Annotated in this window: 53 protein-coding genes (2 of these 53 cut by a window edge); 20 read left to right on the forward strand and 33 right to left on the reverse strand. The window is 71.7% G+C overall.

The annotated features are described in order from the left end of the window. The 3 genes from ACH4OW_RS02595 to dusB form a co-directional block, all read right to left on the reverse strand. Positions 1–1015: the 5' portion of a winged helix-turn-helix domain-containing protein gene (locus tag ACH4OW_RS02595; RefSeq protein WP_360122199.1), read on the reverse strand. Its footprint begins 23 nt before the window's first position; 1015 of the gene's 1038 nt are visible here — the first part of the coding sequence; its start codon is at positions 1013–1015; its stop codon lies beyond the left edge, outside the window. Between the two features lie 394 nt (positions 1016–1409). Further along, positions 1410–4193: a pyruvate, phosphate dikinase gene (ppdK, locus tag ACH4OW_RS02600; RefSeq protein WP_398024344.1), complete on the reverse strand. Its 2784-nt coding sequence runs from the start codon at positions 4191–4193 to the stop codon at positions 1410–1412. 353 nt (positions 4194–4546) lie between these two features. Next, positions 4547–5674 (reverse strand): tRNA dihydrouridine synthase DusB, encoded by a 1128-nt coding sequence (gene dusB / locus ACH4OW_RS02605; protein WP_398024346.1) that lies wholly within the window; start codon positions 5672–5674, stop codon positions 4547–4549. 203 nt (positions 5675–5877) lie between these two features. On the opposite strand from dusB, the gene ACH4OW_RS02610 reads away from it, so the two are divergent. After that, entirely contained in the window at positions 5878–7356 is a 1479-nt protein-coding gene (locus ACH4OW_RS02610; protein ID WP_398024348.1) for an MFS transporter, read from the forward strand. Here the strand turns inward: ACH4OW_RS02610 and ACH4OW_RS02615 are convergent. Further along, positions 7329–8207 carry a helix-turn-helix transcriptional regulator gene (locus ACH4OW_RS02615; RefSeq protein ID WP_398024349.1) on the reverse strand — a complete coding sequence of 293 codons (879 nt, stop codon included), beginning with the start codon at positions 8205–8207 and terminating at the stop codon, positions 7329–7331. The genes ACH4OW_RS02610 and ACH4OW_RS02615 overlap by 28 nt on opposite strands. A 101-nt stretch (positions 8208–8308) precedes the next feature. Between ACH4OW_RS02615 and ACH4OW_RS02620 the strand changes: the two genes are divergently transcribed. From ACH4OW_RS02620 to ACH4OW_RS02635, 4 genes are all read left to right on the forward strand, one after another. Then, on the forward strand, positions 8309–9757 hold the full coding sequence (locus ACH4OW_RS02620) for an MFS transporter (protein WP_398024351.1): 1449 nt from the start codon (positions 8309–8311) through the stop codon (positions 9755–9757). A gap of 156 nt (positions 9758–9913) precedes the next feature. Continuing rightward, positions 9914–10921 (forward strand): aldo/keto reductase, encoded by a 1008-nt coding sequence (locus ACH4OW_RS02625; RefSeq protein WP_398024352.1) that lies wholly within the window; start codon positions 9914–9916, stop codon positions 10919–10921. Between the two features lie 112 nt (positions 10922–11033). Then, a complete protein-coding gene (locus ACH4OW_RS02630) occupies positions 11034–11618 on the forward strand; it encodes a TetR family transcriptional regulator (RefSeq protein WP_398024353.1) in 585 nt (194 codons plus the stop codon). A gap of 75 nt (positions 11619–11693) precedes the next feature. Continuing rightward, a complete protein-coding gene (locus ACH4OW_RS02635; RefSeq protein ID WP_398024355.1) occupies positions 11694–12374 on the forward strand; it encodes a Uma2 family endonuclease in 681 nt (226 codons plus the stop codon). Here the strand turns inward: ACH4OW_RS02635 and ACH4OW_RS02640 are convergent. Further along, entirely contained in the window at positions 12286–12918 is a 633-nt protein-coding gene (locus tag ACH4OW_RS02640) for a response regulator transcription factor (protein ID WP_360123249.1), read from the reverse strand. The genes ACH4OW_RS02635 and ACH4OW_RS02640 overlap by 89 nt on opposite strands. Positions 12919–12938: 20 nt before the next feature. Further along, complete coding sequence (locus tag ACH4OW_RS02645; protein ID WP_398024357.1) at positions 12939–14147, reverse strand: sensor histidine kinase; 1209 nt, start codon at positions 14145–14147, stop codon at positions 12939–12941. A gap of 175 nt (positions 14148–14322) precedes the next feature. Here ACH4OW_RS02645 and ACH4OW_RS02650 point away from each other — a divergent pair, with 175 nt between their 5' ends. After that, positions 14323–14730 (forward strand): hypothetical protein, encoded by a 408-nt coding sequence (locus ACH4OW_RS02650; RefSeq protein ID WP_360122229.1) that lies wholly within the window; start codon positions 14323–14325, stop codon positions 14728–14730. Positions 14731–14834: 104 nt separating this feature from the next. Here ACH4OW_RS02650 and ACH4OW_RS02655 read toward each other — a convergent pair whose 3' ends face one another. Beyond that, entirely contained in the window at positions 14835–16217 is a 1383-nt protein-coding gene (locus tag ACH4OW_RS02655) for a glycine--tRNA ligase (protein ID WP_360122232.1), read from the reverse strand. A gap of 201 nt (positions 16218–16418) precedes the next feature. On the opposite strand from ACH4OW_RS02655, the gene ACH4OW_RS02660 reads away from it, so the two are divergent. From ACH4OW_RS02660 to ACH4OW_RS02675, 4 genes are all read left to right on the forward strand, one after another. Next, the gene (locus tag ACH4OW_RS02660) at positions 16419–17390 is read left to right on the forward strand and encodes a metal ABC transporter substrate-binding protein (RefSeq protein ID WP_398024359.1); all 972 of its coding nucleotides are present in this window, start codon (positions 16419–16421) and stop codon (positions 17388–17390) included. Positions 17391–17469: 79 nt separating this feature from the next. Continuing rightward, complete coding sequence (locus tag ACH4OW_RS02665; protein WP_398024360.1) at positions 17470–18282, forward strand: metal ABC transporter ATP-binding protein; 813 nt, start codon at positions 17470–17472, stop codon at positions 18280–18282. Position 18283: 1 nt separating this feature from the next. Next, positions 18284–19192: an iron chelate uptake ABC transporter family permease subunit gene (locus ACH4OW_RS02670; protein WP_360122241.1), complete on the forward strand. Its 909-nt coding sequence runs from the start codon at positions 18284–18286 to the stop codon at positions 19190–19192. A gap of 97 nt (positions 19193–19289) precedes the next feature. Then, positions 19290–19718 carry a transcriptional repressor gene (locus ACH4OW_RS02675; RefSeq protein WP_360122244.1) on the forward strand — a complete coding sequence of 143 codons (429 nt, stop codon included), beginning with the start codon at positions 19290–19292 and terminating at the stop codon, positions 19716–19718. 72 nt (positions 19719–19790) lie between these two features. Here the strand turns inward: ACH4OW_RS02675 and ACH4OW_RS02680 are convergent, their stop codons facing one another. The 4 genes from ACH4OW_RS02680 to leuA all read right to left on the reverse strand — a co-directional run bounded on the left by ACH4OW_RS02680 (position 19791) and on the right by leuA (position 24243). Next, positions 19791–20606, reverse strand: coding sequence for an isoprenyl transferase (locus tag ACH4OW_RS02680; RefSeq protein ID WP_360122247.1), 816 nt, complete (start codon positions 20604–20606; stop codon positions 19791–19793). A 78-nt stretch (positions 20607–20684) separates the two neighbouring features. Further along, on the reverse strand, positions 20685–21431 hold the full coding sequence (gene recO, locus ACH4OW_RS02685; RefSeq protein ID WP_360122250.1) for a DNA repair protein RecO: 747 nt from the start codon (positions 21429–21431) through the stop codon (positions 20685–20687). 58 nt (positions 21432–21489) lie between these two features. Further along, positions 21490–22215, reverse strand: coding sequence for a TerB family tellurite resistance protein (locus tag ACH4OW_RS02690; RefSeq protein ID WP_360122253.1), 726 nt, complete (start codon positions 22213–22215; stop codon positions 21490–21492). A 249-nt stretch (positions 22216–22464) separates the two neighbouring features. Then, positions 22465–24243, reverse strand: coding sequence for a 2-isopropylmalate synthase (gene leuA / locus ACH4OW_RS02695; RefSeq protein ID WP_360122256.1), 1779 nt, complete (start codon positions 24241–24243; stop codon positions 22465–22467). Between the two features lie 302 nt (positions 24244–24545). Here leuA and ACH4OW_RS02700 point away from each other — a divergent pair, with 302 nt between their 5' ends. From ACH4OW_RS02700 to ACH4OW_RS02715, 4 genes are all read left to right on the forward strand, one after another. Next, positions 24546–25610 (forward strand): M4 family metallopeptidase, encoded by a 1065-nt coding sequence (locus ACH4OW_RS02700; protein ID WP_360122259.1) that lies wholly within the window; start codon positions 24546–24548, stop codon positions 25608–25610. Between the two features lie 74 nt (positions 25611–25684). Then, the gene (locus ACH4OW_RS02705; RefSeq protein WP_360122262.1) at positions 25685–25951 is read left to right on the forward strand and encodes a protealysin inhibitor emfourin; all 267 of its coding nucleotides are present in this window, start codon (positions 25685–25687) and stop codon (positions 25949–25951) included. A gap of 82 nt (positions 25952–26033) precedes the next feature. Continuing rightward, positions 26034–27419, forward strand: a complete 1386-nt coding sequence (locus tag ACH4OW_RS02710; protein WP_398024365.1) for a GH1 family beta-glucosidase — start codon at positions 26034–26036, stop codon at positions 27417–27419. Next, positions 27416–28675 carry an MFS transporter gene (locus ACH4OW_RS02715; RefSeq protein WP_398024367.1) on the forward strand — a complete coding sequence of 420 codons (1260 nt, stop codon included), beginning with the start codon at positions 27416–27418 and terminating at the stop codon, positions 28673–28675. Before ACH4OW_RS02710 ends, ACH4OW_RS02715 begins: the two co-directional genes overlap by 4 nt. Positions 28676–28691: 16 nt before the next feature. On the opposite strand, the gene era is transcribed toward ACH4OW_RS02715, so the two are convergent. The 5 genes from era to ACH4OW_RS02740 are packed head-to-tail and all read right to left on the reverse strand — an operon-like array spanning position 28692 to position 35108. Continuing rightward, complete coding sequence (gene era, locus ACH4OW_RS02720) at positions 28692–29639, reverse strand: GTPase Era (RefSeq protein ID WP_398024369.1); 948 nt, start codon at positions 29637–29639, stop codon at positions 28692–28694. Positions 29640–29693: 54 nt separating this feature from the next. Then, complete coding sequence (locus ACH4OW_RS02725; RefSeq protein ID WP_398024371.1) at positions 29694–30959, reverse strand: cation:proton antiporter; 1266 nt, start codon at positions 30957–30959, stop codon at positions 29694–29696. Continuing rightward, positions 30941–32383, reverse strand: a complete 1443-nt coding sequence (locus tag ACH4OW_RS02730; protein WP_398024373.1) for a cytochrome P450 — start codon at positions 32381–32383, stop codon at positions 30941–30943. The genes ACH4OW_RS02725 and ACH4OW_RS02730 overlap by 19 nt, the downstream gene beginning before the upstream one ends. Further along, entirely contained in the window at positions 32380–33471 is a 1092-nt protein-coding gene (locus ACH4OW_RS02735; protein WP_398024375.1) for an alpha-hydroxy acid oxidase, read from the reverse strand. Before ACH4OW_RS02735 ends, ACH4OW_RS02730 begins: the two co-directional genes overlap by 4 nt. Next, the gene (locus ACH4OW_RS02740; RefSeq protein ID WP_398024459.1) at positions 33468–35108 is read right to left on the reverse strand and encodes an NAD(P)-binding domain-containing protein; all 1641 of its coding nucleotides are present in this window, start codon (positions 35106–35108) and stop codon (positions 33468–33470) included. The genes ACH4OW_RS02735 and ACH4OW_RS02740 overlap by 4 nt, the downstream gene beginning before the upstream one ends. 223 nt (positions 35109–35331) lie before the next feature. Between ACH4OW_RS02740 and ACH4OW_RS02745 the strand changes: the two genes are divergently transcribed. After that, on the forward strand, positions 35332–36873 hold the full coding sequence (locus tag ACH4OW_RS02745; RefSeq protein ID WP_398024377.1) for a class I adenylate-forming enzyme family protein: 1542 nt from the start codon (positions 35332–35334) through the stop codon (positions 36871–36873). A 23-nt stretch (positions 36874–36896) separates the two neighbouring features. Here ACH4OW_RS02745 and ACH4OW_RS02750 read toward each other — a convergent pair whose 3' ends face one another. The 3 genes from ACH4OW_RS02750 to ACH4OW_RS02760 form a co-directional block, all read right to left on the reverse strand. Next, the gene (locus ACH4OW_RS02750; RefSeq protein ID WP_398024379.1) at positions 36897–37250 is read right to left on the reverse strand and encodes a cytidine deaminase; all 354 of its coding nucleotides are present in this window, start codon (positions 37248–37250) and stop codon (positions 36897–36899) included. 108 nt (positions 37251–37358) lie between these two features. Beyond that, entirely contained in the window at positions 37359–37559 is a 201-nt protein-coding gene (locus ACH4OW_RS02755; protein ID WP_398024380.1) for a DUF397 domain-containing protein, read from the reverse strand. Then, positions 37556–38383, reverse strand: a complete 828-nt coding sequence (locus ACH4OW_RS02760; RefSeq protein WP_398024381.1) for a helix-turn-helix domain-containing protein — start codon at positions 38381–38383, stop codon at positions 37556–37558. Before ACH4OW_RS02760 ends, ACH4OW_RS02755 begins: the two co-directional genes overlap by 4 nt. Positions 38384–38777: 394 nt before the next feature. Between ACH4OW_RS02760 and ACH4OW_RS02765 the strand changes: the two genes are divergently transcribed. Then, the gene (locus ACH4OW_RS02765) at positions 38778–39104 is read left to right on the forward strand and encodes a hypothetical protein (RefSeq protein WP_398024383.1); all 327 of its coding nucleotides are present in this window, start codon (positions 38778–38780) and stop codon (positions 39102–39104) included. A 4-nt stretch (positions 39105–39108) separates the two neighbouring features. Here the strand turns inward: ACH4OW_RS02765 and ACH4OW_RS02770 are convergent, their stop codons facing one another. Beyond that, positions 39109–39888: a helix-turn-helix domain-containing protein gene (locus tag ACH4OW_RS02770; protein WP_398024384.1), complete on the reverse strand. Its 780-nt coding sequence runs from the start codon at positions 39886–39888 to the stop codon at positions 39109–39111. 151 nt (positions 39889–40039) lie between these two features. On the opposite strand from ACH4OW_RS02770, the gene ACH4OW_RS02775 reads away from it, so the two are divergent. Continuing rightward, the gene (locus ACH4OW_RS02775; RefSeq protein WP_398024386.1) at positions 40040–41332 is read left to right on the forward strand and encodes an MFS transporter; all 1293 of its coding nucleotides are present in this window, start codon (positions 40040–40042) and stop codon (positions 41330–41332) included. Here ACH4OW_RS02775 and ACH4OW_RS02780 read toward each other — a convergent pair. The 4 genes from ACH4OW_RS02780 to ACH4OW_RS02795 form a co-directional block, all read right to left on the reverse strand. Further along, positions 41298–42614: a hemolysin family protein gene (locus tag ACH4OW_RS02780; protein WP_360122304.1), complete on the reverse strand. Its 1317-nt coding sequence runs from the start codon at positions 42612–42614 to the stop codon at positions 41298–41300. The genes ACH4OW_RS02775 and ACH4OW_RS02780 overlap by 35 nt on opposite strands. A 14-nt stretch (positions 42615–42628) precedes the next feature. Continuing rightward, on the reverse strand, positions 42629–43126 hold the full coding sequence (gene ybeY, locus ACH4OW_RS02785; RefSeq protein ID WP_360122307.1) for an rRNA maturation RNase YbeY: 498 nt from the start codon (positions 43124–43126) through the stop codon (positions 42629–42631). Between the two features lie 25 nt (positions 43127–43151). Beyond that, positions 43152–44153 carry a PhoH family protein gene (locus ACH4OW_RS02790; RefSeq protein ID WP_360122310.1) on the reverse strand — a complete coding sequence of 334 codons (1002 nt, stop codon included), beginning with the start codon at positions 44151–44153 and terminating at the stop codon, positions 43152–43154. A 173-nt stretch (positions 44154–44326) separates the two neighbouring features. After that, the gene (locus tag ACH4OW_RS02795) at positions 44327–45538 is read right to left on the reverse strand and encodes a PfkB family carbohydrate kinase (RefSeq protein WP_360122313.1); all 1212 of its coding nucleotides are present in this window, start codon (positions 45536–45538) and stop codon (positions 44327–44329) included. Positions 45539–45604: 66 nt separating this feature from the next. Between ACH4OW_RS02795 and ACH4OW_RS02800 the strand changes: the two genes are divergently transcribed. Next, entirely contained in the window at positions 45605–46939 is a 1335-nt protein-coding gene (locus ACH4OW_RS02800) for a 6-phospho-beta-glucosidase (protein WP_398024389.1), read from the forward strand. A 13-nt stretch (positions 46940–46952) separates the two neighbouring features. On the opposite strand, the gene ACH4OW_RS02805 is transcribed toward ACH4OW_RS02800, so the two are convergent. From ACH4OW_RS02805 to ACH4OW_RS02820, 4 genes are all read right to left on the reverse strand, one after another. Further along, positions 46953–47591 carry an MBL fold metallo-hydrolase gene (locus ACH4OW_RS02805; protein ID WP_360122319.1) on the reverse strand — a complete coding sequence of 213 codons (639 nt, stop codon included), beginning with the start codon at positions 47589–47591 and terminating at the stop codon, positions 46953–46955. Continuing rightward, positions 47591–48676, reverse strand: coding sequence for an S-(hydroxymethyl)mycothiol dehydrogenase (locus tag ACH4OW_RS02810; protein ID WP_360122322.1), 1086 nt, complete (start codon positions 48674–48676; stop codon positions 47591–47593). The genes ACH4OW_RS02805 and ACH4OW_RS02810 overlap by 1 nt, the downstream gene beginning before the upstream one ends. 95 nt (positions 48677–48771) lie before the next feature. Continuing rightward, a complete protein-coding gene (locus ACH4OW_RS02815; RefSeq protein WP_398024392.1) occupies positions 48772–50115 on the reverse strand; it encodes a glucarate dehydratase family protein in 1344 nt (447 codons plus the stop codon). A 34-nt stretch (positions 50116–50149) separates the two neighbouring features. Continuing rightward, positions 50150–50824 carry a flavin reductase family protein gene (locus tag ACH4OW_RS02820; protein WP_398024394.1) on the reverse strand — a complete coding sequence of 225 codons (675 nt, stop codon included), beginning with the start codon at positions 50822–50824 and terminating at the stop codon, positions 50150–50152. Positions 50825–50996: 172 nt separating this feature from the next. Here ACH4OW_RS02820 and ACH4OW_RS02825 point away from each other — a divergent pair, with 172 nt between their 5' ends. After that, the gene (locus ACH4OW_RS02825; protein WP_398024396.1) at positions 50997–51791 is read left to right on the forward strand and encodes an HAD family acid phosphatase; all 795 of its coding nucleotides are present in this window, start codon (positions 50997–50999) and stop codon (positions 51789–51791) included. Between the two features lie 22 nt (positions 51792–51813). Here the strand turns inward: ACH4OW_RS02825 and ACH4OW_RS02830 are convergent, their stop codons facing one another. The 3 genes from ACH4OW_RS02830 to ACH4OW_RS02840 form a co-directional block, all read right to left on the reverse strand. Beyond that, entirely contained in the window at positions 51814–52719 is a 906-nt protein-coding gene (locus ACH4OW_RS02830; protein WP_398024398.1) for a ribonuclease Z, read from the reverse strand. 22 nt (positions 52720–52741) lie between these two features. Continuing rightward, positions 52742–53098 (reverse strand): histidine triad nucleotide-binding protein, encoded by a 357-nt coding sequence (locus ACH4OW_RS02835; protein WP_360122337.1) that lies wholly within the window; start codon positions 53096–53098, stop codon positions 52742–52744. Between the two features lie 237 nt (positions 53099–53335). After that, entirely contained in the window at positions 53336–54145 is an 810-nt protein-coding gene (locus ACH4OW_RS02840; protein WP_398024400.1) for a hypothetical protein, read from the reverse strand. A 185-nt stretch (positions 54146–54330) separates the two neighbouring features. Here ACH4OW_RS02840 and ACH4OW_RS02845 point away from each other — a divergent pair, with 185 nt between their 5' ends. Beyond that, positions 54331–54759, forward strand: a complete 429-nt coding sequence (locus tag ACH4OW_RS02845; RefSeq protein ID WP_398024402.1) for an OsmC family protein — start codon at positions 54331–54333, stop codon at positions 54757–54759. 131 nt (positions 54760–54890) lie between these two features. Here the strand turns inward: ACH4OW_RS02845 and ACH4OW_RS02850 are convergent, their stop codons facing one another. Together ACH4OW_RS02850 and ACH4OW_RS02855 are read right to left on the reverse strand one after the other, a co-directional pair. After that, positions 54891–55634 carry a 16S rRNA (uracil(1498)-N(3))-methyltransferase gene (locus ACH4OW_RS02850; RefSeq protein WP_398024403.1) on the reverse strand — a complete coding sequence of 248 codons (744 nt, stop codon included), beginning with the start codon at positions 55632–55634 and terminating at the stop codon, positions 54891–54893. Further along, on the reverse strand, positions 55631–55786 hold the 3' portion of the coding sequence (locus ACH4OW_RS02855; protein ID WP_398024405.1) for a nitronate monooxygenase. The gene runs 1002 nt beyond the window's last position; the window shows 156 of its 1158 coding nt (coding positions 1003–1158); the start codon falls outside the window, past its right edge; the stop codon is at positions 55631–55633. Before ACH4OW_RS02855 ends, ACH4OW_RS02850 begins: the two co-directional genes overlap by 4 nt.

A 55786-nucleotide genomic window follows, 5' to 3' on the forward strand; every position in this document is an offset into this window, starting at 1 on the left:
CCAACCCGCGGATCTCCAGCCCCCGGGTATCCACCCCCCGGACGTCCACCTCGGGGCCGCCCCGCAGCAGCGCCGCCCCCAGCGGCGTCAACGTATGCAGCACGGCACTGCCGTGACGCAGCGTCAGCAGCAGGCCGGCATCACGCAGCACCGTCGCATGCTGGCTGGCCGAGGCCAGCGAGACGTCGACGCGCCGCGCCAGCTCGCTCGTCGTGCAGCCGCCGCCCACACCGTGCAGGATCGCCGAGCGGGTACGCCCGACGAGCTTGCCCAGGGAGTGGGCGGGCGGCACCGGGGGTGCAGGGCGGGACACCGGGTGGTCGACGGGGTAGACGAGCACGGGCGTGAGGTCCGGGTTGTAGAGAGTGACGGGGGCCCGGCGGCAGAAGTAGGACGGCAGCAGGAGCAGCCCCCGTCCGTCCAGGAAGAAGTCCCGGTCCACCGGGTAGTCCACTTCCAGGACGGGCGGCAGCCAGCGCATGGACGGCGGGAGCGAGGCGAGCAGCTGGTCGGCGCCGCCGTCCACCAGCGCGCGGCCACGGGCGGCGCGGTCCGCTTCTATGCGGGCCTGGAGGCGCGGCCAGTACGGCTCGACCGCGTTCTCGTAATAGCTCCGCAGCGCCCCGGTGAGCCGCCCGAGCGCGGCGGAATCGCCCTCGCTCAGCTCCCGTAACCACGAGGGCAACGGCCGGGTGGCCGGCAGCCTGGAAAGTTCGGCGTGCAGTCGCGCGGGCGGGGTTGCGCGGAGCGCTTCGAGCCCTTCGTCGATGCCGAGCAGCCCCTCCGGCGGCGTCAGGAAATCCGGAAAATAGCCTCGCGTCGGAACGAGCGGCGCCAACAGTCGTGTTTCACCGTTCAACCGGCATCGGGCTTCGGAGCGCCATTTACCGAAGGCCGGCCCCGGCCGCCGGTCGCGCAGTCGGTGAAAACTTAAAACGGTCTCCCACAGCACGTCAGGCCGCGCGGCTATGCGCACCCGGGCCAGATCCGGTCCACTGAAATGGACGCGTAGCACCGAACCCCCACCATGCTCCCTAGTCGACCCCCGGCCATCTGAGTATGCACGCAGACACAGCCTGTCACCACGTTCTTTTGGCCAGAGTTGAAAGGGGTCGCGCCAACACCGCGATCCCGGAAAGCTGTTACTCAATTCGACGGCAGTGCGAATGGAACGGATTGCTCGATCCCGTGGGGGGTGACGAGGCAAAAACCGACCGCTCAGCATTTGCCGTGGAAGGCCGTCAACCAGGCCGACATGGCTGACGGCAGCTCCCGAGGGGGGAGTCCGGAGAAAAGCGAGGGCGGCACCTCCGCACAGGTGCCGCCCTCGTCGGGTTCCGGAGCCGGCGTCAGGGTGAGGGTTGGTTGTTCCGACGCCAACTCCGGTTGGTGCGTGGGGCGTTGCCGCGTCAGCGGCTGTCGCTGCCCAGGGATTCCGCTGCCGCGCGGCCCGCTTCCAGGCGGGCCACCGGGATGCGGAACGGGGAGCAGGAGACGTAGTCCAGGCCCACCTCGTGGAAGAAGTGCACCGACTCAGGGTCGCCGCCGTGCTCGCCGCAGACGCCCAGCTTGAGGTCGGGGCGGGTGGCGCGGCCGGCTTCCGCGGCGCTGCGGACCAGCGAACCGACGCCGTCCTTGTCGATGGTCTCGAACGGGCTGACGCCGAAGATGCCCTTCTCCAGGTAGGCGGTGAAGAAGCTGGCCTCGACGTCGTCGCGGCTGAAGCCCCAGACCGTCTGCGTCAGGTCGTTGGTGCCGAAGGAGAAGAAGTCGGCGGACTCGGCGATCTGGCCGGCGGTCAGCGCGGCGCGGGGCAGCTCGATCATCGTGCCGAGGGTGAGCTTGAGGTCCACGCCGCGGGCCTGCTCGACCTCGGCGATGACCTGCTCGGCCTCCTCGCGGACGATCTCCAGCTCCTGGACGGTGCCGACCAGCGGGATCATGATCTCGGCGCGCGGGTCACCCTTGGCGGCGTTCTTGCGCTCGGCCGCTGCCTCCGCGATGGCCCGTACCTGCATGGCGAAAAGGCCGGGGATGACCAGGCCGAGGCGGACGCCGCGCAGGCCCAGCATCGGGTTCTGCTCGTGCAGCTTGTGCACGGCCTGGAGGAGGCGCAGGTCGTTCTCGTTGGCGTCCTTGCGGGACTCGGCGAGGGCGACGCGTACGGACAGTTCGGTGATGTCGGGCAGGAACTCGTGCAGCGGCGGATCCAGGAGGCGGACCGTCACCGGCAGGCCGTCCATGGCCTCGAACAGCTCGACGAAGTCGGCCTTCTGGAGGGGCAGCAGGCCGCCGAGGGCGGCTTCGCGGTCGGCGTCGGTGTCGGCGAGGATCAGGCGCTCGACCATCTCGCGGCGCTCGCCGAGGAACATGTGCTCGGTGCGGCACAGGCCGATGCCCTGGGCGCCGAAGCGGCGGGCGCGGGCGGCGTCCTCGGCGTTGTCGGCGTTGGCCCGTACGCGCAGCCGGCGCACCCGGTCCGCGTACGCCATGATCCGGTGCACGGCCTTGACCAGCTCGTCGGCGTCGTCGGCGCCGGCGTGCATGCGGCCCTCGAAGTACTCGACGACCGGGGACGGCACGACCGGCACCTCGCCGAGGTAGACCTTGCCGGAGGAGCCGTCGATGGAGATCAGGTCGCCCTCTTCGACGACGATGCCGCCGGGCGCGGTCATGCACCGGCGCTTGGTGTCGACCTCCAGCTCCTCGGCGCCGCAGACGCAGGTCTTGCCCATGCCGCGGGCGACGACGGCGGCATGCGAGGTCTTGCCGCCGCGCGAGGTCAGGATGCCCTCGGCGGCGATCATGCCGTTGAGGTCGTCGGGGTTGGTCTCACGGCGGATGAGGATGACCTTCTCGCCGGAGCGGGACCACTTGACCGCGGTGTACGAGTCGAAGACGGCCTTGCCGACGGCGGCGCCGGGCGAGGCGGCGATGGCCCGGCCGATCTGCTGCGTCTTCGCGTTCTCGTCGAAGCGCGGGAACATCAGCTGGGCGAGCTGCGCGCCGTTGACCCGCTGGAGCGCCTCGGCCTCGTCGATCAGGCCCTGGTCGACGAGCTGGGTGGCGATGCGGAAGGCGGCGCCGGCGGTGCGCTTGCCGACGCGGGTCTGGAGCATCCACAGCTTGCCGCGCTCGATGGTGAACTCGATGTCGCACAGGTCCTTGTAGTGCGTTTCGAGCGTTTCCATGATCTGCATCAGCTCGTCGTAGGACGGCTTGTCGATGCCTTCGAGGTCGGCGAGCGGCACGGTGTTGCGGATGCCCGCGACGACGTCCTCGCCCTGCGCGTTCTGGAGGTAGTCGCCGTAGACGCCCTGCTGGCCGCTGGCGGGGTCGCGGGTGAAGGCGACGCCGGTGCCGGAGTCGGGGCCGAGGTTGCCGAAGACCATGGAGCAGACGTTGACGGCGGTGCCGAGGTCGCCGGGGATGCGCTCCTGGCGGCGGTAGAGCTTGGCGCGGTCGGTGTTCCACGAGTCGAAGACCGCGCGGACGGCGAGGTCCATCTGCTCGCGGGGCTCCTGCGGGAAGTCCCGGCCGGTCTCCTTGGCGACGATGTCCTTGAACTGCCCGACCAGGTTCTTGAGGTCGGCCGCGTCCAGGTCGACGTCGACGCGTACGCCCTTGGCCTGCTTGGCCTCCTCAAGCGCCTCCTCGAAGAGGTCGCCGTCCACGCCAAGCACGGTCTTGCCGAACATCTGGATGAGGCGGCGGTAGGAGTCCCACGCGAAGCGCTCGTCGCCGGCCTGGGCGGCGAGGCCGGAAACCGACGCGTCGGACAGGCCGATGTTCAGCACGGTGTCCATCATGCCGGGCATCGAGAACTTCGCCCCGGAACGCACCGATACGAGCAAAGGGTCGTCGGCCTGGCCGAGCTTCTTGCCCATCGTCGCTTCGAGCGCTTCGAGGTGCTCGGACACCTCGGCACGCAGTGCCGCGGGCTCTTGGCCGCTGTCGAGGTAGACCTTGCACGCCTCGGTGGTGATGGTGAACCCCGGCGGAACGGGAAGCCCCAGGTTGGTCATCTCGGCGAGGTTGGCGCCCTTGCCGCCGAGCAGGTCCTTGAGGTCCTTGTTGCCCTCGGTGAAGTCGTAGACGAACTTCGAAGGCTCGGACGGGGTTACGTGGGGATCTTGTGTTTCCGGCACGGGACTGTCTCCTCGCCGACGGGCTGCCCTGACGGCGAGGAACATACCCAGATCGAAGGTGTCTGGGTACGTCCACTCGGTCGACATACGCCCGTAACCGGTCGTCCGCCAGCAGATCGAAAGTCACGGCGGCCGGAACGGCGCGTTCAAGTTTTGAAGGCAGCGTCGCTCAGGGCGAGGGAAAGCGCGGCGACCGGTCACTCACCGCGAACTTCGCTTGATCATGCGAACGCGGGAGTGGTGGCACCCAGTGCCACCGTTTGGAAGGTGCACTCCCCCGCGAACCGCTCATCTGAGCGCACCCCCTATCAAGGGTGGCGAGAATCACGCCCTTCCGCCCGCCCGGGTCCCGCCATGCGGACCCGGATCCGGACCCGGAACCGGACCCGGCGAGCGCCTCAGCCGCCCGAAGTGTCCAGTTCCGCGTCGGCCGTGACACCCGTACGGTCGTACGGGTCGTCCAGCCAGCCGTCGGGCAGAACCACCCGGTTCCGGCCAGATGTGCGGCCGCGCGGTCCGTCCGCGCCCGCGGGCCAGGGCTGGTCAAGGTCCAGCTCGCTCATCAGAGCGTCCAGTTCGTCCAGCGACGAGGCGATTGCCAGCTTCTTTCGCGACTCGGAGCCGATCGCGAAGCCCTTCGTGTACCAGGCGACGTGCTTGCGGAAGTCGATGACGCCCCGCGCCTCGTCCCCCAGCCACTCCCCCAGCAGCGTGGCGTGCCGCAGCATGACGGCCGCGACCTCCTTGAAGGTGGGCCGTGCGTACGTACCGGTCCCCTCGAACGCCGCCACCAGATCGCCGAACAGCCACGGCCGCCCCAGGCACCCGCGCCCCACGACGACGCCGTCACAGCCGGTCTCGCGCACCATCCGCAGCGCGTCCTCCGCCGACCAGATGTCCCCGTTGCCGAGCACCGGGATCTCCGGCACGGCCTCCTTGAGGCGCGCGATGGCCTCCCAGTCGGCGGTGCCGCCGTAGTGCTGGGCGGCGGTGCGGCCGTGCAGCGCGATGGCCGTGACGCCCTCCTCGACCGCGATCCGGCCCGCGTCGAGGTAGGTGATGTGGTCGTCGTCGATGCCCTTGCGCATCTTCATCGTCACCGGCAGCTCGCCTGCGTTGGAGACCGCCTCGCGCAGGATGGAGCGCAGCAGGTGCCGCTTGTACGGGAGGGCCGAGCCGCCGCCCTTGCGGGTCACCTTCGGCACCGGGCAGCCGAAGTTCAGGTCGATGTGGTCGGCCAGGTCCTCTTCGGCGATCATGCGGACGGCCTTGCCGACGGTGTCGGGGTCGACGCCGTAGAGCTGGATGGAGCGCGGCTTCTCCGTCTCGTCGAAGTGGATCAGCTGCATGGTCTTCTCGTTGCGCTCGACCAGCGCCCGCGTCGTGATCATCTCGCTGACGAAGAGGCCCTTGCCGCCGGAGAACTCCCGGCACAGGGTCCGGAAGGGGGCATTGGTGATCCCGGCCATCGGCGCGAGGACCACGGGCGGCTGCACCGCGTGCGGGCCGATCTGCAGCTGAGTCATGAGGAGCGGGTTCCTTCGGAAGGTCGGGCGGACGAGCGACCTCCCATTGTCGCGCACCCGCGCGGCGGCCACGCCAGAGCCGTAGGTCCCCCCTGGACGCGTACGCGGGCGGGCGCCTCGCCGGAGCCGCAGGTCCCCTGGTCGCGCACCCGGGCGGGCGCCTCGCCGGAGCCGTCCGCCGCCGTTCGTTGTAGCGTTCATCTATGCCTGAGCCGAGCCACCGGCGGCGACTGCTCGTCCTGACGATCTGCTGCATGAGCCTGCTGATCGTCAGCCTCGACAACACCGTCCTGAACGTCGCGCTGCCCTCCATGCAGAAGGACCTGAACACCACGGTCTCCGGCATGCAGTGGACGATCGACGCCTACACCCTGGTCCTCGCCGCGCTGCTGATGCTGGCCGGCTCCACCGCCGACCGGCTCGGCCGGCGCCGCGTCTTCCAGGCGGGCCTGGTGGTCTTCGCGCTCGGCTCGCTGCTGTGCAGCCTGGCGCCGAACCTGGAGTGCCTGGTGGCGTTCCGCATGGTGCAGGCCGTCGGCGGCTCGATGCTCAACCCCGTCGCCATGTCGATCATCACCAACACCTTCACGGAACCGCGGGAGCGGGCCCGCGCGATCGGGGTGTGGGGCGGCGTCGTCGGCATCAGCATGGCGGCCGGGCCGATCGTCGGCGGGCTGCTGGTGCAGTCCGTCGACTGGCGGGCGATCTTCTGGATCAACGTTCCCATCGGGGCGCTCGCGCTGTTCCTGACCGTGCGCTACGTGCCGGAGTCGCGCGCCCCGCACCCGCGCCGGGTCGATCCGCTCGGGCAGCTGCTGGTGATCCTGCTGCTCGGGGCGCTGACGTACGCAATCATCGAGGCGCCGGCGGCCGGCTGGACCTCGCCGCTGATCCTCGGCTTCGCCGCGGCGGCCGCCACCGCGCTCGCCGGGCTGCTGCTATACGAGCGGCGCCGCACCGAACCACTGATCGACCTGCGGTTCTTCCGCAGCGCGCCGTTCAGCGGCGCCACCGTCGTGGCGGTCTGCGCGTTCGCCGCGCTCGGCGGCTTCCTCTTCGTCAACACGCTCTACCTCCAGGACGTCCGTGGCCTGTCGGCGCTGGAAGCGGGCCTCTACATGCTGCCGATGGCCGGGATGACGCTGGTGTTCGCGCCGCTGTCCGGGCGGCTCGTCGGCTCCACGGGCCCCCGCCTGCCGCTGCTGCTTGCGGGGCTGGCGATGGGGACCAGCGGCGTGCTCTTCGCGGCCTTCGAGGCGGAGTCGGACACCGCCCTGCTGTTCACCGGGTACGTGCTCTTCGGCATCGGCTTCGGCCTGGTCAACGCGCCCATCACCAACACCGCGGTCTCCGGGATGCCCCGTACGCAGGCGGGCGTGGCCGCGGCGATCGCCTCCACCAGCCGGCAGGTGGGCCAGTCGCTGGGCGTCGCGGTGATCGGGGCCGTACTCGCCGGCGGGACCCGCGCCGCCGCCACCGGCAGCACCTTCGTCGAGGCGAGCCGCCCCGCCTGGTGGATCATCGCGGGCTGCGGCGCGGCCGTCCTGCTGCTGGGCGCCCTGACCACCGGCCGCTGGGCGCGGGGCACCGCGCGCCGCGCCGCGGAACGCCTGGAGTCCGCGCGGGACCAGGCCCCGCCGCAGGGGCCCGGCGGTCAGCCGGCCGCGCGGATCACTTCCTGAAGCTGTTCCAGCTTATCGCGCGTCGCCTCGTCGTCGGGCGTGTAGGTGATCATCTTGGGCCCGTGGCCAGGGCCGGTGTACAGGTTGGTGGAGGACAGCCGCAGCAGGCCGACGTGCCGCTGGCGGTAGAGCTTGGAGTGGCTCACCGGCCGTACGACCTCCTGGCGCGCCCAAATCTCGCGGAACTCAGGGGAGGCCGCCTCCAGCCGCGCCACCATCGCCTTCCAGGGCGGCTCGGCGACACGGCCCGCCATGGAGGCGCGGAACTTGGCGGCCATCACGCGCAGCGTCTTGTCCAGGTCCACCAGGCTCGCCCGCCATTCCTCGTTGGTGAACGCCAGCCACAGGCAGTTGCGGTCCTCTTCGGGCAGCGCGTCCAGGTCGCACAGCAGCCGCCCGTAGGTGCTGTTGTAGGCGAGGAGGTCGAACCGGCTGTTCTGGACGGCGGCGGGGAACGGCGTGAGCCGGTCGAGCATCTGTCGCATCGCCGGTGACACGCCCGTGCACTCGTTGCCCCGCACGGGGTCGGTCACGCCGGCCAGCGCGAAGAGGTGGCCGCGCTCGGCCCGGTCCATCTGGAGCGCGCGGGCCACGGCGTCCAGCACCTGGGGAGAGACCTTGATGTCCCTCGCCTGCTCAAGCCACGTGTACCACGTGACACCGACCGCCGAGAGGTGGGCGACCTCCTCACGGCGCAGGCCCGGCGTACGGCGGCGGGTGCCCCGCGGCAGGCCGACCTGCTCCGGGCTGATCCGCTCGCGGCGGCTGCGCAGGAAGGCGGCCAGCTCGCCGCGCCTGACGTCGCTGTCGGTCCGCGCGGGCCCTGTTCTCTCCGGCATGGTGGCGGTCATGATCCCAGGATGCCGGAGCGCTCAGCCGGTTGCCAGGTAGCGCCGATACCAGGATAAAGACACTCTGGTACCCCTCTGCATGTACGACGATCGTCGTACTCGTGAGCGATACCCACGTACGAACCGTCCCCGCGCGGACCCCCGTGTCCGCCCCGCACCGCCCGGCCTCTCCGCTGCTGAGCACGCTCGGCCTGGTCACCGTGCTGCTCGGCGCCGCCCTGCCGATGATCGACTTCTTCATCGTCAACGTCGCGCTGCCGACCATCGACCGCGACCTGCGCGCGGGCCCGGCCCTGCTGGAGATGGTCGTCGCGGGCTACGGCGTCGCGTACGCGGTCTTCCTCGTCGTCGGCGGCCGGCTCGGCGACATGTTCGGCCGGCGGCGCCTGTACCTGTGGGGGCTGACCGCCTTCGGGCTCACCTCGCTCGCCTGCGGGCTGGCGCCCGGCGCCTGGACGCTGGTCGCGGCACGGGTGGCCCAGGGCGCGGCGGCCGCGCTGCTGCTGCCGCAGGTGCTGGCCACCATCCAGGCCACGACCACCGGCGCGCGGCGGGCCAAGGCGGTCAGCCTGTACGGCGGCACGGCCGGGGTCGCCAGCGCCGTCGGACAGGTGCTCGGCGGGCTGATGGTCGCGGCCGACCTGGCAGGGACCGGCTGGCGCGCGGTGTTCCTGGTGAACGTGCCGATCGCCGCGGTCGCGCTGCTGCTCGCGCTGCGCAGCGTGCCGGAGACCCGCTCGCCGCACCCCTCCCGGGTCGACGGCCCCGGCACCGTACTACTGGCCGTCGCGCTGGTCAGCCTGCTGCTGCCGCTGACCGAAGGCCGTGCGGCGGGCTGGCCGGTGTGGTCGTGGCTGCTGCCGCTGGTCTTCCCGTTCGCCGCCGCCGCGTTCATCGCCGTGGAACGGCGCGCCGAACGCACCGGACGCACCCCGCTCGTACCGCCGTCCCTGCTGCGCCTGCGCTCCGTGCACAGCGGCCTGACCATGCTCCTGCCGTTCTCGCTGGGCTTCGGCGGCTTCATGTTCGTGATGGCCGTCGCCCTCCAGGACGGACTGCGCTACGGGCCGCTGACGGCCGGACTCTCCCTCGTGCCGCTGTGCGTGGCCTTCTTCTTCGCCTCGCTGGCCGGGCCGCGGCTGGTGGCCCGCTTCGGACGGCGGGTGGTGCTGACCGGCTCGCTGATCCAGGCAGCCGGGCTGCTCGCGCTGGCACTCGTCTTCCGTACGCAGTGGCCGGACGTGTCCGCGCCGGCCATGGCGGGCGCCATGACGGTGCTCGGCGTCGGCCAGGGCCTGGTCCTGCCGGTCCTGCTGCGGATCGTGCTCAGCGAGCTGCCGGCGGCGCAGGCCGGCGTGGGCGGCGGCGCCATGGTCACCACCCAGCAGGCCGGCCTGGCCCTGGGCGTCGCGACCCTCGGCACGCTCTTCCTCGCCCTGCTGCCGTCCATCGGCGTACGGGACGCCCTCGCCATCGCGCTCCTCGCGCAGCTGGCGACGGCGGTCCTGAACGCGGGCCTGACGTTCCGGCTGCCGCGGGCGGTGCGGTAGGGCACGGGGCCGGCTTAGGGGCAGGGTGTAGCGAATGACAGATATTGAAATCTGTCATCGCACATGTCATGGTTGAGGGGTGCCGCCGCGCGTGCCGCGTCCACCGCGACGCGCGGCGGCCTCCCACCCACCCCCTCCGCCCCTGAGGAGCACCCCGTGCAGACCCGCACCCTCGGCACCACAGGCCCGCAGACCTCGGCCCTCGGCCTCGGCTGCATGGGTATGTCCGCCCTGTACGGCGATCCGGGCGACCGCACCGAATCCGTCGCCACCATCCACGCCGCCCTCGAAGCCGGCGTCACCCTGCTGGACACCGGCGACTTCTACGGCATGGGCCACAACGAGCTGCTGATCAACGAGGCGCTGCGCACCGCGCCCGCAGCCCGCCGCGAGCAGGCGCTGACCAGCGTGAAGTTCGGCGCCCAGCGCACCGTCGAAGGCGACTTCATCGGGTTCGACGGCCGGCCCGCCGCGGTGAAGAGCTTCGCCGCGTACTCACTCCAGCGCCTGGGTACCGACCACATCGACATCTACCGGCTCGCCCGCCTCGACCCGAACGTGCCGATCGAGGAGACGGTCGGCGCCATCGCCGAACTGGTCGAAGCCGGTCACGTACGGCACATCGGCCTGTCCGAAGTGGGCGCGGACACCCTGCGCCGGGCCGCCGCCGTCGCCCCGATCTCCGACCTCCAGATCGAGTACGCGCTCGTCTCCCGCGGCATCGAGGAGAAGATCCTGCCCACCGCGCGCGAGCTGGGCATCGGCATCACCGCGTACGGCGTGCTCTCCCGCGGCCTGCTCGGCGGCCACTTCGCGCGCGACCGCAAGCTGGCGGCGGACGACTTCCGCGCGGCGAGCCCGCGCTTCCAGGGCGAGAACCTCCAGCGCAACCTCGACCTGACCGACGCGCTCCGCAAGATCGCCGAGGAGAAGGGCGTCACGGTCGCGCAGACCGCCATCGCCTGGGTGCTCGCCCAGGGCGAGGACATCGTGCCGCTGGTCGGCGCCCGCCGCCGGGACCGGCTGGCGGAGGCGCTGGGCGCGCTGGACGTCACCCTGGACGCCGCGGACCTCGCGGCCATCGAGCTCGCCGTCCCGGCGGGCGCAGCGGCCGGCGACCGCTACCCGTCGCAGCAGATGGCCCTCCTGGACAGCGAGCGCTGACCTTAGGGGCACAGTCGGAGGCCGTGCGGGTACGGTCCGTGGGAGGACGCCCCCGCGTCCGCACCAGGACGCCCCGCACGGCGCCCCCGACCGAAAGGCCCCTACGCACGCCATGCCTCCCGCCGAGACACTGACCCCCGAACGCATCCTCGAAGCCACCGAGGACGTGCTGCGCCGCTACGGCCCGGCCAAGGCGACCGTCGTGGACGTGGCGCGCGCGCTGGGCGTCAGTCACGGCAGCGTCTACCGCCACTTCCGCACGAAGACGGCGCTGCGCGAGGCGGTCACGCAGCGCTGGCTGGACCGCACGAGCGGGCAGTTGCAGGCCGTCGTCACCGAGGACGGCCCGGCACCGGAGCGGCTGGGCCGCTGGGTGCGCACGCTGTTCACCGCGAAGCGGCACAAGGCGGGCGACGACCCCGAACTGTTCGCGACCTACATGACGTTGGTCGGCGAGAGCGGCGGCGTCGTGGAACAACACGTCGCCGACCTGACCGGCCAGCTGGCGGCGATCATCCTCGACGGCATCGAAGAGGGCGCGTTCGCGCCGGGCGACTCGGCGACCCTCGCCCGCGCCGTCTTCGACGCGACCGGCCGCTTCCACGACCCGGGTTACGCGGCGGAGTGGGCGAAGCCGGGAATCGAGGAGGCGCTGGAGGCGGTGGTGGGGCTGGTGTTGCGGGGGTTGGGGAGTTGACGGACCGGCCGTCGTTGCCAGTGGCACCCCTTACGCTGAGTGGCGTTCCGATCACCCAGCGGGGGAAGGTGCATCATGCCACTGACGCTCGAACGGTCACCGACCACCTACGTTCCACCCGACCCGTCCCGGTTCCGGAGACTGCTCCGCGATCTCCTGAGCATCGACGTGCCCGACGGCTACCGGGCGGAGATCGTGGGCGAAAGCATCGTCCTGTCGCCGTGGCCGCCGCCCCACTACCTGCTCACGATGCGGGCGATCGAATCGCAGCTGGCGCCACTCGCTCCGGACGGACACGTCCTCACGGGCACCCCCTGCCTCTTCACCTTCCCGGCGCAAGAGCGCGCCGTGCAACCGGAGATGTACGCCGTCGACAGGAGCGCGTTCCACACGGACGCGTACCACCTCGACGGCAGGGAGCTCTCCCTGGCCGTCGAGCTGACCTGCCCAGCGACGCGTCACCACGACTACGGGGACAAGCTCGCGACGTACGGGCAAGCCGGTGTGCCGGTGTATCTGCTGGCCGACATGGAGGAGCAGCGGACCACCGTGTTCTGGGAGCCGGGCGAGGACGGCTACGCCGAGCGGGAGTCGGCCAGGTTCGGCGAGGAGCTGCGCGTGCCCGCGTTTTCCGCCCGTGAGCCCGGCGCCGTCGGCGCCACCCCCCTCAAACCCCCAAGAACCGCAGCACCGCCAGCACCCGCCGGTGATCCGCGTCCGCCCTCGGGAGGTCCAGCTTGGCCAGGATGTTGTTGATGTGTTTGGCCACCGCGGACTCGCTCACCACGAGCGCTCCCGCGATGCCCGCGTTCGAGCGGCCCTCGGCCATCAGGGCCAGGACTTCCCGTTCGCGTTCGGTCAACCGCTCCAGCGGGTCGCTCTGCCGCCGTACGAGCAGCTGCGCCACGACCTGGGGGTCCAGTGCCGTACCGCCGCCGGCGACCCTGCGCAGCGCCTCGATGAATTCCTCCACGTCCGCGACCCGCTGCTTGAGCAGGTAGCCGATGCCGCTGGTGTTCGAGGCCAGCAGATGCGCCGCGTACCGTTCCTCCACGTACTGCGACAGCATCAGTACGGCCGTGTCCGGCCACCGCTCCCGGATCTCCAGCGCCGCGCGCACCCCCTCGTCCGTGAAGCCGGGCGGCATCCGTACGTCCACCACGGCGATCTCGGGACGGTGCTCGTCCACCGCCGCCACCAGCGCGTCCGCGTCGCCGACTTCGGCGGCCACCGCGAACCCGGCCGTCTCCAGGACCTTCACCAGCCCGATGCGCAGCAGGACGGAGTCCTCGGCGATCACGGCGCGGCGTACGGCGGGCGTCAGGTCGTGCACGGCAACTCCACGGTCATCATGGTCGGGCCCCCGGCGGGGCTGCTCATCCGGAATGCCCCGTCCACGGAGCGCACGCGCTGGGCGAGCCCCTTGAGACCGCTCCCCCCGGACGGATCGGCACCGCCCACCCCGTCGTCGGCGATGACCACCCGAAGTATCTCCCCGAGCCGGGTCACGGTCACGTCCGCCCTGGTCGCCTCCGCGTGCTTGGCGACGTTGTTGAGGGCTTCGGAGACGACGAAGTAGGCGACCGCCTCGACCGCGGGCGCGGCCCGTTCCGGCAGGTCCGTGCGCAGCCGTACCGGCAGCGGCGCGCGGGCTGCCAGGCCCGACAGCGCGGCGTCCAGGCCGAGTTCGTCCAGCACGGCCGGGTGCAGGCCGCGCACCAGGCTGTTCAGCTCCTCGATGGCTTCCTTGGCCTGGCGGTGGGCCTCGTCGACGACCTGCCGGGCCTCGGGCGGCAGGTCCAGCGTGACCTTGGCGAGCCCCAGGTTCAGCGCGAGCGCGACCAGCCGCTGCTGCGCGCCGTCGTGCAGGTCGCGTTCGATGCGGCGGCGTTCGGCGTCGGCGGCGTCGACCGCGCCGGCCCGGCTGGCGGTCAGGTCCTCGACCCGCCGCTCCAGCTCTTCGGAGCGGCTGACGTACAGCACCGCGCGGGCGACGACGTTCTCCAGCCGTACGAGGCCGCCGGCCAGGGCGGGTACGGCGGCCAGGATCAGCAGGCCGACGACCGTGGCGTAACCGGCCCAGGTCCAGACCCCCATGTGATTCACCCGCCACTGCCACCCCAGCATCTCGACCCACAGCAGGCTGGTGGCCGCCGTCAGGGCCACCGCGAGCACCGCCAGCAGGAGCAGTTCGAGCACCCCGAAGAGCGGTCCGATCAGCCAGTTGTAGGCGAACTGCCGCTTGGCCTCACGGAAGCGCAACCTTGGCAGGTCCATCCCGCACAGCGTCCGGAAACGCCACCGCTGGGCCTCGGTCAGGCCGTAGGCGGAGAGGACGAGCAGCGTCACCGGTACCGGCAGCCCCAAGGTCCCGAACGTGGTCCCCGGGCCCAGGATGTCCGCCACATGAAAGAGGGCCCAGCAGAACAACAGCGGCGGGACGCCGTGCGGCAGCAATCCCGCGGCCGCGAAGAGAAGGTCACGGCGCAGCCGTACGAGCGCACGGCGCAGCCGGGGCGGGAGGTTCATGATCCAACGGTATTCAGGGGCGCGGCGGGCGGCCATCACGCCAGTTTCCGCATCGGGGGTGTAGCTGGTGCCACCCCAGGTCGGCAACGGGCGTTACTGACTGTGCCCTCCCGAGGCGCGAGAGTCGGGATGAGCCCGAAGGACGGGTTCGTATCGGCCCGGAAGAGGCTCACTCATGGCGCTCATCGCCTTCGTCCCGCCTTGTGCGACCCGCCCGTTCAGCGTGGCGGCGAGCCGCCGTACGTGGGCGGGGCGGGTGCTGACGGGGGCCGGGCTGGCCCTGCTGCCGTGGATGGGCTACCTCGCGTCGACCCTGCCGCCCGCCGAGGCGGCGGCCTGGGTGGCGCTGGACGCGGTCGAGGCGGCGTGCCTGCTGACTGCCGGTGCCCGGCTGATGAGCGGGCAGCCCGGACACCGCGTCGCCGCTGCGGTGGCCGCGGTACTGCTGGCCGCCGACGCGTGCGTCGACGTGGCGACGGCCGGGCCGGGCAGCGAGCTGGCGGGCGCCCTGGCCATGGCGGTCGGGGCGGAGCTGCCGCTGGCGGTGCTTTGTGTGGCGCTCGCGGCACGGGCGGGACGGTGACGGGCCGCGAATACCGCGGAAAACGGACGCCGGCCGGGCTGGAAGATACCAGCCCGGCCGGCGTCCGTGTCCGTCTTTTCAGTGCGGCGGCGCCCCGCGAAGGGTCAGCAGCCCAGCAGACGCCCGCCCAGGTACGACTGGATCTGGTCCAGCGACACCCGCTCCTGCTTCATCGTGTCGCGCTCGCGCACGGTGACCGCGTTGTCGTCCAGGGTGTCGAAGTCGACGGTGACGCAGAACGGCGTGCCGATCTCGTCCTGGCGGCGGTAGCGGCGGCCGATGGCGCCCGCGTCGTCGAAGTCGATGTTCCAGTTCTTGCGCAGGTCCGCCGCCAGGCCCTTGGCCTTCGGGGAGAGCTGCGGGTTGCGGGACAGCGGCAGGACGGCGACCTTGACCGGCGACAGGCGCGGGTCGAGGCGCAGCACGGTGCGCTTCTCCATCTTGCCCTTGGCGTTCGGGGCCTCGTCCTCGTTGTACGCGTCGAGCATGAAGGCGAGCATCGCGCGGCCGACACCGGCCGCCGGCTCGATGACGTACGGGGTGTAGCGCTCGCCGGCCTCCTGGTCGAAGTACGACAGGTCCTGGCCGGACGCCTTGGAGTGCGAGGACAGGTCGTAGTCCGTGCGGTTGGCGACGCCCTCCAGCTCGCCCCACTCCGAGCCGCCGAACTGGAAGCGGTACTCGATGTCGGCGGTGCGCTTGGAGTAGTGCGAGAGCTTCTCGGCGGGGTGCTCGTACCAGCGGATGTTCTCCTCGCGGAGGCCGAGGTCGCGGTACCAGTTGTACCGCTGCTCCATCCAGTACTCCTGCCACTGCTCGTCCTCGCCCGGCTTGACGAAGAACTCCATCTCCATCTGCTCGAACTCGCGGGTGCGGAAGATGAAGTTGCCGGGCGTGATCTCGTTGCGGAAGGACTTGCCCATCTGCGCGATGCCGAAGGGCGGCTTCTTGCGGGAGGTCTGCTGGACCTGGGCGAAGTTGGTGAAGATGCCCTGGGCGGTCTCGGGGCGCAGGTACGCGACGGAGCCGCTGTCCTGGGTGGGGCCGAGGTGGGTGGAGAGCAGGCCGGAGAACTGCTTGGGCTCGGTGAACTGGCCCTTGTTGCCGCAGTTCGGGCAGTTGACGTCGGTCAGGCCGTTCTCGGGGAGGCGGCCGTGCTTGGCCTCGTACGCCTCTTCCAGGTGGTCCGCGCGGAACCGCTTGTGGCAGGCGGTGCACTCGGTGAGCGGGTCGGTGAACGTCGCGACGTGGCCGGAGGCCTCCCAGACCTCGGGGGCCAGGATCACCGACGAGTCGATACCGACCACGTCGTCGCGCGAGGTGACCATGGAGCGCCACCACTGGCGCTTGATGTTCTCCTTGAGCTCGACGCCGAGCGGACCGTAGTCCCAGGCGGCGCGCTGGCCGCCGTAGATCTCACTGCACGGGTATACGAAGCCACGGCGCTTGCTCAGGCTGACGATTGTGTCGATCTTGTCGGCGGCCACGGTGCTCTCTTCATTGCGACGACGAACGATTAATAGGAGCGGCGCCCTGGCGCCTCCTCGGGGGGGTGGTGGTCGGGAGGCGGGCGGGCGAATAGCTCAGGTTACCGGCGGCCCTGCCCCCCGGATCAAATCGGTTCCCCGGCAGCCGCCCGTGAGACCCCTTGTTGACAATCGTTTCCACTTTTGTTGAAAATGAGTGTCATGAACGTACGACGTCACATACCTACCGCTCTCATAGCCGGAGCCTCCGTCCTCGGCATGTTGGCCCTGTCCGCCTGCTCCGACTCCGGCAGCGGCAACAAGAGCGGCAAGCTCGCTGTGACGGCGTCGTTCTACCCGATGGAGTACCTCGCCAAGGAGATCGGCAAGGACCACGTACAGGTCACGGACCTGACCTCGCCGGGCACCGAGCCGCACGACCTGGAGCTCACCCCCCGGCAGACCGCCGATCTCGGCAAGGCGGACGCGATCCTCTACCTCAAGGGCGTCCAGCCCGCCGTCGACCAGGCCGTCGAGCAGGCCGGCGTCGAGCACACCGTCGACGCGGCGTCCCTCACCCAGCTGAAGAAGCACGGCGCCGAGGTCGGCGGCCACGACGAGGGCGACGACCACGAAGGCCACGACCACGGCCACGGCCACGAGGCGGACGGCAACGACCCGCACATCTGGCTCGACCCGGTGAAGTTCGCCCAGGTCGCCAAGGGCGTCGGCAAGGCGTTCGCGGAAGCCGACCCCGCCCACCAGGCCGACTACGCCCGCAACACCGACGACGTGGTCAAGAAGCTCGACGACCTGGACAAGAAGTTCGCGGCCGGGCTCAAGAACAAGAAGTCGGACACCTTCATCACCACCCACGCCGCCTTCGGCTACCTCTCGGAGCGCTACGGCCTGACCGAGGAAGCCATCAACGGCATCGACCCCGAGGCGAGCGACGTCAGCGGCAGCCGCATGAAGGAGCTGCAGAAGCTCGCCAAGGAGCACGGCGTCGACACGGTCTTCTTCGAGACGCTCACCAACCCCGAGATGGCCAAGACGCTCGCCAGGGACCTCGGCGTGAAGACCGACGTGCTCGACCCCATCGAGGGCATCACCGAGAAGTCCAGGGGCAAGGACTACGTCCAGGTCATGGAGTCCAACCTCGCGGCGCTGCAGAAGGCGCTCGGCGCCAAGTGACCGGGCGGGCGACGCGGCCGCGGGCGCGGCGGGCCGAGCGGCGGGACGAACACGTACGGCACGACGGGAGGACCCGGGCATGACGGACCAGGACACGGTCATATCGCTGCGCGCGGCGGGCGCGGCGCTCGGCGCACGCACCGTACTGCGCGGCGTCGACCTGACCGTACGGCGCGGCGAGGTGGTGGCCCTGCTCGGCGCGAACGGCTCCGGCAAGTCCACCGCCGTCCGCGCGGTGGTCGGGCAGGTGCCGCTGACCAGCGGCGAGCTGGAGCTGTTCGGCACCCCGCAGCGCCACTTCAAGGACTGGTCGCGCATCGGGTACGTGCCGCAGCGCACGACGGCGGCGGGCGGCGTCCCCGCCACCGTCCGCGAGATCGTCGCGTCCGGCCGGCTCTCCCGTACGAAGCTGCGGTGGCCCGGCAAGGCCGACCGGGACGCCGTCCACCGGGCGCTGGACCTGGTCGGCATGGCGGACCGCGCCAGGGACTCCGTCGACGCGCTCTCCGGCGGCCAGCACCAGCGGGTGCTGATCGCCCGCGCGCTGGTCGCCAGGCCCGAACTGCTGATCATGGACGAGCCGATGGCCGGCGTGGACCTGGCCAGCCAGGAAGTGCTGGCCGAGACGCTGCGGGCACAGGTCGCCGCGGGCGCCACCGTGCTGCTCGTACTGCACGAGCTGGGCCCGCTGGAGCCGCTGATCGACCGCGCGGTGGTGCTGCGCGACGGCTGCGTGGTGCACGACGGCCCTTCCCCAAGCTCTCAGCTTCGTTCGAGCAGGGGAGGCCCCAATCCCGAGGCGGCCGGCCAGCATGCCCTGCCGGGCCACGACCACGTCCACCCGCACGCGGACCCGGCCGCCGAGCCGGTCAGGACAGGACTGCTGAGCTGACATGGACCTTTTGACCTACCCCTTCATGCAGCGCGCGCTGCTGGCCGCCCTCCTGGTCGGCCTCACCGCGCCCTCCGTCGGCGTGTACCTCGTCCAGCGCCGCCAGGCGCTCATGGGCGACGGCATCGGCCACGTCGCGCTCACCGGCGTCGCGCTCGGCTTCCTGCTCCAGGCGTCGCCCGTGTGGATGGCCGTGGTGGTGGCCACGCTCGGCGCGATCGCCATGGAGCTGGTGCGCGCGTACGGCAAGACGCGGGGCGACATCGCGCTGGCGATGCTCTTCTACGGCGGCATGGCCGGCGGCGTGATGATCATCAATCTGGCGCCCGGCGGGTCCACCGCCAACCTCACCAGCTACCTCTTCGGCTCGATCAACAGCGTGTCGTCCGATGACGTCGTCGCGACCGCCATCCTGGCCGCCTTCGTGATGGCCGTCACGCTCGGCCTGCGCCGGCAGCTGTTCGCCATCTGCCAGGACGAGGAGTTCGCCCGGGTGATGGGTCTGCCCGTACGGGTGCTGAACCTGGTGCTGGCGGTCACCGCCGCGCTGACCGTCACGGTCGCGATGCGCGCCGTCGGCCTGCTGCTCGTCAGCGCGCTGCTGGTGGTGCCGGTCGCCGCCGCCCAGCAGGCCACCCGCGGCTTCGCGATGACCCTCGCGCTGTCCGTCGCCATCGGTGTGGTCGTCACCCTCTCCGGTACGGTCTTCTCCTTCTACGTGAACGTGCCGCCCGGCGCGAGCATCGTGCTGCTGGCCATCGTGGTCTTCGCGGGCATGGCTGCTTTGGCCGCGCCATTGGCCAAAAAGCGCGCGCGGGCCGCCGCCGAGGACGCCAAGCAGTGCACTCTGGATCTGCCCGGCAGCCGCTCCCCCGGTGACGACGTCAGCGTGCCGGGTGCCAAGGGGTAGGCATTGGTGTAAGCGTCGCCCCCGGGCTCTGGTCATCACCTGGCACAATGGCCGGACTGATGTGCAGGGGGACGTCCCGAGACCTAGGGAGGCAACGGTGGCGAGCACGGGATCTCCGGTGCGCGGCCGGTCGACACGGCAGCGGGCCGCCGTCGCGGCGGCACTGGACGAGGTGGACGAGTTCCGCAGCGCGCAGGAGCTGCACGACATGCTCAAGCACCGGGGGGACTCGGTCGGGCTGACCACGGTCTACCGGACGCTGCAGTCGCTCGCCGACGCGGGCGAGGTGGACGTGCTGCGGACCAACGAGGGCGAGGCGGTCTACCGCCGGTGCAGCACCGACGACCACCACCATCACCTGGTCTGCCGCAACTGCGGCAAGGCCGTCGAGGTGGAGGGCCCGGCCGTGGAGAAGTGGGCGGACCAGATCGCCGCCGAGCACGGCTTCCAGGACGTCGGGCACACCATCGAGATCTTCGGTACGTGCGGCGAGTGCGCGGCCAAGGCGGCTGCCGGCTCCGCGTGACACCGGCGCGAACGCGAAGCGGCCGGGCCCCCACGAAGGGGCCCGGCCGCGTTCGTATGCCTGGCTCCCGCGCTAGGACTGCGCGGGCTGCGCCTCAGGTGCGGCGCCGAACCGGCGGTCCCGCTTGGCGTATTCGAAACAGGCGTCCCACAGGTTCCGCCGGTCGAAATCGGGCCAGAGAATGTCCTGGAACACCATCTCGGCGTAGGCGCTCTGCCAGATCAGGTAGTTGGACGTGCGCTGCTCGCCCGACGGCCGCACGAACAGGTCCACGTCCGGCATGTCCGGGTAGTACATGTACTTGGCGACGGTCTTCTCGTTGACCTTCGACGGGTCCAGCTTCCCGGCCCGTACGTCGGCGGCGATGGCGGCCGCCGCGTCCGCGATCTCCGCCCGGCCGCCGTAGTTGACGCAGAAGTACAGCGTCATGGCGTCGTTGTCCTTGGTCTGCTCCTGGGCGACCTGGAGTTCCTGCACCACGGACTTCCACAGCTTCGGCATCCGGCCGACCCAGCGGATGCGGATGCCCAGGGCGTCCATCTCGTCGCGGCGGCGCCGGATGACGTCGCGGTTGAAGTTCATCAGGAAGCGCACCTCTTCGGGCGAGCGCTTCCAGTTCTCGGTGGAAAAGGCGTACAGCGACAGGTTCTTGACGCCCATCTCGATGCAGCCCTTGAGCACGTCCAGGACGACGCCCTCGCCGACCTTGTGGCCCTCGGTACGGGGCAGGCCGCGCTCCTTGGCCCAGCGGCCGTTGCCGTCCATGACGACCGCCACGTGGTTCGGGACGAGTTCGCCGGGAATCTTCGGCGGACGCGCACCGGACGGGTGCGGCTCGGGCGTCTCGTATTCGCGTCGGCCGCGCCCCAGAATTCCGCGTCGTGCCATCCGGTCCACATCTCCTATGCGTAGTGCGTGGTGCGCTCGTGTCCGAGCCGGTGCTCGCCCCCGAGCTGCTGAGCCTATCTACTTCTCTACGTACCGCAGCGAGCGCAGGCCGCGCTCCAGATGCCAGTGCAGATACGCCGCCACGAGCCCGCTGCCCTCCCGGACGTGCCGGGGTTCGCAGGCGTCCGCGGTCGCCCAGTCGCCGGACAGCAGCGCCGCCAGAAGACCGATGGCCTCGGAGGAGGGTACGACGCTTCCCGGCACCCGGCAGTCGCCGCACACCACGCCGCCCGAACCCACGGAGAAGAAACGGTTCGGGCCCGGCAGGCCGCACTTGGCACAGCCGTCGAAGCTGGGCGCGTAACCGTTGACCGCGAGCGAACGCAGCAGGAAGGCGTCCAGGACCAGATGCGGCTCGTGCTCGCCGCGCGCGAGCGTGCGCAGCCCGCCGACCAGCAGCAGGTACTGCTGTACGGCCGGCTCGCCCTCGTGGTCGGTGAACCGCTCGGCGGTCTCCAGCATGGCCGTACCGGCGGTGTAGCGGGCGTAGTCGGTGACGATGCCGCCACCGTAGGCGGCGATGCTCTCACTCTGCGTACACATCGGCAGCCCGCGCCCGACCAGCTCGCCGCCGCGCGCGTAGAACTGCACGTCGACATGGGAGAACGGCTCCAGCCTGGCGCCGAACTTGGACTTCGTGCGGCGCACACCCCGGGCCACCGCCCGTACCCGGCCGTGACCGCGCGTGAGGAACGTGATGATCCGGTCCGCCTCGCCCAGCTTCTGGGTGCGCAGCACAATGCCGTCATCGCGGAACAGACTCATGCGGTCCATTCTCGCGCACGCGGCGGGGCCCCCGGTCCGGGCCCGCCCCGCACCGCCCTCAGGACGGTGTGCGGGCGGCGGCCAGCAGGCGGGCGGTGTCGTCCGGGCACAGCAGGAGCGCCGCGCCGACGGTGGTGAGGACCTCCCGCTCGGACGGCAGGTACGGGCCGTCGGCGAGGGCGATGCGGGCCCCCTGGAGGAGCAGCGCCTCCCGGCCGGTCGGCGCGAGGTGCGGGGCCAGCGGCTCCAGGGCCTCGTGCAGCTCTATGGCCAGCGCCGTGCCGCACGGGTCCAGGCCGCCGCCGGGCCGGCCGACGCCCCCGGAGGAGGAGCGCGACAGGGCGCCGTCGTGCGCGCCGGGCAGCCGCCCGGTGTCGGCGGCGAGCGCGGCGAGCAGGGTCAGCAGCTGATCCTCCGTACAGTCCGCGAAGCCCGCGGCGCGCACCGTCCCCACGGCGGTGGCGCGCACCCCCGGCGAGGCCGTGCCGCCCGCCGCCAGCACGGCCAGCGTGACGGTGTGCACGGCGTCCCTGAGCATCGCCGAGAAGCGCGTCGTGGTGGGGTGGTCCAGCGCGTCCAGGCCGAAGTGGCCGCGGCAGGCGGAGCATTCGACGACCGGGCCCGCGGTGCCGCGCGGCAGCAGCGGCACTCCCAGGACGGTGAGACGGCGGCGGCCGGTCCGCCGGAGGTAGTTGCGGTCCCCGCCGCACTCGGGGCAGAAGAACTCGCCGTCGGCGACGGTGCGCCAGGACGTCCGCACACCCATCACAGCCAGCTTGTGCATCACGTCGACCCTCCGTAACGCTTCGGCATCTTTGCCGCGTTGACGTGATGTTAGCCACATCCGCGAGGCGCCGTCAGTAGCTCGGACCGGACAAGACGGCCGTTTAAACCGGTTGAACAGCCAAGCGCCCCCCGGCGCTCGCGGAAGAGCCGGGGGGCGCCGGACGCGTCGCAGGTCACGGCCGGTGGGTACCACGGACGGCGGAACGGCCGGCGGGCCGGCGCCGCCCGCGGCGGACCAGTGCGGTGATCAGCGGCTCGCGCGGTTGACCGCGGAGACGGCCGCCTTGATCGAGGCGCGCACGATGTTGCCGTCGATGCCGACGCCCCACAGCACCTTGTCGCCGATCGCGCACTCGATGTACGCGGCGGCCTGGGCGCCGACGCCCTCGCTCATCGTGTGCTCGACGTAGTCCAGCAGCCGTACGTCCACGTCGATGGCGTGCAGCGCGTCGAAGAACGCCGCCAGCGGGCCGTTGCCGGTGCCGGTCAGGACCGTGTCGGCGCCGTCCACGACCGCCTCGACGGTCAGCGCGTCGGTGCCCTCGGTCGTGGTGGAGGTCTGCGCGCTGCGCAGCGCGATCCGGCCCCAGGCGTTCTCCGGGGTCGGCAGGTACTCGTCCTGGAAGACGGACCAGATCGCGTCCGGCGTGACCTCGCCGCCCTCGGCGTCGGTCTTGCCCTGGATGGTCTTGGAGAACTCGATCTGCATCCGGCGCGGCAGGTCCAGCTTGTGGTCGTTCTTCAGGACGTACGCGATGCCGCCCTTGCCGGACTGCGAGTTGACGCGGATCACGGCCTCGTAGGAGCGGCCGACGTCCTTGGGGTCGATGGGCAGGTACGGGACGGCCCACTCCAGGTCGTCCACGCTCTTGCCCTGCTCGGCGGCCTGGACCTCCATGGCCTCGAAGCCCTTCTTGATGGCGTCCTGGTGGGAGCCGGAGAAGGCGGTGTAGACCAGGTCGCCCGCGTACGGGTGGCGCGGGTGGATCTCCATCTGGTTGCAGTACTCGGCGGTCCGGCGGATCTCGTCGATCTGCGAGAAGTCGATCTGCGGGTCCACGCCCTGGCTGAACAGGTTCATGCCCAGGGTGACCAGGTCGACGTTGCCGGTGCGCTCGCCCTGGCCGAACAGGCAGCCCTCGATACGGTCCGCGCCGGCCATGATCGCCAGCTCGGCGGCGGCCACCGCGGTACCGCGGTCGTTGTGCGGGTGCACGGACAGGCAGATGTGCTCGCGCCGGGACAGGTTGCGCGACATCCACTCGAAGCGGTCGGCGTGCGTGGAGGGGGTGGAGCGCTCGACGGTGGCCGGCAGGTTCAGGATGATCTCGCGGCCCGCCTCGGGCTGCCAGACGTCCATGACGCCCTCGCAGACCTCCAGCGCGAAGTCCAGCTCGGTGTCGGTGAAGATCTCCGGGCTGTACTGGTAGCCGAAGGCCGTCTCCGGGCCCAGGATCTTCTCCGCGTACTCCACGACCAGCCGCGTGCCGTCCACCGCGATCTGCTTGACCTGCTCGCGCGAGCCGCGGAAGACCACCCGGCGGAAGACCGGCGCGGTGGCGTTGTACAGGTGGACGGTGGCCTTGCGGGCGCCGCGCAGCGACTCCACGGTCCGCTCGATCAGCTCCTCGCGTGCCTGGGTCAGGACGGAGATCGTCACGTCCTCGGGGATCGCGTCCTCTTCGATGATCGAGCGTACGAAGTCGAAGTCGGTGGCGCCCGACGAGGGGAAGCCGACCTCGATCTCCTTGTAGCCCATCGTGACCAGCAGGTCGAACATCTCGCGCTTGCGGGCCGGCGACATCGGGTCGATCAGCGCCTGGTTGCCGTCGCGCAGGTCGGTGGAGAGCCAGCGGGGGGCCACGGTGATGCGGTTGTCCGGCCAGGTGCGGTCGGGGATGTCCACGGCCTCGTAGCCGCCGTAGCGGTGCACCGGCAGGCCGGAGGGCTTCTGGGCGTGGGTGGCGTTGGTGACGGGCGTGGGGCGGCCGACGGAGTTCTCAGCAGGAATCGACGGATTCGTCATGGTGGCGCGGGGCTCCTCGTTTGTCCGCGGGGGAAGAGGCCGACGGGGCGAAAATCGCAGCACCGAATCCCGCGGGGAGGGGGTCGGCCTACGACAACAGACCCTCGCCGCGGCAGCTAAGGAGAAGCAGCCCGTAACGCATGATGCACCGCACCTTAGCCGAGGTGACGCGGAGATCGCGGTCCCGTATCAGTATGCGGGACCGGGCGGATCTAACCCCCAATCTGCGATCTACCACACGTTTTCAGGAATCATGACGGCAGGGAGTGACACGCCCGTGACCCAGTGCCACATTGCCGTGCATGAACCCTGAAGCCACTCCGGCCCACCCGGTCTTCTGCACGATCGTGCCGCCCCACGTCCTCGACCACCTCTCGCAACTGGAGGACGCGGGCCGCTCCGAGCGCGCCCTGCGCACCCTGGAGCACGACGCCCTCCAGCGCACCCGCCGCCGCATCACCACCGTCCGCGGCCTCGGCGCGCCCACCGGCGCCCCGTCGGACAAGCCGAACCGCACCATCTACGACGCGCGGCACCTGGAGACGCTGCCGGGCAAGAAGGTGCACTCGGAGGCCGACAAGCCCTCGAAGGACGCCTCCGTCAACCGCGCGCACGCGGGCCTCGGCGCGACCTTCGACCTGTACTTGAAGGTCTACGGCCGGCACTCCATCGACGACTCCGGCCTGCCGCTGAACGCGACCGTCCACTACGGCGAGAACTACGACAACGCCTTCTGGGACGGCCAGCGCATGGTCTTCGGCGACGGCGACAACGACCTGTTCCTGGACTTCACCATCCCCGTCGACGTCATCGGCCACGAGCTGACCCACGGCGTCACCCAGCACACCGCCAACCTGGACTACTTCGGCCAGTCCGGCGCGCTCAACGAGTCCATGTCGGACGTCTTCGGCTCCCTGATCAAGCAGTACGCGCTCGGCCAGAACGCCTCCCAGGCCGACTGGCTGATCGGCGCCGGGCTGCTCGGCCCGAACGTCACCGGCGAGGCGCTGCGCTCGATGAAGGCCCCTGGCACCGCGTACGACGACGACGTCCTCGGCAAGGACCCGCAGCCCGCGACGATGGACCACTACGTCAAGACCTCGCGCGACAACGGCGGCGTGCACATCAACTCCGGCATTCCCAACCACGCCTTCTACCTGCTCGCCACCGACCTCGGCGGCAACGCGTGGGAGCGGGCCGGCAAGATCTGGTACGCCGCGCTGACCGGCGGCGAACTGGACAAGGACGCGCAGTTCGCCGACTTCTCGCGCCTGACGGTCGCCACCGCACGGACCTTGTACGGTGACGGCGAGGAAGTGCAGTCCCTCCTCAAGGCATGGTCGCAGGTGGGCCTCCCCACGGGCTGACCCCTCGGACCGACCCCGCGCAGTCTGGCCCGTTCCGTCCGTTTCCCCGAGCCCCACTGGGTAGGAAGCCCGTCATGCGAATCCAAGTTCGACGCACCGGCGGCTTCGCCGGCATCGAGCGGTTTGCCGAGGTGGACACCTCCGGCCGCCCGGATGCCGCGGAATGGCACACTCTGGCCGAGCGGGCAGCCGCCGCCGGCCGGGGCACTCCCCCGGTAGGCGTCCCAGACGGTTTCAGCTACCAGATCACCATCGACGGCGACACGGTCTACGCCTCCGACCCCCGCCTCACCGAGGAGCAGCGCAAACTGATCACCAGGGTGCTCAAGGAAGGCAGCTGACCCGGACGCCCGGCCGGCGGCCAACTCCCGTTCCGTGCAAGCCCCTTGACACCCGTACGCGGCGGTAACCAGGATCCGGCGCATGAACGCGTCGTCCGTGTCGTCCGGATCCCCGCCGTGTCCGCTGCCGCGCTTCCCCGCGGGGTTCCTGTGGGGGGTGTCCACCTCCGCGTACCAGATCGAGGGGGCGGTGGACGAGGACGGGCGGGGGCGGTCCTCGTGGGACGTGTTCGCGGGTGAGCGCGGGCGGATCAAGGACGGGTCGGACGCCCGGGTGGCGACCGGGCACTACCACCGGTACCGCGAGGACGTGGCGCTCATCAAGGAGCTGGGCGTCGGCGCGTACCGGTTCTCCGTCGCCTGGCCGCGGGTGATGCCGGACGGCGGCCCTGCGGTCAACGCGGCGGGGCTGGACTTCTACGACCGGCTGGTCGACGAGCTGTGCGCGGCGGGCGTGCGGCCCGTGCCGACGCTCTTCCACTGGGACACCCCGCAGGCCGTCGAGGCGGCGGGCGGGTGGCTGGAGCGGGACACGGCGCGGCGGTTCGCGGCGTACGCGGACGCGGTGGCGGCGCGGCTCGGGGACCGGGTGGACCGGTGGATCACGCTCAACGAGCCCGCCGAGCTGACGTTGCTGGGGTACGGGCTGGGGCAGCACGCGCCGGGCAGGCGGCTGGGGTTCGAGGCGCTGCCCGCCGCGCATCACCAGTTGCTCGGGCACGGGCTGGCCGTACAGGCGCTGCGGGCGCGGGGCGCAAGCGGTATCGGCATCGCCAATTCGCACGGGCCGACCTGGGCCGCGTCGGAGTCGGCCGCCGACCGGGAGGCGGCCGGGCTCTACGACCTGCTGCTGAATCGATTGTTCGCGGAGCCGGTGCTGCTGGGGCGCTACCCGGAGGAGGAGCTGACGGCGGCGCTGCTGTCCGGCCCGGTGGACGAAGACCTCAAGGTCATCGGTACGCCGCTGGACTGGTACGGGATCAACTACTACCAGCCGACGAAGGTGGGGGCACCGGACCCGGAGGCCACCGGCTCCGCCGGCTTCGCGGGGATCGAACTGCCGCCGGGGCTGCCGTTCGCGCCGCGCGAGATCGCGGGCTACCCGCAGACGGACTTCGGCTGGCCGGTGGTGCCGGCGGCGCTGACCGAGCTGCTGACCGGGTTCCGCGACCGGTACGGCGACCGCCTGCCGCCCGTGGTGATCACCGAGAACGGCTGCTCGTACGAGGGCGTCGAGGACCGGGAGCGGATCGCCTTCCTGGACGCGCACCTGCGGGCCCTGCACGACGCGATCGCCGCCGGGGTCGACGTACGCGGCTACTTCGTCTGGTCGCTGCTGGACAACTTCGAGTGGGCCGAGGGGTACGCCCGGCGCTTCGGGCTGGTGCACGTCGACTACGGCACGCTGGCCCGCACCCCGAAGACCTCCTACCGCTGGCTGCGGGACGCGCTGCGGGCCCAGCGGTGACCGGCGCGGGGGCCGCGGGCACGCCCGGGGCCCTCGCCGAGCCGGCCGTGCGGGTGGGCCGCGGCTGGACCGCGGCGCTCGCGCTGGCCAACGGGGCGGTCTGGGTGGGCTGGTACGGGCCGATCCAGATCCTGCTGGCCCTCCAGGCGGCCGAGCTGGCGCCGCCGGGCACGTCCAAGGAGGCGGTGCTCGCGTGGGTGACGGGCCTGGGCGCGGCGGTCTCGCTGGTCGCCAACCCGCTCTTCGGCGCGCTGTCGGACCGTACGGCCTCGCGCTTCGGACGCCGTACGCCGTGGATCGCGGCCGGTGTCCTCGGCGGCGCTGCGGCGCTGTGCCTGCTGGCGGCCGCCCGGAGCGTGGCCGCGATGGCGGCCGGGTGGTGTCTGGTGCAGCTCGCCCTGAACGCCGCGTTCGCCGCGGTCACCGCGGCCGTGCCGGACCGTGTACCGCACCTCCAGCGCGGCACGGTCGGCGGCTGGCTGGGCGCGGCGCAGTTCCTGGGTGTGGTGGCCGGTACGGGCCTGGCGTCCGCCGCCGGCGGCATCGCGGCGGGCTACGCGGCCTGCGCCGCCTTCACGGTGCTGGCCACCCTTCCGTACGTGCTGCGCTACCGGGACCTGCGGATCGGGCCCGGCAACCGGCCGCCGTTCGCGTGGCGGGCCTTCCTCGCCGGGTTCTGGATCAGCCCGCGCCGCCACCCCGACCTGGCCTGGGCGTGGCTGACCCGCTTCCTGGTCAACCTCGGCAACGCGATCGCGCTGCTCTACCTGCTGTACTACCTGCGCGACGTGCTGCACCGGCCGCACCCCGAGGACGGCGTGCTCGTGCTGACGGCCGCCAACGGCGTGATGCTGCTCGCCACGGTCGTCGTCGGCGGGATCCGGTCGGACCGTACGGGCCGCCGCAAACCGTACGTGCTGTGGGCGGGCGTGATCATGGCGGGGGCCACCGCCCTGCTCGCCGCCTGGCAGACCTGGACCGGCGCGCTCGTCGCCGCCGCGCTGCTGGGCGTCGGCTTCGGCGTCTTCACGTCGGTGGACTTCGCGCTGATGACGGACGTGCTGCCGGCCGCCGCCGACCGGGCCCGTGACCTCGGCATCATCAACATCGCGAACTCGCTGCCGCAGGTGGCCGCCCCCGCGCTGGCCGCGCCGATCGTGACGTACCTGGGCGGCTACCGGGTGCTGTACCTGGTGGCGGCGGGCATCGGGCTGGCGGGGGCGCTGCTGGTGCGGCGGATTCGCGGCGTGGAGTGAGCGGGTCCGGCGGGGCTCAGAAGCCCAGCTTGCGCAGCTGCTTCGGGTCGCGCTGCCAGTCCTTGGCGACCTTCACGTGCAGGTCGAGGAAGACCGGCGTGCCGAGCAGCGCCTCGATGTGCTTGCGGGACTTCACGCCGACGTCCTTGAGCCGCTTGCCCTTGGGGCCGATGATGATGCCCTTCTGGCTGGGCCGCTCGATGTAGACGTTGGCGTGGATGTCCAGCAGCGGCTTGTCCGCCGGGCGGTCCTCGCGCGGCAGCATCTCCTCGACCACGACGGCGATGGAGTGCGGCAGCTCGTCCCGTACGCCTTCGAGCGCCGCCTCGCGGATCAGCTCGGCGACCATGACCTGCTCGGGCTCGTCGGTGAGGTCGCCCTCGGGGTAGAGCGGGGGGCTCTCGGGGAGCATCGGGACGAGCAGGTCGGCGACCAGCTGCACCTGCTTGTCACCGACTGCGGACACCGGGATGATCTCCGCCCACTCGATGCCCAGCTCCCGGCCCATCTGGTCGACCGCGAGCAGCTGCTCGGCGAGCTGCTTGGAGTCCACCAGGTCGGTCTTGGTGACGATGGCGATCTTCGGGGTCTTCTTGATCCCGGCCAGCTCGCCCGCGATGAAGCGGTCGCCGGGGCCCAGCTTCTGGTCGGCGGGCAGGCAGAAGCCGATCACGTCGACCTCGGCCCAGGTGGTCCGCACGACGTCGTTGAGCCGCTCGCCGAGCAGGGTGCGCGGCTTGTGCAGGCCCGGGGTGTCGACCAGGACGAGCTGGGCGTCCGGGCGGTGCACGATGCCGCGCACGGTGTGCCGGGTGGTCTGCGGGCGGTTGGAGGTGATCGCCACCTTCGTGCCGACCAGAGCGTTCGTGAGGGTCGACTTGCCCGCGTTGGGGCGGCCGACGAAGCACGCGAAGCCGGCGCGGTGCTGGGCGGAGGACTCTGTACGAACGCTCATGGCGCCCATTGTCCCCGATCGGCACGACGGCGCCGACCACGGTGTCCCCGTACGGGCCGCCGGTCAGGGAACGGCGCCGACCCGCTCGGCGGGGGCCCCGGCCGTGCGGCGGGCGTCGATACGGTCCCACAGGGTCAGCATCGGGGTGGCCATCACCGTCGTCACCAGCGCGACCACGACCAGCACCGCGAACATCGACGGGGTCACGATGCCGGCCGCCAGCCCGATGTTGATCGCGATGAGCTGCATCAGGCCCCGCGCGTTCATCAGCGTGCCGACGCGCAGCGCGACCGCGCCCTCCTCGCCGGCCAGCCGCGCCGCCAGCCAGCAGGCGCCCAGCTTGCCGAGGACGGCGAGGACGACGCAGCCCGCGGTGAACAGCAGCAGGCCCGGCGCGGCCAGCAGCGCGAAGTCGGTGTTCAGGCCCGAGTAGGTGAAGAACAGGGGCAGGAAGACGATCCGGCTGATCGGCCCGAGCGCCGCGATGGCCCGGTCCACCGCCTCGGAGCGCGGGAAGACCACGCCCAGGCTGAACGCGCCGAAGACGGCGTACAGGCCGATGCGGTCGGTGTACCAGGCGGCGAGGAAGAGCGCGATCACGGTGATCAGCAGCAGCTCGTCGGGGTGGCGGCGGTCCGCCAGGCCCGCCATGCGGTTCCCGGAGCGGGCGAGCAGGGCGAGCACGGCCACCAGGACGGCGGTCCCGCCGAGGGCGAGGACCAGCGGCCCGGTGCCGCTGCCGGCCATGCTCAGCACCCCGGCGAGCAGCACCCACGCCAGCGCGTCGTCAACCGCGCCGGACGCCAGGGACAGCGAGCCGAAGCGGGTGCCGGTCAGGCCGCGCTCGGTGATGATGCGGGCCATCATCGGGAACGCGGTGATGGCCAGGGTCACGCCGACGAACAGCGCGGACACCGCGACGGACACGCCCGCCGGGAAGACGTCGACCCGGTCGTGGACGGCGTAGGTCAGGCCCACGCCCATCGCGAGCGGTACGAAGATGCCGGCCGCCGAGATCATCGCGGCCGGCTTGGCCACCGTACGGACGGGGGCCGAGCGGAACTCGTACCCGGTCTGGAACATGAAGACGACCAGGCCGATCTGCCCGGCGACGTACAACGCCGGCCGCAGTTCCTGGGGAAAGAGGGCCGTCTCCACGCCGGGTGCCAGCAGCCCGAGCACGGACGGCCCGAGCACCACCCCCGCGACCATCTCGCCCACCACGGGCGGCTGGCCCAGCGCGCGCAGGGCCCGGCCGACCAGCCGGCAGACGAGCAGGATGACGACGACGGCCAGGAAGAAGACCGGCCCTAACTCCGTGGTGGACATGGCGGAACGTCCTTCGTCTCGCGGGGAGGTTCGGCGGAACCGGACGGCAGCGGGACGCCCTGGGTGTCGTGGGCGGCGAAGTAGCGCTCGGCCGGACGCAGGCGGCGGGCGTCCAGCACCATCCACGTACCGAGGACGAGCTGGGCGCCGCTGCGCCAGACGTCCTCCCACCGGTCGCGCACCCGCAGGAAGACTCGGGCGGCGAGCAGCCGGTGGCGCGGCAGCGGGCGGTCGCGCCGGACCAGCAGGCAGGGGGCGCGGTGCGGGATGGACCGGGTGTGGGCGACGGTGGAGTGGAGGGTGAAGCGGCGCAGCACCTCGCGGGTCGCGGCGTGCATGGCCAGCGGCGCCGGCCGCCAGGCCGGGCAGGGCCGGTTGGCGGCGACCCCGAACGGGATGTGGTGCTGGCGCCTGGCCACCAGGCGGTCCCAGCGGGCGGGGTCGAAGACGTCCGGGTCGGTGTAGCCGGTGGCGTGGTACTCGGGGTAGTTGAAGCACAGCACCGAGCCGGCCGGGATGACCTTGCCGGGGCCGAGCGGTATGTCGTCCGTGCTGATGCGGTGGGCGACGCCGAAGAGCGGGTAGAGCCGCAGGGTCTCGTTGAGGACGTTGGTGAAGTACCGGTCGTCGTCCGGCGCGTCCGCCAGGGCCTGCTGGACCTCGGGGTGCTGGGCCAGCGCCAGGAGCAGGTGGGCCATGGCCTCCGACATCTGGACGACGGCCGTGTTGAAGAACGTGCCCTGGAGGTAGTACGCCTGCTCCTGCGGCGTGAGGCCGCCCGGCAGGTGGGGCGGGGGTACGTGTCCGGCGTCGATGCGCCGCCGCAGGTAGCGGGTGAGGCGGGAACGGCGGGCCAAGTGGCGCGGCCGGGTGCATTTCAGGGCGTTCACCACGTCCTCGGCGTTGGCCACGATGAGGCGCCGGGCGTCCGGCGGGCACGGTTCGCGGAAGACGAGTCCGTAGAAGAACTCCGCCCACACCGGCATCATCAGGTCCCGCAGCCGGACGAACGCGGCGCGTCCGGTGACCAGTTCGTCGAGGACGGCGGCGGTACGGCCGGCCGCGGCCGCCGTCAGCTCCCGGCCGGGGCCGGCGAGCACGGCGAGGGTGGTGCGGGCGACCTCGTCGTAGCGCGGGCCCTCCTCCAGGTGCTCCTGGTGGATCTCGGGGCCGGGTGCGAGCCAGTACCAGAAGAGGTCCGAGAGGGCGGCGCCCCGGCTGCGTCCGTTGGCGGCCGGGTGGGAGTAGATCTCCTGGAAGCGTTCGGCCGGGACGTCCGCGTTCGGGAAGGCGATGCCCTCGTCGCCGTTGATCCGGGCGAAGAGCGCGACACGGGCCGCGACGACGGTACGCGGCAGCCAGTACGGGACGGAGAGGACGGCGGCGCCGGCGGTGAGCAGCCGGGCGGTCCGGAAGCGGCTCATCCGCCCTCCCCGGTCCGTACGCTCCCCCGCGCGACCACGAGGTCGGGCCCGAGGTCCGCCGTACCACTGCCACCGCACAGCGCCAGTACGTGGTCGAACTCCGCGCGCAGCAGCTCCAGTACGTACCGGACGCCGTCCTCGCCGTCCGCGGCCAAGCCCCACAGCACCGGGCGGCCGACGCCGACGGCCGACGCTCCCAGGGCGAGGGCCACGGCGACGTCGGAGCCGCGGCGGACCCCGCCGTCCAGCAGCACCGGCACCCGGCCCGCGACGGCCGCGACGACCGCGGGCAGCGCCTCGACGCTCGCCGGGGCGGCATCGAGCTGCCGGCCGCCGTGGTTGGAGACCAGCAGGCCGTCGATGCCCTCGGCGACGGCGAGCCGGGCGTCCTCGGGGTGCAGGACGCCTTTGAGCAGGACCGGCAGGCGGGTCAGCGCGCGCAGCCGGCGCACGTCGTCCCAGGAGAGCGCCGCTGACATGGCGATGGCGCGGGGGCGGTCGCCGTCGGCGCCGGGCAGGCCGCGCATGTTCTCGGCGGCCAGCCCGTCGGGCAGGTCGTCGAAGCCGTGCCGGGCGTCGCGCTCGCGGCGGCCGAACACCGGCGAGTCAACCGTGACGACCAGCGCGGAACACCCGGCCCGCTCCGCCCTGCGGACCAGCTCGGCGGTGACCTCCGGCTCGGGCTGCGGGTACAGCTGGAACCAGACGGCCGCCTCCGGGTCGACGGCACGGGCGGCGGCGGTGACCTCGGCCACCGGCACGGTCGCGGCCATGCCGGTGACCAGGACCGTGCCGGCCGCCGCGGTCGCGCGGGCGGTGGCGGTCTCGCCCCGCGGGTGGACGAGACGGTGGAAGGCGGTCGGCGAGACCAGCACCGGCATCGCGAGGCGGTCGCCGCACAGCGTCACGGACAGGTCCCGGTCGGCGGCGCCGCGCAGGACGCGCGGCAGCAGGGCGAGCCTGCGGAACGCCGCCTCGTTCTCGCGCAGCGCCGTCTCCCCTCCGGCGCCCCCGGCGATGAAGTCGTACACCGGCGCTTCGAGCCGTTCGCGTGCCCGCTCGTGCAGGTCGGAGAGGGTGGGGATCACGGCCGGACCGCCGGGGACGGGGCGTCGAGCCGGTCGCGCAGGAAGGTCCGCAGGGGCGTGCGGTGGACCTCCTCGCTGTCCCACTCGTTCTCCAGGTTCTCGGTGAGGTGGTGCTCGGCGGTCGCCTTTCCGGGCGCGGCGCCGTCGAAGGAGCGGACGACCGGGTGCAGATAGCGGCCGTCGAGGCCGGTGGTGTCCTGCTGGGAGACGCGGCCGGCGGTGATGTCGAACGGGTTCACCTTGTCGTGGCCCTCGCCGTATTCGAGGGTGACGGTGAAGTAGCGGCCGACGTCGCCGAAACGGCCCTCCGCGACGGCGGTGTGCAAGTGGTCGACCGGAACCTCTTCGCAGTAACGGACCGCCCCGTTCCGGCCTTCCCGGCCTTCCCGGCCTTCCCGGCTTTCCCTGTCCTCCCCGTCCACGAGCACCGCGTCGGCGAGGAAGCCGAACATCTGCCACAGCGCGGAAGTGCGGTTGACGCGGGCGACGACGGCGTCGGCGACCGCCTCCGCGGTGGCGGGCAGGCCGCGGGCGGGCCAGGGGCGGCCGTGGTAGCGCGCTTCGAGGATGCGGTGCAGGGCCCGTACGCCGTACCGGAAGCCGTGGATGAAACCACTGGTGGATTTCTTGAAATCGCGTACCTGGGTGATGGTGCCGGCGAAGTACAGGCCGGGGACGTTCGTGGATTCCCAGGCGTCGGTCTGGTCCGGGAAACGGTCGTTGATCGTGAGTTCCGGCCGGCAGTCGGGGGCGAATATGGAAGGATCGAAGCGGAATCCGGTGGCGAGAATGACCCGGTCGTAAACGATGTCCTTGACGACCTCCTGCACCCGGGAAAAGGACACCGATACCACGTACGTGCCGTCCGGCTGCTGCCGTATACGCAGGATGTGCCCGTCCAGCAGCGCGTTCTGCGATTTCAGCTGGTAGGTGTCGAGGAAGTTGTTGTTGACGGCCCGCAGGTGCCCGACGAAATGGGTCTGCCAGGCGAGCTTCAGCGAACCGGGCCCGGCCACGTGGATGACCGCGGCGGTCTCGACGAGGTTGTCGGCGGTCTCGAAGGCGGAGTTGCCGCGGCCGATGATCAGCACCCGCTGCCCGGTGAAGTCCGCGGGGGCGGTGGTGACCTCGTCGTAGCGCTCGGCCGTGTGCACCCCCTCGATGTCGGGCAGATACGGGAGCCGGACGCCGGTCGCCACGATGAGCCGGCGGGCGCGGTAGGTGTTGCCGTCCTGGTCACGGGCGAGGAAGTCGCCGGGCGAGGCGCCCCCCTGCCGGGTGATCCCGGTGACGCGGGTGCCGTACCGGACGCGCAGCCGGTGGGCCGCGGCGAAGTCGGCGAGATAGCCCACCATGTCCTCGGCGTCGGGGAAATAGCGCGGGGTGCGGGCGGTGAACAACGGCGCGCCCTCGTCGGAGAGCAGCGAGTTCCAGTCGGTGCGCAGGTTCAGCTCGGGATCGTCCCAGCCGGTGTGCACCTTGTTGATCGAGATGAGCTTGCGATGGCGGGGAAAGCGGGTGAAAAACGTGCCGGCAGCCGGCCCTGACTCCACGATGAGATAACTGCGACCGGCCTGTTGCAGGAAATATCCGGCTTGTAATCCCGCGGGACCCGCGCCGATCACGAGATAGTCCATCGATTCTTCGTTACTCACGCAATTCTCCTGTCACCCGAGAGGTCTGGAGATGGAGCGGAACCCGACAGTACTTGAGCCTTAAAGAACGACACCAGGCCGCGCTTTCGTGACATGCATCACAGTCATTTCCGGGTTTGCGAGTACGCTACGGAAGCCAGTGTCGGAAGGCCCGGGATTTTTACCCGGCGCAGCCTTCTGTCACGGCCACAGGAGCGGATGCGAAATGAACCAGCCGGAAGCAACCCCATTCCCGCAGCCCCTCGTCGATGCCTTCCGCCGGCAGCCGGACGTACCCGCGTTCGAGCACCGGGGACGCGCCGTGCCGCGCGGCGAGATCCTGGAACTGACCGCCCGCTGCGTGCGCGGGCTGCGCAACGAAGGCGTCGGCCCCGGCTCCTCGGTCGCGGTGGCCACCGGCGTCACCCCCGAGGCGTTCGCCCTGCACATCGCCGTCCACCTGCTCGGCGCCCGCCTGACCGGCCTACGCCCCGGACTGCCGCCGCGGCACCTCGCACGGATCCTGGCGGACGGCGTCGACATCCTGGTGCGCGACGAGCCGTCGGACACCGGCGAACTCCGCGCCGCGGCCACCTCCGTACGCCAACTCGCCTTGGAGTACGACCTGTTACGCCCCCTTTCGGCCGCCGCTCCCGACGACCTCGTGGCCCGGGGCCGCCCGGACGACCTCGCCCTGATCACGCTGACCAGCGGCAGCACCGGGCGGCCCAAGGGGTGCGCACACACCTACCGCAGCCTGACGCACAGTTGGTCGTGGCAGCCGGCCCGCCGGACCGCGCGCACCGCCGCGCTCGCCGACGCCTACGCGCGCTTCCTGCTCTTCGGCACCCTCAGCAGCGCGGTGATCTTCGAGCATCTGGGCCTGTGCCTGCTGGGCGGCGGCACCGCCGTCATCCCCGACCCGCCGCCGTCCTTCCCGGAGGTCTTCGCCCGGCACCGCGTCACCGCCTGCCTGCTGACCGTCCCCCGGCTGCACCACATCCTGAACAGCCTGCGCACCAGCCCCACGGACACCACGAGCCTGCGCGCCCTGCTCGTCGCCGGATCCCCCCTGGCACCACACCGGCTCGCCGAAGCCACCGAACGGCTCGGCCCCGTCGTCCATCAAGGCTACGGACAGACCGAAACCGGCATGCTCACCCTGCTCACCCCCGGCGACCTGGCCCGATGGCCGAAAACGGCGCCCGCCACGGTCGGGCGGCCCCTGGACGGGGTGGCGATCAGCGTGCGCGACCCGGCCGACGGCACACCGCTCCCCGACGGCACGGCCGGGGAGATCTGGGTCCGTACGGACGGAGCGCTGGCCGGCTACTGGCAGGACGAGGCGGAGACCCGCGCGGTACTGCGCGACGGCTGGGTGCGCACCCGCGACCTCGGCCACCTCGACGAAAACGGCCTCCTGCGGCTGACCGGCCGCACCCGCGAGGTGATCATCATCAACGCCGTCCTGCACTACGCCGGCGCGATCGAAACGGCCCTCGCCGGACACCCGGACGTGGACCAGGCGTACGTCGTGGGCGCACTGGACGAACAGACGGGCGAAGCCGCCCACGCGTTCGTCGTGCCCACGACGGCGGCCCGGCCCGACCTCGCGGCGCTCCGCACGCACGTAGCCGCCGAACTGGGCGAGGCCAGCGTGCCCGCCACCATCACCGTCATACGGGACGTACCAATCGCCACAAGCGGCAAGCCCGACAAGCAGGCACTGCTGGCATCACTCGGCAAACGCAACACCGAAGACGCGTAGGCGAGCCCTCAGCCCCTGTTCCGTCAACCCGCCTGGACGGTGGCTTGCAGCGTGCCGTCCGGACCCGCGACCAGCACCGGCGTCCCAGCGCCGCCCAGGTCCCGCACAGCCGCGCGGTCCTCCTCCGAGGCCGTCGGCGCCTCGGTCACCACGGCGGCCGCCTCCAGCGACTGCGCGCCACTCGCCACAGCCATCGCCACCGCCGTACGCAACGCGCTGAGCTGCAACGATTCCAGGGCAACGGTGCCGGCTACGTAGGTACGCCCGGTCTCGTCGCGCACGGCGGCCCCCTCCGGCACCCCGTTACGGGCGCGCGCGGAACGGGCCAGCGTGATGATCTTGCGGTCTTCCGGGTCCAGCGGTGCGGCTTCGCTCATACGGGCGAGCATATGCGGCGACCGGGCGCCGGGCACGAGGGGGCAAGAAAGAGCCCCGCCGCTCGCGGGGAGCGACGGGGCCGATCGGCCGGCCGGTCGGCCGAGAGTTCAGACGGCCGTCTGCCGAGCGAACCGCACCAGTCCGACCCACGCACCCGGCGTGAGCGTCAACTGCGGACCGTTCGGAAGCTTGGAGTCACGGACCGGAACCACACCACACGAAGCGGCAAGGTTGGTGGCGACCTCGATGCACTGACCGCCGTTGTTGCTGTACGAGGACGTGAACCATTGCGCGTTTTCGGTCGTCACAAGGTGCCCTTTCGTAACGTGCTGATAATGGCCACCGTCTCCGCTTGAGAGGGGGCTTCAGCCTGTAGCTGATGGTAGGCCGTCAGCGTCGGTAGTACGAACGTGCTTTCCCGTTCCAGGTGGCCCCGTTGAGCGGATTCGGCGTACGACATGAGCGAGCGGTCCGGCAGCGTCAGAACCGTTACGGGAAGATCGAACGGGCGGCGGGCGCCCATGTCGAACGGCGCCATTTGCAGCACGGTGTGCGGGAGTTGGGCAAATGCCAGCAAACGCGCGAACTGGGCCTCCATGACGGAAGGCCCGCCGATGGGGCAGCGGAGGCAGCTTTCGTCGAGGACCGCGATCACCCATGGCGGGGGCGTGCGTTCCAGGGTGGCTTGCCGTTTGGCGATGAGGGCGACTCGCTCTTCTGCTTGCTCTTCTGTGATCGATCCCCGCTTCACCGCACTCTCCGCGAGAACCGTTGTGTACTCCGGTGTCTGGAGAAGGCCAGGGATGACACCCACCTCATAGAGCCGGATCTCCGCCGCTCGCGCCTCGTGTCTCACGTACTCGGGGAATCCCTCCAACAGCGCGCTGTGACGCACCGCCCGCCCCTCGCGTTCGAGCTGATCGCCCGTGCCGAGCACTTTGTCGGCTCCTGCTGAGAAACGAGCGGTTGGAGGACGCCGGCCAGTTTCGATGGCAGAAATGTGCGTCCCCGAGTACCCCATGCGCTGGCCCAGTTCCTCCTGCGTCCAACCACGCACATCCCGCAACGTGCGCAAACGGTCGCCGAAGCGCGCTTCCGGTGAGCGGTCGGGTTCCAACTCTTTTCGATTCAACTGCGGTCACCCAACTCCCCGTGCAATGCCTGCAAGTTGAAGAGGTACCGACTGTAGAGCACGCTGAACACCTCCGATAGCGGAATCACTACGGAGAAGTGAGAACCCGCCCCGCCACCCCGAAAAAACAAGGAGGTACGGCAGGTGACGCAGCCACCAGAGGCGAAAAAACCGAACGACAGTCCGCCGTCAGCACTTACGCCCCCCGCGTCGGAGCTGGAACCGGTAGTTCACGTCAGTTGCCGTACCTGCCGTGCGGCGGGGCTGGGCCGGGCGCTGGCCCGGCTACAGAAGCGCGCGGTCTCGCTTCGTGCCTACAACCGGATCATTGCCGGGCACCCGCACCGGAGCGGTACGTGATCCGGCGACCCGCAACGAAAAGTGGTGAGAATCAGTGACCGGCTCCGCGCGCGAGGAATTTCGTTGCGCCATGGAAACCCACGGCGCAGACGGGATGCTCCTGATGCGCACCAGCGGCGGATCACCTGCCGCCCTCAACCCCCTGCCCCGGCTCACAGGCGAGATGGAAGTCACGGTTGAGTGCACCACCTTGGTCGATGGCAAGAGCAAGAAATGCGGGAGGAAATCCGGGCCCTGGATGACCGTTCTTCCTGCGCGCGCGTGGGCCCGGGCGCATGCGGAAGTGACCGGGCATGGGGATTTTGCGGAGTGTGCCTGGTCGCGTCTTGTGGTGTTCTTGGCCGTTGAGGGGGCGGTGTGACGCGTCAATTCAAGCGGCCGAAATAGGCCGACGGTGTGGTGCCCAGTGATCGGCGGAACATGGCTGTGAAAGCGCTGGGGGTTGCGTAACCGAGGGCGGTGGCTACGGCTGTGACGGGGGTGTCTCTGGCGAGGAGGGTGACCGCGTGGACCAGCCGGGCCTGCTGTACCCAGCGGGCCGGGGTCATTCCGGTCGCGGCTCCGAATCTGCGGTGCAGGCTGCGTGGGCTCAGGTGGGCGTGGGCGGCGGCGCGTGGGGTCGTCCAGTCGTCTCCCGGGCTGCGCCGGATCGCCGCGCAGAGGCCGGCCAGCCGGGGGTCGTCCGGCGCCGGCAGGTGCAGGGCCGGTACGGGGCGCGGCGCGAGTTCGTGGAGGAGGAGGGCCATTACCCTGCCGTCGCGACCCTCCTCGTCGTACTCCAGCGGCAGCCGCGTGGCCTCGTCGATCAGCTCGCGCAGCAGCGGGGACACGGAGACGACGGTGGGGGCGGCGGGGAGGCGCCAGGCCGTCTGCGGCTCGATGTAGAGGGTGCGCATGGCGACGGCGCCCGCGCAGGTCATGGCGTGGGTGAGGCCGGCGGGCACCCATACGCCGCGGGTCGCGGGGACCACCCACACGCCGTGCCCGGTGGCCACCGAGATGGCGCCGGTGGTGCCGTAGATCAGTTGGGCGCGGGGGTGGTGGTGGTCCGGGATGTGGTGGCCGTCGGGGAGGTCGCGGGCCATGGCGGCGACCGGTCTGGGGACGCGCTGGTAGTCCTCCCGGTTCTCGCTCTTCCCGTACACGGCGTCCTCCGCCCTCCGTCCTCCGCCTTCCGCCCTCCTGTGGCTGCCTCGACGTCCACGCCCCGGCAGGAACACAGGTGGCAGGAATTCGATAGTTCTTGGCGCTATGCCGCAAGCATGCCAGTACCGGTCCGGCCTAGCGTCGGATCATGTGAACGAACCCGTCGAATCCGCTTCCGCTCCCCCGCGCACCGGCCGCCCACCCGGCCCCGAACCTGACCCCGGCCCCGAACCTGACCCCGGCCCCGAACCTGCCCCCCGCCCCGGCCCCGGCCTAACCCGCCGTACGGCCCTCGTGCTCGCCTTCACGAGCGCCGTCACTGCCGCCAACGTCTATCTGAACCAGCCGTTGCTGGGGGCTGCCGCCGACTCGTTCGGCGTGTCCCCCGACGTTTTGGGCGCCGTGCCCACCGCCACCCAGCTCGGCTACGCAGCGGGCATCCTGTTGCTGGTGCCCGCGGGTGACAGCCACGACCGGCGGCGGCTGATCCTCGGCCTCGGCGCGGCCTCCGCCCTCGCGCTCGCCGCCTGCGCGCTCGCGCCCACCGTGACGTGGCTGGTCGTGGCCGGTTTCGCGGTCGGGATGCTGTCTCCCGTACCGCAGTTGGTCACACCGCTTGCCGTTGCGCTGGCGGCGGGCGGCGGGGAGGCGGGCCGGGGACGGGTCGTGGGCACCGTGCAGGCCGGGCTGCTGGTCGGGGTGCTGGCGTCCCGCGCGTACGCGGGGGCGCTGGCGGAGCAGGTCGGCTGGCGGGCGGTGTTCGGCTGCTCGTGCGTCCTGACGCTGCTGACCGTGCTCGTACTGCGCCGGGCCCTGCCCCGTGTTCCGGCGGTCGCGGCCGCCTCGTACCGGTCGACGCTCGCCTCGCTGCCGCGGCTGTTCGCCGCGCACCCGGCGGTCCGGCGGATCACCGTCTCCGGCGCCCTGGTGGGCATCGCGTTCGGCGCGTTCTGGACGACGCTGACGTTCCTGCTGGAGGGGGAGTACGGGTACGGGTCCACGGAGATCGGGCTGTTCGGGCTGGTGGCGGCGGCGAGTGCGCTGGCCTCGCCGTACGCCGGGCGGCTGGCCGACCGGCTCGGCCGGCGGGGCGCCATGGCGGCGCTGATCGGGCTGGTGATCGTGGGCTGGCTGCTTCTGCTGCCGGGCGGCAGCGGCCTGGCCTGGCTGCTGGCGGGGGTGGTCGTGCTGGACGTCGGTGTCTGGGGCAGTCAGGCCGCTTCGCAGGCGGCGCTGTTCGGCCTCGACCCCGCGGTGCACAGCCGCCTCAACACCCTCTACTTCACGCTGCGCTTCCTCGGCATCGCCGTGGGGTCGCTGGCCGGGACGGTGGCCTGGTCGGGCGGCGGCTGGCCCGCCGTGGTGGCCACCGGGGCCACCACGGCGCTGGCCGGGCTGCTCGTCGCGGTCAGTCCTGACCGGCTGCGCCGTCGTCGTCCCTGACCGGCTCGCACAGCACCGTGACGATCTTGTTGCGGCGACCGGCCGGGGCCTCGGCGGTCAGCCGCAGCGCCTTGGGCGACAGGGCGGAGGCGCTGTCGCCGAGATCGATCACGGCCGTGGCGCCCGCGATGGGCACCCGGCCCAGCTGCTTGGCGAGCAGGCCGCCGACCGTCTCCACGTCCTCGTCGTCCAGCTCGGCGAAGCCGTACAGCTCGCCGAGGTCGCCGATGTCGAGACGGGCGGTGACGCGGTAGCGGCCGCCGCCCAGGTCCTCGACGGGCGGCAGCTCCCGGTCGTACTCGTCGGTGATCTCGCCGACGATCTCCTCCAGGATGTCCTCGATCGTCACGATGCCGGCCGTGCCGCCGTACTCGTCGATGACGACCGCGACGTGGTTGCGGTCCTGCTGCATCTCGCGCAGCAGGTCGCCGGCGTTCTTCGTGTCGGGCACGAAGACGGCGGGCCGCATGGCCGTGGAGACCAGCTCGGTTTCGGCGTCCCGGCTGATGTGGACCTTGCGGGCGAGGTCCTTCACGTAGACGATGCCGACGACGTCGTCCTCGTTCTCGCCGGTCACCGGGATACGGGAGAAGCCGGAGCGCAGCGCGAGGGTCAGCGCCTGGCGGATGGTCTTGAAGCGCTCGACCGAGATCAGGTCCGTGCGCGGCACCATCACCTCGCGTACGAGGGTGTCGCCGAGCTGGAAGACGGAGTGCACCATGCGGCGCTCCTCGTCCTCGATCAGCGACTCCTTCTCCGCGAGGTCGACCAGCGAGCGCAGCTCGGCCTCGGAGGCGAAGGGGCCCTGGCGGAAGCCCTTGCCGGGGGTCAGCGCGTTGCCCAGGAGGATCAGCAGCCGCGGGATCGGGCCCATGATCCGGGCCAGCGGCAGCAGCACGTACGCCGCGGCCGTGGCGGTGTTCAGCGGATGCTGGCGCCCGATCGTACGGGGCGAGACGCCGACGGCTACGTAGGAGACCAGCACCATCACGGCGATGGCGACGGTCAGCGCCTGCCAGGTGCGGTCGAAGGACCGCAGGCAGGCGTACGTGACCAGCACGCCGGCCGCCATCTCGCAGCCGACGCGCACCAGCAGGGCGACGTTCAGGTAGCGGACGGGGTCGGCGGCGACGGCGGCCAGCTTCGCGCTGCCGCGCCGCCCGGACCGTACGGCCTCCTCGGCGCGGAAACTGGTGGTTCGGGCGAGGCCCGCCTCGGCGCACGCCGCGAGCCAGGCGACGACGACGAGGAGGACCGCGACCGCTACGAGTTGGGTGGTCACCGGGTCACCAGCCGTCAGGTGACGGTCGGGGCCGGGGAGGGCCCCGTCAGGCCGCGCTCGGCACGCCAGCCGTCGACGATCGCCGCCTGGAGGCCGAACATCTCGGCCTTCTCCGAGGGCTCTTCGTGGTCGTAGCCGAGCAGGTGGAGGACGCCGTGCACGGTCAGCAGCTGGAGTTCCTCGTCCATGCTGTGGCCGGTCGGCGCCTCCTCGCCCTGCTTCTTGGCGACCTCGGGGCACAGCACGATGTCGCCGAGGAGCCCCTGCGGGGGCTCCTCGTCGTCCTTGGCCGGCGGACGCAGCTCGTCCATCGGGAAGGACATGACATCGGTCGGTCCTGGGAGGTCCATCCACTGGATGTGGAGCTGTTCCATGGCGTCGGCGTCGACGACGATGACCGACAGCTCGGAGAGCGGGTGGATGCGCATCCGGGCCACGGCGTAGCGGGCGATGTCCAGGATCGCCTGCTCGTCGATGTCCGTTCCGGACTCGTTGTTGACGTCGATCGACATGTAGTGCTGCTTCTCGTTTCTCAGGTCACTTGCCGTTGCGGCTGTCGTACTTCTCGTACGCGTCGACAATACGGCCGACCAGCTTGTGCCGGACGACGTCGTGGCTGGTGAGCCGCGAGAAGTGCACGTCGTCCAGCCCCTCCAGGATCTCCTGGACCTGCCGCAGACCGCTCTTCGTACCGCCGGGCAGGTCGATCTGTGTGACGTCACCGGTGATGACGATCTTCGAGTCGAACCCGAGGCGGGTCAGGAACATCTTCATCTGCTCGGGGCTGGTGTTCTGCGCCTCGTCGAGGATGATGAAGGCGTCATTCAACGTCCGGCCACGCATATAAGCCAGCGGCGCCACCTCGATCGTGCCCGCCGCCATCAGGCGCGGGATCGAGTCGGGGTCGAGCATGTCGTGCAGGGCGTCGTACAGCGGGCGCAGGTACGGGTCGATCTTCTCGTAGAGCGTGCCGGGCAGGAAGCCCAGGCGCTCGCCCGCCTCGACCGCGGGCCGGGTCAGGATGATGCGGTTGACCTGCTTGGACTGCAGGGCCTGCACCGCCTTGGCCATGGCGAGGTAGGTCTTGCCCGTGCCGGCGGGGCCGATGCCGAAGACGACCGTGTGGTGGTCGATGGCGTCGACGTAGCGCTTCTGGTTGAGCGTCTTGGGGCGGATGGTGCGGCCCCGGTTGGACAGGATGTTCTGGGTGAGCACCTCGGCGGGGGTCTCGCTGCCCGCGCCGCCGTTGCCCGCCGAGCGCAGCATCGCGATGGAGCGCTCCACCGCGTCCTCCGTCATCGGCTGGCCGGTGCGCAGCACCAGCATCATCTCGTCGAAGAGGCGCTGGACCAGTGCGACTTCGTCGGCGTCGCCGACCGCCCTGATCTCGTTGCCGCGCACGTGGATGTCGGTGGCAGGGAACGCGTTCTCGATGACCCGCAGCAGCGCGTCTCCCGACCCCAGGACCGTGACCATCGGGTGCTTGGCCGGGACGGTGAACTGGGCGTGCGCCTGCGGTCGTGTAGGTGTCTGAGTCATGGGCCGGCTCTGTGGCCTGCTCATCCCCCATTCGTTGCGCTGCTAGAGCTGTCTGCAGCTCGGCTCCTTGGGATACCAAGGGTACGACGGTGCACCGACAAGCCCGAAGCGTTTTCCGGTGTTCCCCGGCCCGGTCCGGTGTGCCCCCGGCGGCGGGACCCGGGCGCGGCCGCTCACGCGGGGCGGCGGAACCCGAGCGTGGGCAGGGCGCGGGCCAGCGGCCAGGAGCGGGCCGCGGTGGGCAGGAGCGCGTCCAGGAAGGCGTAGCGGCGGCGCAGCGCGGCCGCGTCCCGGACGCACGCCGCGCCCGTACCGTCCGGCGTCCGCCCGTACGCTTCCGCCGCCGTCACCCGCTGCCACCACGCGGCGATCTCCACCCACCCCGGCGCGGACAGCGAGCCGCCGAACTCCTGTACGGACAGCGCGGCGGTCAGCCCCGCGAAGGCCAGCCGGTCGGCCAGCGGCCACCCGGCCAGGGCGCCGGTGACGAAGCCCGCCACGAAGACGTCCCCGGCGCCGGTCGGGTCCATCGCCTCCACGGCGATGGCGGGCACCTCGGCGGTCTCGCCGGTCCCCCCGTCCACCGCGTACGCGCCCTCTGAGCCCAGCGTGACCACGGCGAGCGGCACCAGGTCTGCCAGCTTGCGCGCGGCGGCGCGCGGGCAGTCCGTGCGGGTGTAGCGCATCGCCTCCTCCGCGTTGGGCAGGAACGCCTCGCAGTGCTCCAGCTCGGCGAGGTCGGCCGGGTCCCAGCGGCCGGTGTCGTCCCAGCCCACGTCCGCGAAGATGCGGCTGCCGCGCCGGGCGGCGCAGCCGAGCCAGCCCTCGCGGCCGCCGCCGGGCTCCAGCGAGGCGACGCAGGCCCGGGACGGCGGCGGGCAGCCCGGCGCGTGCTTGCCGTCGAAGGCGGTGCGGGCGGGGCCGGTGGGCGCCTCGTGGCCGTGCGAGACCATCGTGCGCTCGCCTTCGTAGGCCATGGAGACGGTGACCGGCGAGTGCCAGCCGGCGATGGTGCGCGACATCGACAAGTCGACGTGTTCGCCCTGCTCCAGCGCTTCCCAGCAGTACTCGCCGTACATGTCGTCGCCGAAGGCGGCGGCGAGCGAGGTGCGCAGGCCCAGGCGGGCCAGCGCGGTCGCCATGTTGGCGACGCCGCCGGGGCTGGAGCCCATGCCGCGCGCCCAGGACTCCGTGCCGCGCACGGGCGCCGAGTCCAGGCCGGTGAAGATGATGTCCAGGAAGACGGTGCCGGTGAGATAGACGTCGGTGGGCGGATCGCCCCCGGCCCGTACGGCGGCGAGCGGGTCGAGCGCGGGCGCCGGGCCCGGCGGTACGTGGCTGGCCGGACCGCTGCCCGCGGGCCGCTGGACTTCGTGTGCGCTCACCGTGCCTGCCCCTCTCCTTCGTGCACGTGACGCCAGTCTGCCCGATGCTGCGGTACGTTCCGGCCCATGAGGCTCACGATTCTGGGCGGCGGGGGTTTCCGGGTACCGCTGGTCCACCGCGCCCTGCTGGACGATCCCGCCGGGTCCGTGTCCGAGGTGACGCTGTACGACACCGATCCGCGCCGGGCGGCGGTGATCGCGTCCGTTCTGGCCCGGCAGGCGGAGCGGCGGACCGGCGGCGGGCGGCCGTCTCCCGTACGCGTACGGGTCGCCGACTCCCTCGACGAGGCGCTGCGCGGCACCGACTTCGTCTTCTCCGCGATCCGCGTCGGCGGCACCGCGGGCCGGGTCGCGGACGAGCGCATCCCGCTGGACGCGGGCGTGCTGGGGCAGGAGACGGTGGGCGCGGGCGGCGTGCTGTACGGGCTGCGCACGGTGCCCGTGGCGCTGCACGTCGCCGAGCGGGTGGCGGCGCTCGCGCCGGACGCCTGGGTCGTCAACTTCACCAATCCGGCCGGGATCGTCACCGAGGCGATGTCGCAGGTGCTGGGCGAGCGGGTGATCGGCATCTGCGACTCGCCGGTCGGGCTGGTGCGGCGCGCCGCGCGGGCCGCGGGCGCCGACCCGGACCGGGTGACGTACGACTACACCGGCCTCAACCACCTCGGCTGGCTGCGCTCCCTGACCGCCGAGGACGGCACGGACCTCCTGGGCGCGCTGCTCCGGGACGCCGAAGCGCTCACCTCCTTCGAGGAGGGCAAGCTCTTCGGCGCCGACTGGCTGCGCGCGCTGGGCTCCATTCCCAACGAATACCTGCACTACTACTACTTCCGCCGCGAGACGCTCGCCTCCGTGCAGAACGCGGCGCAGACCCGCGGGGAGTTCCTGGACCGGCAGCAGGGCGGCTTCTTCGAGGCAGCGTCCGGCGCCTCTCCCGAGGAGGCGTACGCGCTCTGGGAACGCACCCGGCTGGAGCGCGAGGAGACGTACATGGCCGACAGCCGGGAGGCGACCGGCGGCTGGCAGCGCGACACCTGCGACCTGGAAGGCGGCGGCTACGACCAGGTGGCGCTGGCCGTCATGCGCGCCATCGCGGGCGACCGGCACGCGCGCCTGATCCTGAACGTACGCAACGGCACGACGGTGCCGCAGCTCGCGCCCGAGGCGATCATCGAGACGGTGTGCGAGGTGGACGCGCACGGCGCGCGGCCGCTGCCGTGCGCGCCGCTGCGCGAGGACCAGTTGGGCCTGATGCTCCAGCTCAAGGCCGTCGAACTGGCCACGGTCGAGGCGGCCGAGTTCAAGGACCGGGACGCGGCGCTCCGCGCGATGGCGCTCCACCCGCTGGTGGACTCGCCGGCGGTGGCCGCCCGCATCCTGGAGCGGGCGGCCACACTCTGACGTCCCCGGGGGCTCAGTGCCCCCGCTTCACCCACTCCTCCAGGTGCGGCGCCTCGGCGCCGATCGTCGTCCCGTCGCCGTGCCCGGTACGGACCTCGGTCTCCGGGGGCAGCGTCAGCAGCCGCTCCCGGATCGACTCGACGATGGTCGGGAAGTCGGAGAACGACCTTCCGGTGGCGCCGGGGCCGCCCTGGAAGAGGGTGTCGCCGGTGAAGACCGTGCCGTGCTCCCCGAGGTCCGGCGCGTACAGGCAGACCGCGCCCGGCGCGTGCCCCGGCGTGTGCAGCACGGTCAGGTCGACGCCGCCGATGGTGAGCACCTGGCCGTCCGACAGCGCCTCCTCCGGCGCCCGGTCCGGGTGGGTCTGCTTCCACAGCGGCAGGTCGTCCGGGTGCAGGTAGACGGGAGCGCCGGTACGGGCGGAGAGTGCCGGGGCCGCGTCGACGTGGTCGTTGTGCGCGTGGGTGCACACGATCGCGCGCAGCGTACGGCCGTCGAGCGCCTCGAAGATCGCGTCGGCGTCGTGCGCCGCGTCGATGACGACGGCCTCGATGTCGTCGCCGACGATCCACACGTTGTTGTCGACGTCCCAGGTGCCGCCGTCGAGCGAGAAGGTGCCGGACGTGACGAGGTGGTCGATGCGGGCCGCCATCACAGCACCACCACCGAGCGCAGCACGTCACCCTGGTGCATCCGCTCGAACGCCTGCTCAACGCCGTCGATGCCGATCGTCTCCGTCACGAAGCCCGCCAGGTCGATCCGGCCCTGCTGGTGCAGGTCGACCAGCATCGGGAAGTCGCGGGACGGCAGGCAGTCGCCGTACCAGGACGACTTCAGCGCGCCGCCACGCCCGAACACGTCCAGCAGCGGCAGCTCCAGCTTCATCTCCGGCGTCGGCACACCCACCAGGACCACCGTGCCGGCCAGGTCACGCGCGTAGAACGCCTGCTTGTACGTCTCCGGGCGCCCCACCGCGTCGATCACGACGTCGGCACCGAAGCCGCCGGTCAGCTCGCGGATGGCCTCGACGGCGTCCGCCGCGCGCGAGTTGACGGTGTGGGTGGCGCCCATCGTCTTCGCGGTGGACAGCTTGCGGTCCTCCACGTCCACGGCGATGATCCGCGACGCGCCGGCCAGCCGGGCGCCGACGATCGCCGCGTCGCCCACGCCACCGCAGCCGATGACGGCGACGGAGTCACCGCGGCTCACGGCACCCGTGTTGATGGCGGCGCCGATACCCGCCATCACGCCGCACCCGAGCAGCCCGGCGACGGCCGGCGACATCTCCGGGTCGACCTTGGTGCACTGCCCCGCCGCGACCAGCGTCTTGTCCGCGAAGGCGCCGATGCCGAGCGCGGGCGTCAGCTCGGTGCCGTCCTTGAGCGTCATCTTCTGCTTGGCGTTGTGCGTGTCGAAGCAGTACTGCGGCCGGCCGCGCAGACACGCCCGGCACTGCCCGCACACCGCCCGCCAGTTCAGGATCACGAAGTCACCGGGGGCGACGTCGCTCACGCCCTCCCCCACGGCCTCCACGACGCCCGCCGCCTCGTGCCCCAGCAGGAACGGGAAGTCGTCGTTGATCCCGCCCTGCTTGTAGTGCAGGTCGGTGTGGCACACCCCGCACGCCTGCACCTTCACCACGGCCTCTCCCGGCCCGGGATCCGGCACCAGGATCGTCTCCAGCCGCACCGGCTCGTTCTTGCCCGGCGCGATGACGCCTCGCACTTCCTGTGCCATCGGGACAGCTCCCTCCAAAGATCACGTACGGGATGAATACGGTACGCGCCCCCGGCGCCCGGAGCGCCGGTCCGCCGGCGGTCGCGAAGCGCCGCTCACCACCGCGGTACCCGGGGTGTCATCCAGCCGGGGTCGGCGGCCCGCATCGCCGCCGCGTCGTCACGGTCCCGGAACGTGCCGTCGTCGGACAGCCAGCGCTCGTGGAGGGCCGCCAGGCGGTCGCGGTCGAGGGTGACGCCGAGCCCCGGGGCGTCGGACACCGGCAGTGCGCCGCCGGTGAAGGCGAGGCGTTCGGTGAGGACGTCCTCCGTCTGCCAGGGGTAATGCGTGTCGCAGGCGTATTGCAGGTCGGGGACGGTCGCGGCGACGTGGGTCATCGCGGCGAGGCTGATGCCCAGGTGGGTGTTGGAGTGCATGGACAGGCCGACGCCGAAGGTGCGGCAGATCGCGGCGAGGTCGCGGGTGTTGCGCAGGCCGCCCCAGTAGTGGTGGTCGCAGAGGACGACTTGGACGGCGTCCCGGGTGAACGCTTCCCGGACCTCGGCGAAGGTGGTCACGCACATGTTCGTGGCGAGCGGCAGGTCCGTACGGGAGGCGACCTCGGCCATGTGGGCGGTGGTGGCGGCGGGGTCCTCCAGGTATTCGAGAACGTCCCGGAGTTCGCGGGCGACCTTCACGGATGTCGCGACGCTCCAGGCGCCGTTGGGGTCCAGGCGCAGGGGACGGCCGGGGAAGGCGGTGGCCAGGGCCCGTACCGCCGCGATCTCCTGCGCTGGCTCGAAGACGCCGCCTTTCAGCTTGAAGGAGCCGAAGCCGTACGTGTCGCGGAAGCGGCGGGCCTGGGCCACGATGCCGGGCGGGTCGAGCGCCGCGCCCCAGTCGTCGGGTTCGCCGCGGCCGCCGGGGTGCCCGGCCCAGCGGTAGAAGAGATAGGCGCTGTAATCGACGCGGTCGCGGACCTTGCCGCCGAGGAGGGCGTGCACGGGCAGGCCGGCGAGCCGGCCCCACGCGTCCAGGCAGGCGACCTCGAACCCCGAAAGGACGGACAGCCGCAGCTTGTCGGCGGTCTGCACGCCGCGCAGGCCGCCCGCGCCGACGTCCCCGGCCCCGGTCGCGGCCGGGGAATCCCCGCAGACCTCGGCCGCGAGCCGCGGCAGCGCGTTCAGGTCCGTGACCGGGCGGCCGATCAGCGCGTCGGCCAGGGGGCGGGCGAGGTCGAGGTACTTCGTGTCGCCGTAGGTCTCGCCGAGCCCGGTCGCGCCGCCCGCCGTGGTCACTTCGATGATCAGGCGGGGCGTGTAGGGCTGGTGGACGCCCTGGGTGTTCAGCAGTGGCGGGTCGGCCACGAGCACCGGGGTGAGGCGGATGGCGGTGACGGCGGTGGAGGCTGCGGCCTCACGCGACGCCGCTGTCTGTGTATGTAGACATGATCCGTCCATGGGAACGGAGCGTAGGGACGCGGGACGAAGGGCGTCAATGGGCAGCCGCCGCGGCCCCGCCACCACTCCGCGGCGTCCGGGTGCGGTACGAGTGGCCCAGCTCCGGACCGAGCCCGAAGTAGTGGCGGAAGTTGTAGACGAGCGGGCTCCAGGCGGCGGGATCGACGTGGTCGGTGCCGGGCACGACGATGCGGGAGTCGGCATGGACCTTGCACACGGCGGCCTCGACGATGACGAAATCGCCGGAGAGGTCCGGCCGCACCCGCTCGGCGCGGGCCTCCAACTGGAGCGGGCACTCGGCGACGCGCGGCGGCCGCACCAGGTGCGACGGCGCTCCGGTCAGGCCGGCCGCGGCGAACTTGTCCGGTGCGTAACGGCAGCCCGCCGGCTTGCCCGGAGGCACCGGGTTCCGGCCGGTGAGCGGCGCCAGCCGCTCCACCGCGGGCCACAGGCCGGGGTCCGGCAGGCTGAGCACCAGGCCGGGGCGGCTGCCGAGGTTGCGCGCCGTCTGCCCCTCGCGGCCCAGCCCGAGCACGACCGTCCACCCGAGCGCCCAGGCGGAGGAGACGGGCGCGAGGTTGCACGTTCCGTCCTCGTTCTCCGTCGATACGAGGACCACCGGCGTCCCGAAGTACAGGACGCTCGGAGCGATCTCCAGGTGGGCGGCGGGTGGCTCCGTGCGTACGGCGGCGGCAGGTGCTGTGGTCATGGCGGGGAGCCTAGGAGCCGGTCGTTTCGGCCGAGGCCGAAGCAATCACCTGGGACAGGTCCAACCCTCCCGGCCTCAGCCTTTACCAACCGTTGAATCTTCGCGCGTAGATGGCCGCATAAACGCTCTGTTAAACCTAGGTGGCCCCCACCGGTTCACCTAGGAGCAGCACATGCGCCACCCCCTCCTCACCCGCCGCCGTGTCCGCCTCGGCGCCGCGGCCGTCACGGCGGTCGTCGCCGGCACCGCGGCCTTCGGAGTCGGCCAGGCCACCGCCGAGCACTCCGTGCCGCGCACGGACAAGGAGGTCCCGAACCTCACGCAGGTGCAGGACAAGATCAAGGCGTACTACGGCGACACGGTGACCGCCGACGGGCAGCACTACGCGTCGCCGAGCAGCAACTACGCCAAGCAGGTGCGCGGCATCACCGACTCGGCCCGGCGCTACCTGGCCAAGGCCGCCGACAAGCGGCACCACGGCAAGAAGCCCGCCATCGTCCTGGACATGGACGACACCACGCTGCTGACGTACAACTACGAACTCCAGGTCGGCTTCCACCACACCGAGGCGGCCCAGGACAAGTACCTGGCGAGCACCGACATGCAGCCGGTCTTCGGCATGGACCGCCTCGTCAACTGGGCGCGCGCCAAGGGCTACGAGGTCTTCTTCGTCACCGGCCGCAAGGAGGCGCAGCGCGAGTGGAGCGTGCGCAACCTCAAGAACGTGGGCTACGGCGTCCCCCTCGACCGCTCCCACGTCTACCTCAAGGACAAGAAGAACCCGCCCGCCTACCTGCCGTGCGGCGCCAACTGCTCCACCGTCGAGTTCAAGTCGGGCACCCGCAAGCACATCGAGTCGCAGGGCTACGACATCGTCGCCAACTTCGGCGACCAGTACAGCGACCTGAACGGCGGCTACGGCGACAAGACGTTCAAGCTGCCCAACCCGATGTACTTCCTGCCCTGACCCGCCGCAGGCGTGCGCGTCCTCAGGTGCGCTTGGGCACCGGGACGCGCATCAGGTCGCGGGCGATGGTCAGCTCGCCCGCGAAACCGGCCGCCCGCGCCTGCCGCTCGAACTCCGCGGGGTCCGAGTAGCGCTGCGAGAAGTGGGTGAGGACCAGGTGGCGCACGCCCGCGTCGGCCGCGGCACGCGCCGCCTGGCCCGCCGTCAGGTGCCCGTGGTCCGCGGCCAGCCGCACGTCCTCGTCGAGGAACGTCGACTCGATGACGAGCAGGTCACAGCCCTCGGCGAGCGCGTGCACCCCGTCGCACAGCCGGGTGTCCATGACGAAGGCGAAGCGCTGCCCCCGCCGGACCTCGCTGACCTCGTCGAGGGTGACACCGTTCAGCGCCCCGTCGCGCTGGAGCCGGCCGACGTCCGGCCCCGCGATCCCGTGCGCGGCGAGCCGCTCCGGCAGCATCCGGCGCCCGTCCGGCTCGACCAGCCGGTAGCCGTACGACTCGACCGGGTGGGAGAGCTTGCGCGCCTCCAGGACGTACGACGGGGTACGGGCCAGCACCCCGTCGGCGGCCACCGGCTCCTCGGCCAGCGGCACCGTCTCGCGGTAGGCCGTGGCGTACCGCAGCCGGTCGAAGAAGCGCCGGCCGCTCGCCGGGTAGTGCGCGGTCACCGGGTGCGGCACCCGGTCCAGGTTGATGCGCTGGATGACCCCGGCGAGCCCGAGCGAGTGGTCGCCGTGGAAGTGCGTGACGCAGATCCGGTTGAGGTCGTGCGCGGCGACCCCGGCGCGCAGCATCTGGCGCTGCGTACCCTCGCCGGGGTCGAACATGATGCCCTCGCCGTCCCAGCGCAGCAGGTAACCGTTGTGGTTGCGGTGCCGGGTGGGCACCTGGCTGGCAGTGCCGAGGACGACGAGTTCGCGTGCGGACAAGGTGCCGTGACTCCCGACCCGGTCAGACCAGGCGCTGGAGGTCGCGGCCGCCCAGGACGTGCGCATGGGCGTGGAAGACGGTCTGGCCCGCGCCGGGGCCGGTGTTGAAGACGATGCGGTACCCCGTCCCGTCCACCTTCTCGTCGGCGGCCACGGCGGCGGCCTCGCTCAGCACCTCGCCGGCGATCCGCGGCTCGGCGGCGGCCAGCTCGCCCGCGTTCGGGTAGTGCACCTTGGGGATCACCAGGACGTGCGTCGGGGCCTGCGGGCTGATGTCCCGGAAGGCGACGGTCGTCTCGGTCTCCCGCACGATCGTCGCGGGCACCTCGCCGGCCACAATCTTGCAGAACAGGCAGTCGGCCTGCGGTTCTCCCGCCACCGGTGGGCTCCTCCCGGGTCGTCGGCCGGTACGCGGCGGCCCGGGTGTCCAGAGCCGGCCCGTACCGCGCCGTGTCGCGTCACCATCACGTCTACGGGTCCGGATGTTACCGGGCCGCCCGCGCGGGGTGGGGCGGCGGCCGGTCCGGAGGCCGGGACGGAGGCCGGTCCAGAGGCCGGGACGGCGGTGCGCGGGGCCGACGGGAGATGGCCCGGGCGGTGATCGGCCAGTGGCCGGCTAGTGGTCGGCGGCCCAGGTGTGCTGCTGGTCGTCGGAGTGCTGGTCCTGGTTGCCGTCCTGCTGGTCGCCCTGGCCGTCGTGGCTGCCGTCGTCGTGCCCGTGGCCGTCCTGCCCCTGCCCGTCGTTACCCTGCCCGTCGTCCGAACAGGTGTCGCTGGGCGACGGGTCCGGATCGGGGTCGGGGTCCGGATCCGGGGTCGCCGTGACGGTGACCGTCACGGGCGGCGTGCCCGGCGGCTCGGCGGTCGGGTGGCCGCTGCTGGGCGGCTGGACCGTGCGGGTGACCGTCGGACGCGGATTGCCGGTCGGCTCGTCCGCGGCGCAGTCGCCCAGCACGCTCACCCGGAAGACGACCTGCCCGGCGACACGCGCGGTCAGCGAGCCCCGTACGCAGCGCCCGTCGACCTCGGAGGTGACCCGCCCGGTGATGGTGATCTTGCTGCCCCGGGCGGTCTGGCCCTGGCAGTCGACGGTGGCGACCGACTTCCGCTGCGCGGTGGCCGTCGGGTTGACAGTCTCCCGCTGGTCTCCTTGCAGCGTCGCCGTACAGCTCAGCCAGCTCACGTTCACGCCGGCGCTCTCCAGCGCCCGCGTCCCCGCCTGGTCGGTGGTGACGGCGATCGACGCGGTGTTCAGCCCGCCGACCGGCTCGCACGCGGACACCGCGACGACAGCGGCGCCCGCGGCGCCCACCGCCGCCAGCAGCCTGCCACGCCGGCCCCCGCCGAACCGGGCCCCCGCGAGCGGCGCCCGTCCGGTCCGTACGTGCCGCACCCGCCCGTGCCCTGCGTCTCGTAAGCGCCCCATGGCCCTCATGCCCGGCAGCTTCCCACCGCCGCACGCGGACCGACAGTCCCGGCTCGGCCAGTGTGCGCCGCGGCCCGCGCGGCCCGCCGCGTTACGCCCGTACGCGTCCCGCCGCGGGCGCCGCCGACTTCACTAAGCTGCTCCCCACAGGCCGTCATTTCGCCCACCACCAGGAGTTATCCACCATGGCAACCACCCGCACCGCGAACACCCACTGGGAAGGCAACCTGATGGAGGGCAAGGGCAGCGTCGCCCTGTCGTCCTCCAACGTCGGCACGTTCGACGTGAACTGGCCGGCCCGCGCCGAGCAGCCGAACGGCGTCACCAGCCCGGAGGAGCTGATCGCGGCGGCCCACTCGTCCTGCTACTCGATGGCCTTCTCGCACGGCCTCGCGGGCAAGGGCTACACCGTCGCGGCGCTGGACACCAAGGCCGACGTGACCTTCCAGCCGGGCGAGGGCATCACCGGCATCGTGCTGACCGTCAAGGCCAGCGTGCCCGGCCTGTCCGAGGAAGACTTCCAGGCCGCGGCCGAGGACGCCAAGAAGAACTGCCCGGTGAGCCAGGCGCTGGCCGGCGTCAAGAACATCACCCTCAACGCCGAGCTGGTCTGACCCTGCAAGGGTCTTAGGCTCCAGGGCCCTTAGGACTTTCAGGGGCCTCCAGGAGCCTTCGGGTTTTCAGGGAAGAACGGCGGCCCGCGACGCCAGACGCCGCGGGCCGCCGCCCACCCCCGAAAACGCCCTCAACTCCAGCGGCCCGTACGGCCCAACAGCAGCGCCGTGGCCGCCGTACCCGCCGTGGACGTCCGCAGCACGCTCCAGCCCAGCCGGTACGCCTTGGCGCCCGCCTCCTCGAAGGCCGCCAACTCCTCCGGGGAAACCCCGCCTTCGGGCCCGACCACGAGTACGATCCGCCCGCTGCCCGGCAGTTCGGCGGAGGCCAGCGGCGCGCTCCCCGCGTCCCGGTCCTCGTGCAGCACGCCGGCGAAGTCCGCCTCCGCGAGCAGCGCCGCCACCTGCTTGGTCGACATCAAGTCGGTGACCTCGGGAAACCGCAGCCGGCGCGCCTGCTTGCCCGCCTCACGGGCCGTGTTGCGCCACTTGGCGAGGGACTTCGCGGCCCGCTCGCCCTTCCACTGCGTGATGCAGCGCGACGCGGCCCACGGGACGATGCCGTCCACGCCGGTCTCCGTCATGGTCTCCACGGCCAGTTCGCCGCGGTCGCCCTTGGGCAGCGCCTGCACGACGGTGATACGCGGGGCGGGCTCCGGCTCGGTCTGCGCGCCGGTCACCTCGACGACGAGCCGGTCCTTGCCCTCGGCGGCCCGCACCACGCCCACCGCGCCGCTGCCGCGCCCGTCGGTCAGCACCACGTCCTCGCCCGCGCGCAGCCGGCGCACGGAGACCGCGTGCCGGCCTTCCGGCCCGTCCAGCACGGTTTCGCCCGGCCCGGGAACGCTCTCGACGAGGAACACCGGCGCCGTCACAGCGCACCTCCCAGCTCGCCCGGGAACCCTTGCCCGGCCTGATAGTCCTGCTCTTCCAGCGGCCCCGCTTCGTGCGTGCCCCCGGAGGCCAACCCGGCGCGCGCCGCGTCCAGTTCGGCCATCAGCACCTCGACCAGCTGCGCGGCCGGCAG

The organism is Streptomyces sp. NPDC017056 (assembly GCF_044332485.1).
In the GTDB taxonomy this organism is placed as follows: Bacteria; Actinomycetota; Actinomycetes; order Streptomycetales; family Streptomycetaceae; genus Streptomyces.

Coding starts and splice junctions, on each gene's coding strand:
- ppdK (WP_398024344.1), bottom strand. CDS start 4,193: ATGTTCCTCGCCGTCAGGGCAGCCCGTCGGCGAGGAGACAGTCCCGTG.
- dusB (WP_398024346.1), bottom strand. CDS start 5,674: ATGACTCAGCTGCAGATCGGCCCGCACGCGGTGCAGCCGCCCGTGGTC.
- ACH4OW_RS02610 (WP_398024348.1), top strand. CDS start 5,878: ATGCCTGAGCCGAGCCACCGGCGGCGACTGCTCGTCCTGACGATCTGC.
- ACH4OW_RS02615 (WP_398024349.1), bottom strand. CDS start 8,207: ATGACCGCCACCATGCCGGAGAGAACAGGGCCCGCGCGGACCGACAGC.
- ACH4OW_RS02630 (WP_398024353.1), top strand. CDS start 11,034: ATGCCTCCCGCCGAGACACTGACCCCCGAACGCATCCTCGAAGCCACC.
- ACH4OW_RS02635 (WP_398024355.1), top strand. CDS start 11,694: ATGCCACTGACGCTCGAACGGTCACCGACCACCTACGTTCCACCCGAC.
- ACH4OW_RS02645 (WP_398024357.1), bottom strand. CDS start 14,147: ATGAACCTCCCGCCCCGGCTGCGCCGTGCGCTCGTACGGCTGCGCCGT.
- ACH4OW_RS02650 (WP_360122229.1), top strand. CDS start 14,323: ATGGCGCTCATCGCCTTCGTCCCGCCTTGTGCGACCCGCCCGTTCAGC.
- ACH4OW_RS02660 (WP_398024359.1), top strand. CDS start 16,419: ATGAACGTACGACGTCACATACCTACCGCTCTCATAGCCGGAGCCTCC.
- ACH4OW_RS02665 (WP_398024360.1), top strand. CDS start 17,470: ATGACGGACCAGGACACGGTCATATCGCTGCGCGCGGCGGGCGCGGCG.
- ACH4OW_RS02670 (WP_360122241.1), top strand. CDS start 18,284: ATGGACCTTTTGACCTACCCCTTCATGCAGCGCGCGCTGCTGGCCGCC.
- ACH4OW_RS02680 (WP_360122247.1), bottom strand. CDS start 20,606: ATGGCACGACGCGGAATTCTGGGGCGCGGCCGACGCGAATACGAGACG.
- recO (WP_360122250.1), bottom strand. CDS start 21,431: ATGAGTCTGTTCCGCGATGACGGCATTGTGCTGCGCACCCAGAAGCTG.
- ACH4OW_RS02690 (WP_360122253.1), bottom strand. CDS start 22,215: ATGCACAAGCTGGCTGTGATGGGTGTGCGGACGTCCTGGCGCACCGTC.
- leuA (WP_360122256.1), bottom strand. CDS start 24,243: ATGACGAATCCGTCGATTCCTGCTGAGAACTCCGTCGGCCGCCCCACG.
- ACH4OW_RS02700 (WP_360122259.1), top strand. CDS start 24,546: ATGAACCCTGAAGCCACTCCGGCCCACCCGGTCTTCTGCACGATCGTG.
- ACH4OW_RS02705 (WP_360122262.1), top strand. CDS start 25,685: ATGCGAATCCAAGTTCGACGCACCGGCGGCTTCGCCGGCATCGAGCGG.
- ACH4OW_RS02710 (WP_398024365.1), top strand. CDS start 26,034: ATGAACGCGTCGTCCGTGTCGTCCGGATCCCCGCCGTGTCCGCTGCCG.
- era (WP_398024369.1), bottom strand. CDS start 29,639: ATGGGCGCCATGAGCGTTCGTACAGAGTCCTCCGCCCAGCACCGCGCC.
- ACH4OW_RS02725 (WP_398024371.1), bottom strand. CDS start 30,959: ATGTCCACCACGGAGTTAGGGCCGGTCTTCTTCCTGGCCGTCGTCGTC.
- ACH4OW_RS02730 (WP_398024373.1), bottom strand. CDS start 32,383: ATGAGCCGCTTCCGGACCGCCCGGCTGCTCACCGCCGGCGCCGCCGTC.
- ACH4OW_RS02740 (WP_398024459.1), bottom strand. CDS start 35,108: ATGGACTATCTCGTGATCGGCGCGGGTCCCGCGGGATTACAAGCCGGA.
- ACH4OW_RS02745 (WP_398024377.1), top strand. CDS start 35,332: ATGAACCAGCCGGAAGCAACCCCATTCCCGCAGCCCCTCGTCGATGCC.
- ACH4OW_RS02750 (WP_398024379.1), bottom strand. CDS start 37,250: ATGAGCGAAGCCGCACCGCTGGACCCGGAAGACCGCAAGATCATCACG.
- ybeY (WP_360122307.1), bottom strand. CDS start 43,126: ATGTCGATCGACGTCAACAACGAGTCCGGAACGGACATCGACGAGCAG.
- ACH4OW_RS02790 (WP_360122310.1), bottom strand. CDS start 44,153: ATGACTCAGACACCTACACGACCGCAGGCGCACGCCCAGTTCACCGTC.
- ACH4OW_RS02800 (WP_398024389.1), top strand. CDS start 45,605: ATGAGGCTCACGATTCTGGGCGGCGGGGGTTTCCGGGTACCGCTGGTC.
- ACH4OW_RS02805 (WP_360122319.1), bottom strand. CDS start 47,591: ATGGCGGCCCGCATCGACCACCTCGTCACGTCCGGCACCTTCTCGCTC.
- ACH4OW_RS02810 (WP_360122322.1), bottom strand. CDS start 48,676: ATGGCACAGGAAGTGCGAGGCGTCATCGCGCCGGGCAAGAACGAGCCG.
- ACH4OW_RS02815 (WP_398024392.1), bottom strand. CDS start 50,115: ATGGACGGATCATGTCTACATACACAGACAGCGGCGTCGCGTGAGGCC.
- ACH4OW_RS02820 (WP_398024394.1), bottom strand. CDS start 50,824: ATGACCACAGCACCTGCCGCCGCCGTACGCACGGAGCCACCCGCCGCC.
- ACH4OW_RS02825 (WP_398024396.1), top strand. CDS start 50,997: ATGCGCCACCCCCTCCTCACCCGCCGCCGTGTCCGCCTCGGCGCCGCG.
- ACH4OW_RS02840 (WP_398024400.1), bottom strand. CDS start 54,145: ATGGGGCGCTTACGAGACGCAGGGCACGGGCGGGTGCGGCACGTACGG.
- ACH4OW_RS02845 (WP_398024402.1), top strand. CDS start 54,331: ATGGCAACCACCCGCACCGCGAACACCCACTGGGAAGGCAACCTGATG.